At 71.6% G+C, this 57,433-nt stretch carries 45 protein-coding genes and 1 tRNA gene; 19 read left to right on the forward strand and 27 right to left on the reverse strand.

Annotation, left to right across the window (positions count from 1 at the left end; genetic code table 11):
* Positions 1–69 precede the first annotated feature (69 nt).
* Both HMPREF9719_RS03825 and HMPREF9719_RS03830 read right to left on the reverse strand, forming a co-directional pair.
* The gene (locus HMPREF9719_RS03825; RefSeq protein ID WP_004600653.1) at positions 70–2,106 is read right to left on the reverse strand and encodes a YhgE/Pip family protein; all 2,037 of its coding nucleotides are present in this window, start codon (positions 2,104–2,106) and stop codon (positions 70–72) included.
* Positions 2,103–2,819, reverse strand: coding sequence for a hypothetical protein (locus tag HMPREF9719_RS03830; protein ID WP_004600654.1), 717 nt, complete (start codon positions 2,817–2,819; stop codon positions 2,103–2,105). Before HMPREF9719_RS03830 ends, HMPREF9719_RS03825 begins: the two co-directional genes overlap by 4 nt.
* A 252-nt stretch (positions 2,820–3,071) precedes the next feature.
* Here HMPREF9719_RS03830 and HMPREF9719_RS03835 point away from each other — a divergent pair, with 252 nt between their 5' ends.
* Positions 3,072–3,671, forward strand: coding sequence for a TetR/AcrR family transcriptional regulator (locus HMPREF9719_RS03835; RefSeq protein WP_004600655.1), 600 nt, complete (start codon positions 3,072–3,074; stop codon positions 3,669–3,671).
* Positions 3,672–3,906: 235 nt separating this feature from the next.
* Positions 3,907–5,328 carry an L-serine ammonia-lyase gene (locus HMPREF9719_RS03840; protein ID WP_004600656.1) on the forward strand — a complete coding sequence of 474 codons (1,422 nt, stop codon included), beginning with the start codon at positions 3,907–3,909 and terminating at the stop codon, positions 5,326–5,328.
* Between the two features lie 188 nt (positions 5,329–5,516).
* On the opposite strand, the gene tyrS is transcribed toward HMPREF9719_RS03840, so the two are convergent.
* The 9 genes from tyrS to HMPREF9719_RS09490 all read right to left on the reverse strand — a co-directional run bounded on the left by tyrS (position 5,517) and on the right by HMPREF9719_RS09490 (position 15,136).
* On the reverse strand, positions 5,517–6,791 hold the full coding sequence (gene tyrS / locus HMPREF9719_RS03845; protein WP_004600657.1) for a tyrosine--tRNA ligase: 1,275 nt from the start codon (positions 6,789–6,791) through the stop codon (positions 5,517–5,519).
* 133 nt (positions 6,792–6,924) lie between these two features.
* Positions 6,925–7,116 carry a Trm112 family protein gene (locus HMPREF9719_RS03850; RefSeq protein WP_004600658.1) on the reverse strand — a complete coding sequence of 64 codons (192 nt, stop codon included), beginning with the start codon at positions 7,114–7,116 and terminating at the stop codon, positions 6,925–6,927.
* Between the two features lie 60 nt (positions 7,117–7,176).
* Complete coding sequence (argH, locus tag HMPREF9719_RS03855; RefSeq protein WP_004600659.1) at positions 7,177–8,634, reverse strand: argininosuccinate lyase; 1,458 nt, start codon at positions 8,632–8,634, stop codon at positions 7,177–7,179.
* A gap of 11 nt (positions 8,635–8,645) precedes the next feature.
* Complete coding sequence (locus tag HMPREF9719_RS03860; RefSeq protein ID WP_004600660.1) at positions 8,646–9,848, reverse strand: argininosuccinate synthase; 1,203 nt, start codon at positions 9,846–9,848, stop codon at positions 8,646–8,648.
* Between the two features lie 239 nt (positions 9,849–10,087).
* A complete protein-coding gene (locus tag HMPREF9719_RS03865) occupies positions 10,088–11,359 on the reverse strand; it encodes an acetylornithine transaminase (protein ID WP_004600661.1) in 1,272 nt (423 codons plus the stop codon).
* Between the two features lie 14 nt (positions 11,360–11,373).
* Positions 11,374–12,327, reverse strand: coding sequence for an acetylglutamate kinase (gene argB, locus HMPREF9719_RS03870; RefSeq protein WP_004600662.1), 954 nt, complete (start codon positions 12,325–12,327; stop codon positions 11,374–11,376).
* A gap of 89 nt (positions 12,328–12,416) precedes the next feature.
* Entirely contained in the window at positions 12,417–13,646 is a 1,230-nt protein-coding gene (argJ, locus tag HMPREF9719_RS03875) for a bifunctional glutamate N-acetyltransferase/amino-acid acetyltransferase ArgJ (protein ID WP_004600663.1), read from the reverse strand.
* A 119-nt stretch (positions 13,647–13,765) separates the two neighbouring features.
* Positions 13,766–14,818, reverse strand: coding sequence for an N-acetyl-gamma-glutamyl-phosphate reductase (gene argC / locus HMPREF9719_RS03880; protein WP_004600664.1), 1,053 nt, complete (start codon positions 14,816–14,818; stop codon positions 13,766–13,768).
* A gap of 177 nt (positions 14,819–14,995) precedes the next feature.
* A complete protein-coding gene (locus HMPREF9719_RS09490) occupies positions 14,996–15,136 on the reverse strand; it encodes a hypothetical protein (protein ID WP_157857672.1) in 141 nt (46 codons plus the stop codon).
* Positions 15,137–15,483: 347 nt separating this feature from the next.
* Here HMPREF9719_RS09490 and HMPREF9719_RS09895 point away from each other — a divergent pair, with 347 nt between their 5' ends.
* Positions 15,484–15,783: an integrase core domain-containing protein gene (locus HMPREF9719_RS09895; RefSeq protein WP_407636365.1), complete on the forward strand. Its 300-nt coding sequence runs from the start codon at positions 15,484–15,486 to the stop codon at positions 15,781–15,783.
* A 221-nt stretch (positions 15,784–16,004) separates the two neighbouring features.
* Positions 16,005–17,225: an IS110 family RNA-guided transposase gene (locus HMPREF9719_RS03885; protein WP_004600666.1), complete on the forward strand. Its 1,221-nt coding sequence runs from the start codon at positions 16,005–16,007 to the stop codon at positions 17,223–17,225.
* A gap of 347 nt (positions 17,226–17,572) precedes the next feature.
* Here the strand turns inward: HMPREF9719_RS03885 and pheT are convergent, their stop codons facing one another.
* From pheT to uvrA, 8 genes are all read right to left on the reverse strand, one after another.
* Positions 17,573–20,104: a phenylalanine--tRNA ligase subunit beta gene (pheT, locus tag HMPREF9719_RS03890; protein WP_004600667.1), complete on the reverse strand. Its 2,532-nt coding sequence runs from the start codon at positions 20,102–20,104 to the stop codon at positions 17,573–17,575.
* 66 nt (positions 20,105–20,170) lie between these two features.
* On the reverse strand, positions 20,171–21,178 hold the full coding sequence (gene pheS, locus HMPREF9719_RS03895) for a phenylalanine--tRNA ligase subunit alpha (protein WP_051001412.1): 1,008 nt from the start codon (positions 21,176–21,178) through the stop codon (positions 20,171–20,173).
* Positions 21,179–21,317: 139 nt separating this feature from the next.
* Entirely contained in the window at positions 21,318–22,154 is an 837-nt protein-coding gene (locus HMPREF9719_RS03900; protein ID WP_004600669.1) for a TrmH family RNA methyltransferase, read from the reverse strand.
* A 158-nt stretch (positions 22,155–22,312) separates the two neighbouring features.
* Positions 22,313–22,696, reverse strand: coding sequence for a 50S ribosomal protein L20 (rplT, locus tag HMPREF9719_RS03905; protein ID WP_004600670.1), 384 nt, complete (start codon positions 22,694–22,696; stop codon positions 22,313–22,315).
* Positions 22,697–22,780: 84 nt separating this feature from the next.
* Positions 22,781–22,975, reverse strand: a complete 195-nt coding sequence (gene rpmI / locus HMPREF9719_RS03910) for a 50S ribosomal protein L35 (protein ID WP_004600671.1) — start codon at positions 22,973–22,975, stop codon at positions 22,781–22,783.
* A 46-nt stretch (positions 22,976–23,021) separates the two neighbouring features.
* On the reverse strand, positions 23,022–23,543 hold the full coding sequence (gene infC / locus HMPREF9719_RS03915) for a translation initiation factor IF-3 (RefSeq protein ID WP_081586435.1): 522 nt from the start codon (positions 23,541–23,543) through the stop codon (positions 23,022–23,024).
* Between the two features lie 360 nt (positions 23,544–23,903).
* Entirely contained in the window at positions 23,904–24,932 is a 1,029-nt protein-coding gene (locus HMPREF9719_RS03920; RefSeq protein ID WP_004600673.1) for a serine hydrolase, read from the reverse strand.
* Positions 24,933–24,980: 48 nt separating this feature from the next.
* The gene (gene uvrA / locus HMPREF9719_RS03925; protein ID WP_004601879.1) at positions 24,981–27,845 is read right to left on the reverse strand and encodes an excinuclease ABC subunit UvrA; all 2,865 of its coding nucleotides are present in this window, start codon (positions 27,843–27,845) and stop codon (positions 24,981–24,983) included.
* A 120-nt stretch (positions 27,846–27,965) separates the two neighbouring features.
* Between uvrA and HMPREF9719_RS03930 the strand changes: the two genes are divergently transcribed.
* The 4 genes from HMPREF9719_RS03930 to HMPREF9719_RS09610 all read left to right on the forward strand — a co-directional run bounded on the left by HMPREF9719_RS03930 (position 27,966) and on the right by HMPREF9719_RS09610 (position 33,802).
* On the forward strand, positions 27,966–28,667 hold the full coding sequence (locus tag HMPREF9719_RS03930; protein WP_004600675.1) for an MBL fold metallo-hydrolase: 702 nt from the start codon (positions 27,966–27,968) through the stop codon (positions 28,665–28,667).
* A 122-nt stretch (positions 28,668–28,789) separates the two neighbouring features.
* Positions 28,790–29,704, forward strand: coding sequence for a DoxX family membrane protein (locus HMPREF9719_RS03935; RefSeq protein ID WP_004601878.1), 915 nt, complete (start codon positions 28,790–28,792; stop codon positions 29,702–29,704).
* Between the two features lie 228 nt (positions 29,705–29,932).
* A complete protein-coding gene (locus HMPREF9719_RS03940; protein ID WP_004600677.1) occupies positions 29,933–32,227 on the forward strand; it encodes a HelD family protein in 2,295 nt (764 codons plus the stop codon).
* Between the two features lie 420 nt (positions 32,228–32,647).
* Complete coding sequence (locus HMPREF9719_RS09610; RefSeq protein WP_004600678.1) at positions 32,648–33,802, forward strand: hypothetical protein; 1,155 nt, start codon at positions 32,648–32,650, stop codon at positions 33,800–33,802.
* A 119-nt stretch (positions 33,803–33,921) separates the two neighbouring features.
* On the opposite strand, the gene HMPREF9719_RS03950 is transcribed toward HMPREF9719_RS09610, so the two are convergent.
* Both HMPREF9719_RS03950 and uvrB read right to left on the reverse strand, forming a co-directional pair.
* Entirely contained in the window at positions 33,922–34,365 is a 444-nt protein-coding gene (locus tag HMPREF9719_RS03950; protein WP_004600679.1) for a universal stress protein, read from the reverse strand.
* A 99-nt stretch (positions 34,366–34,464) separates the two neighbouring features.
* Positions 34,465–36,591 (reverse strand): excinuclease ABC subunit UvrB, encoded by a 2,127-nt coding sequence (gene uvrB / locus HMPREF9719_RS03955; protein ID WP_004600680.1) that lies wholly within the window; start codon positions 36,589–36,591, stop codon positions 34,465–34,467.
* Between the two features lie 185 nt (positions 36,592–36,776).
* On the opposite strand from uvrB, the gene HMPREF9719_RS03960 reads away from it, so the two are divergent.
* Genes HMPREF9719_RS03960 through HMPREF9719_RS03970 form a run of 3 tightly spaced genes read left to right on the forward strand, consistent with a single transcriptional unit; the run spans position 36,777 to position 41,197 of the window.
* Positions 36,777–37,928, forward strand: coding sequence for a TAXI family TRAP transporter solute-binding subunit (locus tag HMPREF9719_RS03960; RefSeq protein WP_004600681.1), 1,152 nt, complete (start codon positions 36,777–36,779; stop codon positions 37,926–37,928).
* 60 nt (positions 37,929–37,988) lie between these two features.
* The gene (locus tag HMPREF9719_RS03965; protein ID WP_004600682.1) at positions 37,989–39,128 is read left to right on the forward strand and encodes a TAXI family TRAP transporter solute-binding subunit; all 1,140 of its coding nucleotides are present in this window, start codon (positions 37,989–37,991) and stop codon (positions 39,126–39,128) included.
* Positions 39,129–39,184: 56 nt separating this feature from the next.
* On the forward strand, positions 39,185–41,197 hold the full coding sequence (locus HMPREF9719_RS03970) for a TRAP transporter permease (protein WP_004600683.1): 2,013 nt from the start codon (positions 39,185–39,187) through the stop codon (positions 41,195–41,197).
* A 150-nt stretch (positions 41,198–41,347) separates the two neighbouring features.
* Here HMPREF9719_RS03970 and HMPREF9719_RS03975 read toward each other — a convergent pair whose 3' ends face one another.
* Complete coding sequence (locus tag HMPREF9719_RS03975) at positions 41,348–41,722, reverse strand: DUF4259 domain-containing protein (RefSeq protein WP_004600684.1); 375 nt, start codon at positions 41,720–41,722, stop codon at positions 41,348–41,350.
* Positions 41,723–41,786: 64 nt separating this feature from the next.
* A complete protein-coding gene (coaE, locus tag HMPREF9719_RS03980; RefSeq protein WP_004600685.1) occupies positions 41,787–42,383 on the reverse strand; it encodes a dephospho-CoA kinase in 597 nt (198 codons plus the stop codon).
* Positions 42,384–42,482: 99 nt separating this feature from the next.
* On the opposite strand from coaE, the gene HMPREF9719_RS03985 reads away from it, so the two are divergent.
* Positions 42,483–43,382: a siderophore-interacting protein gene (locus HMPREF9719_RS03985; protein WP_004600686.1), complete on the forward strand. Its 900-nt coding sequence runs from the start codon at positions 42,483–42,485 to the stop codon at positions 43,380–43,382.
* Between the two features lie 32 nt (positions 43,383–43,414).
* Here the strand turns inward: HMPREF9719_RS03985 and HMPREF9719_RS03990 are convergent, their stop codons facing one another.
* A complete protein-coding gene (locus HMPREF9719_RS03990) occupies positions 43,415–44,476 on the reverse strand; it encodes an iron-siderophore ABC transporter substrate-binding protein (RefSeq protein ID WP_004600687.1) in 1,062 nt (353 codons plus the stop codon).
* A 232-nt stretch (positions 44,477–44,708) separates the two neighbouring features.
* On the opposite strand from HMPREF9719_RS03990, the gene HMPREF9719_RS03995 reads away from it, so the two are divergent.
* The 6 genes from HMPREF9719_RS03995 (at position 44,709) to HMPREF9719_RS04020 (ending at position 51,440) form a co-directional block, all read left to right on the forward strand.
* Positions 44,709–45,773 carry a FecCD family ABC transporter permease gene (locus HMPREF9719_RS03995; RefSeq protein ID WP_004600688.1) on the forward strand — a complete coding sequence of 355 codons (1,065 nt, stop codon included), beginning with the start codon at positions 44,709–44,711 and terminating at the stop codon, positions 45,771–45,773.
* Entirely contained in the window at positions 45,774–46,892 is a 1,119-nt protein-coding gene (locus HMPREF9719_RS04000) for a FecCD family ABC transporter permease (RefSeq protein ID WP_004600689.1), read from the forward strand.
* Positions 46,889–47,692, forward strand: coding sequence for an ABC transporter ATP-binding protein (locus HMPREF9719_RS04005; RefSeq protein WP_004600690.1), 804 nt, complete (start codon positions 46,889–46,891; stop codon positions 47,690–47,692). The genes HMPREF9719_RS04000 and HMPREF9719_RS04005 overlap by 4 nt, the downstream gene beginning before the upstream one ends.
* A gap of 152 nt (positions 47,693–47,844) precedes the next feature.
* Positions 47,845–48,585 (forward strand): alpha/beta fold hydrolase, encoded by a 741-nt coding sequence (locus HMPREF9719_RS04010; RefSeq protein ID WP_004600691.1) that lies wholly within the window; start codon positions 47,845–47,847, stop codon positions 48,583–48,585.
* A gap of 91 nt (positions 48,586–48,676) precedes the next feature.
* Positions 48,677–50,203 (forward strand): flavin-containing monooxygenase, encoded by a 1,527-nt coding sequence (locus HMPREF9719_RS04015; RefSeq protein ID WP_004600692.1) that lies wholly within the window; start codon positions 48,677–48,679, stop codon positions 50,201–50,203.
* A gap of 94 nt (positions 50,204–50,297) precedes the next feature.
* The gene (locus tag HMPREF9719_RS04020; RefSeq protein ID WP_004600693.1) at positions 50,298–51,440 is read left to right on the forward strand and encodes an aminotransferase class I/II-fold pyridoxal phosphate-dependent enzyme; all 1,143 of its coding nucleotides are present in this window, start codon (positions 50,298–50,300) and stop codon (positions 51,438–51,440) included.
* A gap of 214 nt (positions 51,441–51,654) precedes the next feature.
* Here HMPREF9719_RS04020 and rpsA read toward each other — a convergent pair whose 3' ends face one another.
* The 3 genes from rpsA to polA form a co-directional block, all read right to left on the reverse strand.
* Positions 51,655–53,100: a 30S ribosomal protein S1 gene (gene rpsA, locus HMPREF9719_RS04025; RefSeq protein ID WP_004600694.1), complete on the reverse strand. Its 1,446-nt coding sequence runs from the start codon at positions 53,098–53,100 to the stop codon at positions 51,655–51,657.
* A 243-nt stretch (positions 53,101–53,343) separates the two neighbouring features.
* A complete protein-coding gene (locus HMPREF9719_RS04030) occupies positions 53,344–54,543 on the reverse strand; it encodes a heme/hemin ABC transporter substrate-binding protein (RefSeq protein ID WP_244848188.1) in 1,200 nt (399 codons plus the stop codon).
* Positions 54,544–54,610: 67 nt separating this feature from the next.
* Positions 54,611–57,247, reverse strand: coding sequence for a DNA polymerase I (gene polA / locus HMPREF9719_RS04035; RefSeq protein WP_004601875.1), 2,637 nt, complete (start codon positions 57,245–57,247; stop codon positions 54,611–54,613).
* Between the two features lie 11 nt (positions 57,248–57,258).
* On the opposite strand from polA, the gene HMPREF9719_RS04040 reads away from it, so the two are divergent.
* Positions 57,259–57,335: transfer RNA gene (locus HMPREF9719_RS04040), tRNA-Leu, on the forward strand.
* Positions 57,336–57,433: the final 98 nt, after the last annotated feature.

Below are 57,433 nucleotides of genomic sequence, written 5' to 3' on the forward strand. Positions count from 1 at the left end.
CGGGACCTGAGCCCCGGCCGCACGCCGCGGGCGGGCCGGGCGCGGCGCGGCCGCCCGCAGCGGCGGGACCTAGACCTCGAGCATGGGGTGGAGCTGGGAGACCTTGAGTCGGCGCGCCGCGCGGGTGCACACCGCAGACAGCAGCCACGCGCCGGCGAGCACGCAGGCCAGCACGACGATCCCCTGCTGGAGCCTGGGGTCGCCGGGCTGGCCGCCGACGATCGCGTGGCGCAGCACGTTGACCCCGTAGGTCATGGGGTCGACGACGTGGATCCACTGCAAAAGCCTCGGCTGGGTCTCGACCGGGTAGAGCCCGCCGGAGGAGACGAGCTGCACGCCCATGAGCGCGAGGCACGCCACCCGGCCCGGCGCGGGCCCGGCGATGGTGTTGAGCGCCTGGGTGACGGCGACGAACACCGCGGAGAGCCCCATGAGCGCGCCGAGCAGCCCGAGCGGGTGCTCCGGCTCGAGCCCGATGGCGAGCGTCGCGACGAGATAGACGGCGATGGCCTGCGCCTGGCCGATGAGCGCCGCCGGCAGGTAGGAGGCGACGACCGCGCGCCACGGCGGGGTCCCGGAGTCGATGGTGCGCCTGATGCGGGGCCGAACGACGAGGAAGATGATGGTAGCGCCCATGAACATCGCCAGCGAGAAGAAGAACGGCGCGAGCCCCACGCCGAACAAGCTGGGCTCCTCGTCGGTGAGGTTGCCGCTCGCGGGGTTCGCGGCGGCGGGGGCGCGCTGGGCGCGGTCGGCCTCGTCGAAGCGCGGCGCGTCGCCGGCCGCGTCGGAGAGCTGCAGGTGGAGCTCGCCGGCGCCGTCGTCGAGGGCGACGAGGCCCTCCCTGAGCGCCCCGGCGCCGACGGTGAGCTGGCCGACGCCGTCGGCGAGCAGCTGGGAGCCGCTCACCAGCGCGCCGGTGCCCACCACCAGCGCCTGCGAGCCGTCCTTCAAAGTGCCGAGCCCGGTCTCGAGGAGGGCGGCGGCCTGGGCGGCGGCGTCGACGCCCGCGCGGTACTCCCCGCCCGGGGCGAGCTGGCCTGCGACCTCGCGGGCGCCGGCCTGGAGCAGCGCGACCTTCGAGGCGATGTCCTCCTCCTCGCCGCCGGCCTCGATGCGGGTTTTGAGCTCCTCGGCCTTGTCGGCGAGCGCCTGCGCATCTGCGAGGGGCACGTCGCGAAGAGCCTCCGCAACGTCGCCGAGCACGGCGGCGGCGCGGCCGCGGGCCTCGGCGACCTTCGCGGTGACGTCGCCTACCGTGTCGGCGGCCTCGTCGACGCCGTCGGCGACGGCCCCGGAGCCGGCGGCGAGCGCGTCGGTCGCGGCCTGGAGGGTGCGCAGCCCCTCGGCGAGCTCCGCAGCTCCCCCGGCGGCGGCGCCGATCCCCTCGTCGAGGGCCCGCGCCCCACCGTCCAGGGTGCGCGCGCCCTCGGCGGCGTCCCCGACGCGCTCGTTGAGCTCCCCGATGCCGCCGTCCAGGGCCTCGGCGCCGCTTTTCGCGGTGCCGGCGCCCTCGTCGACGGCGCCCGCGCCCTCGGCGGCCTTGTCGAGGCCCTCCCCGACGAGGGTGTAGCCGAGCAGCAGGCGGTCGGTGACCTCCTCGCCGAGCTGAGCGTCGACCGCGGAGATGAGCGCCTGGGTCGCCTGGTTGCCGAGCAGGGTGGGGATGAAGCCGTTGGCGTTGGACAGCGCGACGTTGATCGTCGCGGAGCGCGGGTTGTCCCCCGCCGCGGAGGTCGCCGCCTCGGAGAAGTCCTCGGGGATCTCGATGGCGAGGTAGTACGTGCCGTCGGCGACGCCGTCCTTCGCCTCGGCGGCGTCGACCTCGTGGATGTCGAGCGCGCCGGCCTCGACGACCTGCTCGGCGACCTCCGCGCCGGCCTCGACGCGCTCGTCGCCCTCGTCGCCCGGCGCGTCGGCGCCCTTATCGGAGTTGACGAGCGCGACGGGCAGCCGGTCGAGGTGCCCGATCGGGTCGAAGTAGGCCCACACGAACAGCCCGCCGAAGATGAGCGGCAGAAGGGTAAGAGCGAGGATGGCGAGCTTGGGCAGCACCCCGTGGCCGAAGCGGCGCAGCTCCGAGCTGCCGGTGAGAAGCGCGATCACTTCGCGTGCCTCCCCTCGCCCGCGGCGGCGGGCTCCGCGTCGTCACCGGGCTCGTCCCCTTCGCCTCGCAGGTCGATCACCCGCGCGGCGATGCCGGCGGGGTCGCCGTTGACGCTCAGCGCCACGACGGGCAACCTGTGCGCCAGCCGGGAAAGCCGACGCAGCGCCTCGTCGCGGAGCTCGAGGTCGCGCAGCTGGTCGACGTCGTCGACGACGAGGAGCGCGGCCTCAGGCCGGGCGACGAGCGCGAGCGCGACGCGCAGCGAGAGCCGGTCGAGCGGGTGGAGCGAGCCGACCTTCCCGTCGAGGTCGGGCTCGATGCCCGCCGCCTCGAGGGCGGCGGCGACCCGCGGGTGGGAGGCGACGTTCCTGGGCACCCACCTGTAGAAGGGCAGCGACCAGGCGAGCTGCTCGCGCAGGACGGTGCGCACGGCGACCTCGCGCTCGAGGGAGTCGAGCTGCGGCACCCCGGCGAGCGCGACCTCCTTGAAGAGGGCGCGCGGGGTCTTCAGCTCCCGCCCGTCGGGGGCGGCGACGCGAAGCATCCCACCGTGGGGCTTCGCCCGCCCGGCGAGGACGAGGCTTAACAGGGTGTGGGAGCTCTCCCGACCGCCGCGCAGGAGGCTTAGGCCCTCCCCGAGCGCGAAGCTCCACCCCGGGCCGGACTGGTCCGGGTCGACCACGAGGCCCTCGGCCTCGACGACGGCTGCCACGGCCGCTCCTTTCGCCGCGGCGGCGCCCGGCCCGCTGACCGGCCCCGCCGCGATAAGTGGAGTATTGACTATCAAATACGCTCGTATCTAACGCCCCGCGGCGCGGGCTGTCAACCTGCGGGTTTCTACACTGAGGGAAACGTCCCCCCACTACCCCGCGCCCCACCCCGGCGCCCCAGCCGGGATCGGGCCCGGGCGGCGGGCGGGCGCGCCGACCGACCAGCACGAGACCAGCCACGAGGGAGGCCCCGAATGCGCAGGGACGCCGAGGAGCGCCACGAGAGGATCGTCGCGGCCGCCCGGGAGCTCTACTGCGCCCTGCCGCCCGAGCGGGTCACCCACACCGCCGTCGCCGAGCGCGCCGGGGTGGGGATCGCGACGCTGTATCGCCACTTCCCCGACCGCGACCGCCTCGGCGAGGCCGTCGCCGTCGACGTCCTCCACCGCGCGGTCGACCTCCTCGAGGACCGCCTCGCCGAGGCGCGCGCCGCCGGCTCCGGCGACGGCCGGCGCCCCGCGATCCGCGCCGCGTGGGAGGGCGCCATCGACGGGCTCGTCGAGCTGGGCATCGGCCCGCTCGTGCCGGCGCTCGCCCCGGAGAGCTTCGAGCAGCTCTCCCCGCCCGCCGTGGAGCTGAAGAACGCCGCCGAGCGCGCGCTCGGCGGGCTCGTCTCGCTCGCCGCCGAGGCCGGGCTCGTCCACCCCGGGCTCACCACCAGGCGGCTCATCGCCACGCTCATCGTCTGCACCCGCCCGCCCACCCCGGGGGTCAAGGAGCTTGAGCCGCAGGTCGGCGCGGTGCTCGTTCGCCTGCTGCTGCGCGGCGGCTGGGCCCAGGACCCCGGCGAGTAGACCCCGCCCCTCCCCGCCGCGGCGCGCCCGGCGGGTCGCGCTTCGGCGTTGGTCGCGCGCGCGGCGCCGTTGATAAACTGAGAGGCCGGCCACGACGCGGCCGCGGCGAGCCGGGGCAAACCGCCGCGTAGCCGCCATTATTTAAGCCGCGACCAGCGGCGAACCGCGCGCCGGGGGACGACCGCCGCCGGCCTCGCGCCCAGCGATTATTTTCAACGAGAGGTGACGAGAGACCATGACGATCAGCGTCGTTGACCTGTTTAGCATCGGCATCGGGCCATCCTCCTCCCACACGGTGGGCCCAATGAACGCGGCGAAGAGCTTCGTCGACTCCCTTCCCGAGCTCCCCGCGGAGATCCACGTCGAGCTGCGCGGCTCCCTCGCGGCGACGGGCAAGGGCCACGGCACCGACCGCGCCGTCGTGTTGGGCCTCGCGGGCTACGACCCGACCGACGTGCCCACCGACGTCGACCCGAAGCCGGGCGCCGACGTGCCCGCCCGCGGCACCGCCGAGGGCCCCGGCCGCACCGTCGGCTACCACATCGAGATGGACCCCGTCTCCCTCGACCTGCATCCCAACGGGATGATCCTCACCCCGCGCAACAGCCGCGGCGAGGCGCTGCGCGCCCCGGTGGACTACTACTCCGTCGGCGGCGGGTTCGTCATGACCGGCGACGAGCTGCGCGCCGAGAAGGAGGCCAAGAACAACCTGGGCTCCGGCGCGGAGGCCGCGAGCGACGACTCCATCGAGGTGCCCTACCCGTTCGAGACCTCCGCGGAGCTGCTCGCCCAGTGCGAGCGCACCGGGCTTAGCATCGTCGAGCTCGTCTCCGCGAACGAGGAGGTCATCCACGCCGAGCGCGGCGGGATGGACTACGTCAACGCCCACCTCGACGCGGTGTGGCGCACGATGCGCCAGTGCGTCACGGCGGGGATCTCCACCACCGGCACGCTGCCGGGCGGGCTCGACGTCGTGCGCCGCGCCCCGAAGGTCTACAACGACCTCCTCGACCGCCAGATCAGCGGCGCGAACGACGCCGGCGGCTTCGCCGCGATGGAGTGGGTCAACCTCTACGCGCTCGCCGTCAACGAGGAGAACGCCGCCGGCGGGCGCGTCGTCACCGCCCCGACCAACGGCGCGGCCGGCATCATCCCCGCGGTCCTCCACTACGCGCGCGACTTCATCGCCGACTTCACGCCCTCCCGGGCGCGGGAGTTCCTCATCACCGCGGGCGCGATCGGCGCGATCATCAAGTCCTCGGCGTCGATCTCCGGCGCGGAGGTCGGCTGCCAGGGCGAGGTCGGCTCCGCGTGCTCGATGGCCGCGGCGGGGCTCTCCGCGGCGCTGGGCGGCACGCCCCGCCAGATCGAGAACGCCGCCGAGATCGGCCTCGAGCATAACCTCGGGCTCACCTGCGACCCGGTCGGCGGGCTCGTGCAGATCCCCTGCATCGAGCGCAACGCCATCGGCGCGGTCAAGGCGATCAACGCGGCGCGCCTGGCGAGCCTCGGCACCGGGGAGAACCGCGTCACCCTCGACGACGTCGTCGTGACGATGGCGCAGACCGGCCGGGACATGTCGACCCGCTACAAGGAGACCGCCACCGGCGGGCTCGCGGTCACCCTCGGCCTGCCGGTCAATCTCACCGAGTGTTAAACCCGCGGCGCGTCGCGCCCGCCAGGCGGGTGTGACGCGCCGACGCGGCCCCGGCGGGCCTGGCGCCCCGCCGGCGGCCGGGCAGCGGACGCGTGAAGGCCCCGGCCACCCACAGAGACTGGGTGGCCGGGGCCTTCCACTGTGTCCAGGGCGTCGGCGGCGCCCCGGGCAGGCGAACCCTCGTGCCCTTAGGCGAGGTGGGCGCCGGCGAAGTTCTTCTTCCCGCGGCGCAGCACGAGCCAATGCCCGAAGAGCAGGTCGTCGGATGCGGGCTCGTAGGCCTCGTCGGTGACGCGCTCGTTGTTGACGTAGATCCCGCCCTCCTTCAGGGAGCGCCGCGCCGCGCCCCGGGACTTCGCGAGCCCGGAGGCGACGAGCAGGGAGACGATGTCGCGCTCCTCGCCGGGGGCGACCTCGGCGACGTCGGTCTCGCGCAGCGCGGCCGACAGCGTCGCCTCGTCGAGCTCGCGGAGCTCCGCGCGGCCGAAGAGCGCCTGGGAGGCGAGCTCCACCTGCTTGCGGGCATCCTCGCCGTGGACGAGGTCGGTCATCTCCTGGGCGAGGCGGCGCTGGGCCGCGCGGCGGTGCGGCTCGTTCTCCACCTGCTCGGCGAGCTCGTCGAGCTCCTCCTTGCCCAAGAACGTGAACCAGCGCAGGTAGCGCACGACGTCGGCGTCGGCGGTGTTGAAGAAGTACTGGTACCACGCGTAGGGGCTGGTCATCTCCGGGTCGAGCCACAGCGAGCCGCCGCCGGTGGACTTGCCGAACTTCTTGCCCTCCGAGTCGGTGACCAGCGGCACGGTGAGCGTGTGGACCTTCGCGTCGTTGACCCGGCGGTTCAAGTCCACGCCGGCGACGAGGTTGCCCCACTGGTCGCCGCCGCCGACCTGCAGGGTGCATCCGTAGCGGCGGTAGAGCTCCGCGAAGTCGTTGGCCTGGAGCAGCATGTAGGAGAACTCGGTGTAGGAGATGCCGTCGTTCTCCAGGCGACGGCGCACCGTCTCCCTCGAGAGCATCGTGTTGAGCGAGAAGTGCTTGCCTAAGTCCCGGAGGAACTCCACGGCGGTGAGCTTCTCGGTCCACTCCTGGTTGTTGACGAGCCGGGCGGCGTGCTCGCCCTCGAAGTCGACGAAGCGGCGCAGCTGGCCCGAGATGCGCTCCGCCCAGCCGGCGACGGTGTCGGCGTCGTTCATCTGCCGCTCGCCGACCTCGCGGGGGTCGCCGATGAGCCCGGTCGCCCCGCCGGCGAGCACGATGGGGTTGTGGCCGGCGCGCTGGAAGCGAGCGAGCATGAGCAGCGGCACGAGGTGCCCGGCGTGCAGCGAGGGCCCGGTCGGGTCGAAGCCGCAGTAGAGGGTGATCGGCCCGGCCGCGGCCGCCTCTTTTAAGGCGTCGAGGTCGGTCGACTGGTTAATGAGCCCGCGCCAGGAGAGCTCGTCGATGATGGTGGATGTCTCGGTCATAGGTTCGCTCCCACGGCGTCGTCGGGCCGCGCCCGCCGCGGGCCGGGCTCAAAATTCCCAGGCCCGCCGGCGGCGCGGCGTGCTGCGGATGGGCGCCCCGGGGAGCAAGCCCGGGCCGCCTGAGTTGGGCTTCCTAGTCCGCGTCGCCGCCCGCGGGCGGCCAGTCGATGGCCTCCTCGGGCAGCATGACGGGGATGTCGTCCTCGATGCGATAGGCGATGCCGAGCCGCTCGTTGACGAGCACCCCCTCGTCCTTGAGGTAGGTGAGCTGCCCGTGGTCCTTCGGGCAGACCAACAGGTCAACAAGGCGCGGGTCGAGGCTCATGGCCCGTCATTGTAGCCGCGCCACAGCCCCGCCCACGCGGGCGGGGTCGCAGCTTTTCCCTCAGGCGTCCCCGCCGCGCGTCTCGGCCGGGACGGCGGGCTCGCTCGCCCAGCGGCGGTGCCGGTCGGCCTCCTCGTCGACGCGGGCGCGCTGCTCGTCGACCCGCACCTTCGTGGTGCCGCCCTTCGTCGCGCGGGAGGCGACCGCCCCGTCGAGGTCGAGGACCTCGTGGACCTCGGGGGTCAAGGCCTCGTGGGCGTCGGCGAGCTCCTGATCGGTGAGCTCGTCGAGCTCCACGCCGCGGGCCTCGGCGGCGCGGACGCACGCCCCGGAGGCCTCGTGGGCCTCCCTGAACGGCACGCCGGCGCGCACGAGCCACTCGGCGACGTCGGTGGCGAGCGTGTAGCCGCGCGGCGCGAGCTCGCGCATCCGGTCCTCGTGGAACTCCACGGTGCTCACCAGCCCGGTGAGCGCCGGCAGCAGGAGGTTCAGCTGCGCAACCGAGTCGACGACGGGCTCCTTGTCCTCCTGGAGGTCGCGGTTGTAGGCCAGCGGCTGGGCCTTCAGGGTGGCGAGCAGGCCCGCGAGGTTCCCGATGAGCCGGCCGGTCTTGCCGCGGGCGAGCTCGGGGATGTCGGGGTTCTTCTTCTGCGGCATGATCGAGCTGCCCGTCGACCACGCGTCAGAGAGCGTCAGGTAGCCGAACTCGGGCGTCGACCAGGCGACGAGCTCCTCGGAGAGGCGGGAGACGTCCACCGCGATCTGCGCGAGCACGAACGCCGCCTCCGCGGCGAAGTCCCTCGAGCTCGTCGCGTCGATGGAGTTCTCCGCCGCGGCGTCGAAACCGAGCTCCTCGGCGATGGCCTCCGGGTCGAGCTTGAGCGAGCTGCCCGCCAGCGCCCCCGAGCCGTACGGCGAGACCGCCAGCCTGCCGTCTAAGTCCCGGAGCCGCTCGACGTCGCGCAGCAGCGGCTGCGCGTGGGCAAGCAACTGGTGGGCGAGCAGCACGGGCTGGGCGGCCTGGAAGTGCGTCTTGCCCGGCATGATCGCCTCCGGGTGGGCGGCCGCCTGGCCGCTCAGCGCCGAGACGAGGTCGAGCACGCCTGCGGCGACGTCGCGGATCGCGTCGCGCAGCCACATCCGAAACAGCGTGGCGACCTGGTCGTTGCGCGAGCGCCCCGCGCGCAGCCGGCCGCCGAGCGTCGGGCCGACGCGCTCGATGAGCCCGCGCTCCATCGCGCCGTGGACGTCCTCGTCGCTCGGCGCGGGCCTAAACTCGCCGCTCGCGACGTCGCGGCCGAGCCGGTCGAGCCCGTCGAGCATCGCCTCGAGATCCTCGTCGCTCAACAGCCCGGCGCGGTTAAGGACCCGGGCGTGCGCCTTCGAGGCGAGCACGTCGTAGGGCGCGAGCACCCAGTCGAAGTGCGTGGAGACGGAGAGCTGAAACATCGCCTCCGAGGGGCCGCCGGAGAACCGCCCGCCCCACAGGGCGCCTTCGTTCGTGCCGTGTCTGTCCATGGCGCCCGATCCTAGTTGGCCTCGCGGTCGCGCTTGTTCGCGATCTTTGTCGACAGGCTGTGGAGCTGCACGAAGCCCTTGGAGTAGCTCTGGTCGAACGCGTCGCCGGTGTCGTAGGTCGCGAGCTCGAAGTCGTAGAGCGAGTTCTCGGAGCGCCGGCCGGTGACGGTGATGTTCCCGGCGTGGAGGGTGAGCCTGATGTCTCCGGTGACGTTCTTCTGGGAGTCCTCGATGAACGCCTCGAGCGCGCGCTTGAGCGGGCTGAACCACAGGCCGTCGTAGACCTCCTCGGACCAGCGGGCGTCGACGAGCCGCTTGTAGCGGGCGAGCTCCCGCTCGACGGTGACGTCCTCTAGGGCCTCGTGGGCGCGGATGAGGACCATCGCGCCGGGCGCCTCGTAGATCTCGCGAGACTTGATCCCGACGAGCCGGTCCTCGACCATGTCGAGCCGGCCCACGCCCTGGGCGCCGCCGCGCCGGTTGAGCTCCTCGATGGCCTCAAGCGGGGTGACCTCGTGGCCGTCGATGGCGACGGGCACGCCGTCCTTGAACGAGATGACGACCTCGTCGGGCGCGGCGCTCAAGTTCGGGTCCTCGGTGTAGGCGTAGAGGTCCTTGGTGGGCGCGTTCCACAGGTCCTCGAGGTAGCCGGTCTCCACGGCGCGGCCCCAGACGTTCTGGTCGATGGAGAACGGCGACGCGGCGGTCTGCTCGATGGGCAGGCCGATCTCCTCGGCGAACTCGATGGCCTTGTCCCTCGTCCAGGCGTAGTCGCGGGCGGGCGCGACGATCTGGAGGTCGGGGTCGGTGGCGAGGAAGCCGGCCTCGAAGCGGACCTGGTCGTTGCCCTTGCCGGTGCAGCCGTGGGCGACGTGCGTCGCGCCGTGCTCCTTGCCGGCCTCGACGAGGTGCTTGACGATCAGGGGCCGCGACACCGCGGAGACGAGCGGGTACTGCTTCATGTAGAGCCCGTTGGCCTTCACCGCGGGCAGGCAGTAGTCCCTGACGAACTCGTCCTTCGCGTCGACGACGATGGACTCGGCGGCCCCGCAGTCGAGGGCGCGCTGCCGAACCGACTCCATGTCCTCCCCGCCCTGGCCGAGGTCCAGGGAGACGGCGATGACGTCGCCGTCGATCATGCGGCCCAGGTACGGGATCGCCACGGAGGTGTCCAGCCCGCCGGAGTAGGCCAAAACGATGCGGTTCTTCGACATGGTCGCTTCAAGCTCCTCGTTCGTCTAGTGATTGTCCACGGCCCCGAAACCGGCGCCGGGCGCGGTTGAGCGCGCCCGCCGGCCCGCGGCCGCCCACCATCCTAGCGTATATGCACCCGAGAGCAAATTATGCATGACGCTGCGGAACCATGCGGACGTTTCCCCTGTTCGCCATCCTCCCGGCCTGCCCGGCCGGGCGGGTATGCATCGTTATTCGGGTGGTTGCGGGCTCCCCGCGGCTAACCCGCGGCGCCCGCGGCGAGGAGCGCCGCCTCGAGCCGGCTCAGGCCCTCTGCGAGCTCGTCCTCGGTGATCACGAGCGGCGGGACGAGCCGGACGGTGCTGTCGTCGGTGGCGTTGATGAGCACCCCGTGGCTAAGGCCCGCGGCGACGGCCTCCTTGGCGACGGGCCGCCCGAGCTCGAGGGCGATGAGCAGCCCCGCGCCGCGGACACCTGCGACCCCGGGGAGCGCGGCGGCCTTCTCCCTGGCCTGCCGGCCGCGCTCGGCGGCCCGGTCGGCGAGGCCCGCGTCGAGCTCGTCGAGCACGACCTCCACCGCGGCGGCGGCGAGCGGGTTGCCGCCGAAGGTCGAGCCGTGGTCCCCGGCGTGGAGCAGGCCGGCCGCCTCGCCGCGGGCGAGGCACGCGCCGACCGGCACCCCGCCGCCGAGCCCCTTCGCGAGTGTGACGACGTCCGGGGCGGCGCCGGCCTGCTCGAAGGCGAAGAACGTGCCGGTGCGGCCCGCGCCGGTCTGCACCTCGTCGGCGATAAGAAGCGCGCCCGCCTCGTCGCACGCGGCGCGCAGGTCCTTCAGGTAGCCCTCGGGCGGGACGACGACGCCGTTCTCGCCCTGGATGGGCTCGACGATGACCGCGCCGATCGTTCCGTCGGCGTCCTTCAACGCGCGGCGCGCGGCCGCGGCGTCGCCGTAGGCGACGAACTCCACCCCGCCGGGCAGCGGCTCGAAGGGGGCGCGCTTGGCGGGCTGGCCCGTCACCGACAGCGAGCCGAGCGTGCGGCCGTGGAAGCCGCCCTCCGTCGAGAGGATCCCGGGCCTGCCGGTGCGGCGCGCGAGCTTGATGGCCGCCTCGTTGGCCTCGGAGCCGGAGTTGCACCAGAACACCCGGGCGGACGCCTCCCCGCCCGGGGCGCCGGCGTTCTTGGCGGCCTCGTCGAAGCGCGCGGCGAGCCGCTCGGCCGCGTCGATGGCGGGCCGGTTGGCCACGAGGTTCGACACCGAGAGCAGCCTGCCCGCCTGTCTGGCGATCGCCCCGGCGAGGCGCTCGTGACCGTGGCCGAGGCTCGCGACCGCGATGCCGGCGAGGAAGTCGATGTAGTCGCGGCCCTCGGCGTCGACGACGGCCGCGCCGCGGCCCTCCTCGAGGAGCACCTGCGGGGTGGGATAGGTGCCCATGAGGCTCGCCTCCCAGGCCGCGCGGAACCCGGTCCCGGCCTGAGAATCGCCCGGCTGGCTCGCGCCGGCGGGGGCGCCGGTCGTGTGGTCGGTCATCGCAGTCTCTCCTCCTAGTGGTTGGTGCGCAGCTCGGGGCCGGGGCCGGCAAACCCCGCGGGCGCGGCGGGGCCCGGGGCGTCGCCGCTGGCGGGCAGCACCATCGTGCCGATGCCGCCGTGGGTGAGCAGCTCGAGTACCACCGCGTGCGGCACGCGCCCGTCGATGACGTGCGCGGCGCTCACCCCGGAGGACACGGCCTCGAGGCAGGCGGTCATCTTCGGGATCATGCCCGAGGCGAGACCCGGCAGGAGCTCCTCGAGCTCCCCGACCGTGAGCCTGGAGATGAGCGAGCTGCGATCCGGCCAGTCGGCATACAGCCCCTCGACGTCGGTGAGCACGACGAGCCTGTCGGCGTTCAGCGCGCGGGCCAGCGCGCCGGCGGCGGCGTCGGCGTTGACGTTGAGGATCTCCCCGTCCTCGCCCGGCGCCACCGTGGAGATCACCGGGATGCGCCCCGCGGCGAGCAGGTCGGTGAGCGGCGCCGGGTCGACGCGGGTGACGTCGCCGACGAGCCCGATGTCGGTGGCCTCCCCGTCGACGTCGACGGTGCGGCGCCTCGCGGTGAGCAGCCCGCCGTCCTCCCCGGTCGTGCCGACCGCGAAGGGGCCGTGCTCGTTGATGAGCCCGACGAGCTCGCGGCCGACCTGCCCGAAGAGCACCATGCGGGCGACCTCCATGACCTCGGGCGTGGTGACCCGGTACCCGCTACGGAACTCGGGCTTCAGCCCCGCCCGGGAGAGCATCGCGTTGATCTGCGGGCCGCCGCCGTGCACGACGACGGGACTGGCCCCCAGGGTCTTGAGCAGCACCATGTCCGCGGCGAACGCGCGTTTCAGAGGCTCGCTGGTCATGGCGTTGCCGCCGTACTTGACGACCACGAGGCGGCCGTTGAAGTGCTGCAGCCAGGGCAGCGCCTCGAGCAGCACGTCCGCGCGGTCCGCGGCGCTGAGATGGGCGGTAGTCACGATGCCTTCGCACTCGTCCTTTCCGTGGCTTCGCCCCCCGCCCCGGCCCGGCGATGCGGCGGGCCCGGAGTCGTGGCGGGGCTGGTGTTCTAGGTGGTGTAGGCGGAGTTGAACTCGACGTAGCCAAGGCTCAAGTCCGTGGTGTGGACCTCGCCGGCGGCCTCCCCCACCCCGAGGTCGACGGCGACCACGATGTCGCGGGCGGTGAGGTCGACCTCGCGGGCGCCGGGCACCGCCGCGGAGGAGCGGCACACCGGGTGCCCGTTGAAGGACACCTCCACGCCCGTGGGGTCGAGGCTCACCGGGGCCATGCCGACCGCGGCGAGCACCCGGCCCCAGTTCGGGTCCGAGCCGAAGAGCGCGCACTTCACCAGCGTGTCGCGCCCGATGGTGCGCGCCGCGGCGACGGCCTCCTCGGTGGTGGCGGCGCCGGTGACCCGGATGGTCACGCGCTTCGTCGCGCCCTCCGCGTCGAGCTGCATCTGCCCCGCGAGGTCCGCGCACACGCCCTTCAAGGCGGCGGCGAACTCCTCCGGGTGCGGCCGCACCCCGGACGCCCCGGAGGCCATGACGAGCACGGTGTCGTTCGTCGAGGTCGCGCCGTCGACGTCGACGCGCTCGAAGCTCTGAGCGGTCGCGGCGCGCAGCGCGGCGTCGAGCTCGTTCTGCTCGACGAGCGCGTCGGTGGTGACGACGGCGAGCATCGTCGCAAGCGACGGGGCGAGCATGCCCGCGCCCTTGCCCATCGCGCCGAGGGAGAACTCCCCGCCGGCCGCGGACCGGACCGTGGCGCCCGCCTGCTTGGGCACGGTGTCGGTCGTCATGATCGCGCGCGCCGCGGCCTCCGCGGCCGAAGGCGTGCCGTCGAGCGCGGCGGCGACGGGCCCCAGCCCGTCGAGGACGAGGTGGATCGGCATGGGCTCCCCGATGATCCCCGTGGAGCACACCGCCACCTCCCCGGGCTTCCGGCCGAGCCGCTCCGCGGCGGAGAGCTGCACGGTCCGGGCGTCCGCGTCGCCTTGCGGGCCGGTACACGCGTTGGCGTTGCCGCTGTTGATGACGACGGCGCTCACCTCGCCCGCGGCGACCGCCTCCCGGCTGAGGGTCACGGGCGCGGCGACGATCTGGTTGCAGGTGAACACCGCCGCCGCGGCGGGGTGGGGCCCGTCGTTGACGACGAGCGCGAGGTCATCCAGGCCGGAGGGCTTGAGCCCCGCGCGCCCACCGGCGGCGCGGAAGCCCTTGGGCAGGGTGACGCCGGTCGTCGCCGTCGCGGGCGCGCCGGCGGGGCTCGGGGCGGGGGTGGTCGGCAGGCTCATGGGAGCTGGCCTCCTTTAAAGGGGTGGGTGTCGCGGCCCGCCGGCGGCGGGCGCGCGGTCGATGGGTGGGAGGGAAAACGGGAGGGACGGTGAAGGACGAGGACTGGCCCCGGCGGCGGCTAGGGCGCGAGGCCGCTGAGGCTTAAGCCCGCGTCCTCCGGCTGGCCGAGGGCGAGGTTGAGGCACTGGATCGCCGCGCCGGCGGTGCCCTTGGTGAGGTTGTCGATAACAGAGGTGATCACCGCGGTGCCGGTGGCCTCGTCGACGGCGACCTGGAGGTGGCAGGAGTTCGAGCCGACGACGTTCTGCGTCTCGGGCTGGGCGCCCTCGGCGAGCAGGTGAATAAACGGCTCCGCGTCGGCGAACTCCTGGTAGGCGGCGCGCAGTGCGGCAGGCGTCGCGCCGGCGCTCAGCTTGGCGCTCGCGACGGTGAGGATCCCGCGGGTCAGGGGCGCGAGCACAGGGGTGAACGACACCGCGACGTCCCGCCCCGAGGCGGCCTTGAGGTTCTGGGCGATCTCCGGGGTGTGGCGGTGGGCGCCTGCGACCTTGTAGGCCCGCAGCGAGCCGATCACCTCCCCGGCGAGCAGCCCGACGCTGGGCTTCTTGCCCGCCCCGGACACCCCAGTCACCGAGGTAACCGCCGCGGCCGGCTCGAGGAGCCCCGCGGCCACCCCGGGAGCCAGGGCGAGGGTCGCGCCCGTGGGGAAGCAGCCCGGCACGGCGATCGCGCGGCTCGCCCGGACCTCCTCGCGCCTACCGGGGAGCTCCGGGAGGCCGTAGGTCCACGCGCCCGGGTACTCCCCGCCGTAGAACGCCGCCCAGTCGGCCGGGTCGGTGAGCCTGTGGTCGGCGGAGCAGTCGATGAGCAGCGGCGCGTCGGGCCCCTCGGAGAGCTCCCCGGTCAGCGCCGCGCCCGCGGCGTGCGGGAGGCAGAGGATCACTGCGTCGCAGCCGGCGAGCGCCTCCGCGGAGGTCTCCTCGACGACCCGGCCGGCGAGCTGCGGGTGGGCGGGCAGCACCTCGTCCGCCGGGCGGCCCGCGGAGGACTTGCCCGTCAGCGGCCCGATGGCCAGCTCGCCCGATCGGAGCGCCGGGTGCCCGAGGAAAAGGCGGAGAGCCTCTCCCCCGGCGTAGCCGGTCACGCCTGCGATGCCCACTGTTACGCTCATGACACGACATCATACATAGTATGCTTTTCAGCGCAAATTATGCATGCTTGCCGGGCGAAAGCACCGTCCCGCGCCCGCTCCGCTTCACCCTTCCGTGCGGCACGCGCCGAGACGCGAAAAGGCCCGGCCCCCTGTCGTTGGGGACCGGGCCTCGGCCAGGAATCGGGCGGGTTCCCGCTAGGCGCGCACCTCCGCGCCGAGCTGCTCGCGGGCGGCTTCGACGGCGCGCTCGCGCACCGGGTTGACCTCCTCGAGCCACTCGCCCGCCGCGGCGACGAGCACCCCGCGCAGCCGCTCCGCCGACACGGCGGAGTCCACGAGCAGCGCGACGTCCTGGTTGAGCGCCGGGGACGGGGATCGACATCAACAAACTCGGCCCGGTCTCTGATGGCGACAGCTGGCGCGCCGACGGACGAGAACATAAACACTGCTCACGTCACTGTTCCGGTGTCGGCTACGTGCACCTCCATCATGTCGTCTAGGACTGCTCCAGACTCGCTTACTCGTAGATGCTCGAGACTGAGAAGAAAAAGACAAAAACAGGATTCCGAACCCGGGCACGTGACGCCTTCGCGGGCTATGGGACCACGATCGAGCCGGTCATGACCGACAACGCTCCTGGGTATCGCTCGAAGTCGTTGAACTAGCTGCTGGAGGACCAGGGGATCAGCCACAAGTGCACGCGAGCGTATCGGCCGCAGACCAATGGTAAGGACTCGCGGTTCAACCGGACACCGCTCGCGGAGTCGGCGCATGTCGATAACTATAACGGCGAAACCGCCCGTGCGCGGCGGTATCCGGGGTGGTTGCATGACTACAACCACCACCGGCCCCACCACGGTTTGGGCGGTCTGTACCCCGTAAAGGTCGTCTACGACTTCACGGGGAAACTACACCAAGGGCTCCACGGAATTAGCGACAGCGACGCCCGTTACCGTGGTTCGCGTCCCGGCCAGCCCAGCTAGGCTCGGGACCGGTCGCTGGCCTCGGCATGGCTGTCCTGCCCTGTCTGCACAATGATCCGGGGGGTGTTGCCACCGAGGTACCAAGACGCGCTCGACGGCCAATAGGGACATGACTCCCGACGAAGATTCGGTGAAGTCTCAACGTAACGTGGATGTCTGCCTGCCGCGTCATGACCAGCGATCTTTCCCCATATTCCGCTATCGCACCCGAAGGGTGAACCATGACCGCGGCCACCTCATTCAAGGTGATCATCGGCCTCGACGTCGGCAAAACAGGCCACCACGCGTGCGCCCTGTCCGCCGACGGCAGCCGCCGATACTTCGATAAACCCCTACCCCAAGACGAGAGCAAACTCCGAGACCTATTCACCAGCCTCCAAGCCCACGGGCCAGTGCTTCTCGTCGTCGACCAGCCCAACACCATCGGCGCTCTTCCCGTTGCCGTCGCCCGCGACTGCAGTGTTGCCGTCGCGTACCTTCCCGGCTTAGCGATGCGCAAAGCCGCCGCCCTGCACCCAGGCACGGCGAAAACCGACAAGCGCGACGCGTTCATCATCGCCGAGACCGCCCGCACCATCCCAGCCACTTTGAGAAAGGCCGACCACAACGACGAAGCGCTCTCTACCCTCAAAGCGCTCGCCGGGTTCGACGAGGACATCACCCGCGATTGTTCGCGCACCATCAACCGGCTACGCAGCGCCCTGCTCCAGATCCACCCAGCCTTAGAACGTGTCTTCGCGGGCGGGACGATCACCCGTAGTGCCGTTCTTGACCTGCTGGAACACTACGGCGGACCCACCAAGCTGCGGGCGGCAGGCAAGAGTCATGTCACCGCTTGGATCAACCGGCGCTGCCGAGGCGACCACACCGATCTCGTCGCGGCTATCTTCCACGCATTAGACCAACAGACCGTCGTAGTGCCCGGAACCAGCGCCATCGAACGCACGATCCCGCTGCTCGCCTCCAACATCAAAATGTTCAAAAAACAGCGCGACCTGATCGCCGCCGAGGTCAACGAGGTGGTCGATGCCCTCCCTCTTTATGAAATCTTGACATCCATCCCCGGGGTGGGTGTGGGGATCGCTACCTCGATCCTGATGGCCGTAGGCGACTGCTCTGACTTCCCCGATGCGACACATCTAGCCTCCTATGCCGGCATCGCGCCCACGACTCGAAGATCGGGAACATCGATCAGAGGAGAGCACCCGTCCCGGGCCGGGAATAAGCGCTTGAAGAACGCGCTGTTTCGATCGGCCTGGATATCCACTAACTGCCACGAAGCCTCACGCGACTACTACCAGCGGAAACGACGCGAGGGTAAACGCCACAACGCGGCGGTGATGTGCCTGGCACGTCGACGGTGCAACATGATCTACGCGATGCTGACCAGGAAAGAGTTCTTCCGAGACGAACCACGAACACCCATCCTGGCGGCCGCCTAGCACAACAGACCTGGCACGACGCTTGCACACACAGCCATGCAGGCGCCGCGATCAAGTGCGCCCGGATCCGGGGCTACGCCCGGTAGCCCATCCGTAGCCGGGCGTCTGCTACAGCTTGACACCAGACATAGGGACACCCCGGTCTGCTCTCACTTCGTTTAAGGGGGCTCGCTCAGGAACGTGATCCCTTGTGAAGTGCGAAAACGCAGCTCCCCACCCGGTTCACCGGGTGGGGAGCTGCAGGATCCCTGTCAGGGGTGGTTGCTCGTTGTTAGCGTGTCGATCTGTGAATTTATTTTAGTCTCGCGCTCGAGCGGCTCGCCGTCACAGTGGCGGCAGGGGTGCTGCTACTCCCTCAGCTCCGCACCTAGTTTCTCTAGCGCCTGCTCCGCGATCGCGGCTCGAACGCCGTTGACCTCGGTATCCGTCAACGTGCGGTCGGGCGCACGGAAGCGCAGCGTGAACGCCAGCGACTTGCGTCCCTCGCCCAACTGGTCCGAGCGGTACACATCAAACAACGTCGCGTCCTCAAGCCACTCACCCGCCGCCGCAATGATCACCGCGCGCACTTTCGCAGCAGAGACCTCTGTATCGACAACCAAGGCAATATCCTGGTGGAGCGCCGGGAACGACGACAGCACCGGCGCCGGCAGCACGTCTTCGATCGGCAGGGCGCTAAGGTCCAGCTCCATCGCGCAGGTGCGCTCCGGCAGGCCCAGCTCCTGGAGCACCTTCGGGTGCAGCTCGCCCGCGTAGCCGACGACCACCCCGCCGACGGAGAGCTCCGCGCAGCGGCCCGGGTGCCAGGGAGCGCGCTCCGCGTTTGCGACGCCCAGCTCGACGCCCGCGGTGCGGGCCACGAGGCGGGCGGACTCCACAGCGTCAGACCACGCGTAGCCGCGGCCCTCGCCCCACGGGCCCGCCGGCACGACGGAGCCCGCGCCGACGGTCGCGACGTGCAGCGGCTGCGCCGGCAGGGAGCCGACGACCGCGGCGACCTCCTCCTCGGAGGGGCGCTTCTTCACCGAGGGCATCGGCGAGCGGTCCTCCCCGCGGAAGGAGACTTGCGCGACCGAGTAGAGCCGCGCGTCCGACAGGCCGCGGGCGACGTTGCGGCCCAGCGCCTCGAGCATCGCGGGCAGAAGCGTCGTCGCGAGCCGGTCGTAGTCCCGGTCGAGCGGGTTCTGCACCGCGACAGTGTTGCGCAGCGGGTCGTCGGCGTCGAGCCCCCAGCTATCGAAGACGGTGGCGTCGAGGAAGGGGCTGGGGATGATCTCGGCGTAGCCGTTGTAGGCCAGAGCGTGGCCCACGGCGCGGCGGCGGCGCTGCGCCGGGGTGAGCCCCCGCCCGCCGCGCGGGCTGGGGAGCTCGAGCGGGATGTCCTCGAGCCCCTCGAGGCGCACGACCTCCTCGACGAGGTCGGCGGGCATGACGAGGTCGCCGCGCCACGTCGGCGGCGTCACGGTGAGGGTCTCCTCGCCCTCGACGGCGCAGCCCACCTCCTTGAGGCGCGCGACGACCGTCTCCCGCGGGTAGTCGACGCCGGCGACCGTCGCGGGCCGCGAGGCGGCCATCTCGATGCTCGCGGGCTCGGGCACGTCGCCGACGAGGGTGCGCCCGGCGGCGACCTCCCCGCCGCCGAGGCCCGCGAGCAGCCGCGCCGCGACGTCGAGCGCGGACTCGACGAGCGCGGGGTCGACGCCGCGCTCGAAGCGGCGGGAGGCCTCCGAGGGGAGCTTGTGGCGCTTCGCGGCGCGCGCGACGCCGAGCTCGTCCCAGCGGGCCGCCTCGAGGAGCACGGTGTCGGTGTCCTCGGCGATCTCCGTGCGCAGGCCGCCCATGACGCCCGCGAGCGAGACCGGCCCGCGGTCGTCGACGATGACGACGTCGTCCGGGTCAAGCTCGTGCTCGGTGTGGTCGAGGGTCTCCAGGCGCTCGCCGGCGGCGGCCTTGCGCACCACGAGCGGGCCCTCGACGCGGGCGGCGTCGAAGGCGTGCATCGGCTGGCCGAGGAGGATCATGACGAGGTTCGTCACGTCGGTCGCGACGTTGACCGGGCGGATCCCGGAGAGCATGAGGATGCGCTGCAGCCACAGCGGGGACTCCGCGCCGGCCTTGACGCCGCGCACCTCGCGGAGCCCGAAGCGCGCCGCGCCGGTCTCCTCGCGCAGCTCCACGGGGAGCGCCTCGCCGGCGACCTCCGGGAGCGCCGCGCGCGGCACGTCCGCGCCGCGCGCCGCCGCGCTCAGCCCGACCTCCGGGTCGTCCTTGAGGTCGGTGAAGCTCAGCCCGAACGCGGAGGACAGCTCGCGGGTGAGGCCTCGGGCGGAGAGCGCGTAGCCGCGGTCCGGGGTGACGTTGACCTCGAAGACCGTGTCGTTAAGCCCGACGACGTCGCGGGCGTCGGTGCCCGGTGCGATGCCCGGGTTCGGGCCTAAGTCGATGATCCCGGAGTTCTGCTTGGTCGCGAGCCCGAGCTCCGCCGCGGAGGCGAGCATGCCCTCCGAGATGTGGTCGTAGGTCTTGCGCGGCTCGATGCGGAAGTCCCCGGGCAGCACCGCTCCCGGCAGGCACACCACGACGTGCGAGCCCTCGCGGAAGTTGCGCGCGCCGCAGATGATGCGCTGCGGCTCGCCGGTGCCGTTCGCGTCGCCCACGTCGACCGCGCAGTAGCGGATCGGCTTCTTGAACCCCTCGAGCTCCTCGATCGAGTCGACGCGGCCGACGACGATCGGGCCGGTCGACTCGGGGATCGGGGCGTAGCCCTCGGTCTCGAAGCCGACGCTCACGAAGCCGCGGTCGACCTCCTCCGAGGAGGGAGCGAAGCCCTCGTTGGCGTGGGCGAGGATGTCGGTGAGCCAGTTCTGCGAGATGAGCACGTCTACTCCGTCAGCGGTCGGTCCGGGTTAGTTGAGTCGTCGTCTAGGTGCGGGGCGCGGCCGTGGCTAGGCGCGCACCCCGAAGGGCAGGCTGAAGCGCACGTCGCCCTCGACCATGTCGCGCATGTCGCTGAGCCCGTTGCGGAACTGCAGGGTGCGCTCCAGGCCGATGCCGAACGCGAAGCCCGAGTACTCCTCCGGGTCGAGGCCCACCGCGCGCAGCACGTTGGGGTTGACTATCCCGCAGCCGCCCCACTCGATCCAGCCGGCGCCGCCCTTCTTGTTGGGGAACCACACGTCCACCTCGGCGGAGGGCTCGGTGAACGGGAAGTAGTTCGTGCGCATCCGGGTGGCGGTCTCCGGGCCGAAGAGCACCTTCGCCAGGTGGTCGAGCGTGCCGCGCAGGTGCGCCATGGACAGCCCCTTGTCCACCGCGAGCCCTTCGACCTGGTGGAAGACCGGGGTGTGCGTCGCATCGAGCTCGTCGGTGCGGAACACGCGGCCCGGGCAGGCGATGTAGAGCGGCACGTCGCGGGAGAGCATCTCGCGCACCTGCACCGGGGAGGTGTGGGTGCGCAGCACCTGCTTGGAGCCCTCGGGCCCGACGTAGAACGTGTCCTGCAGGGAGCGCGCGGGGTGGTCCGGGATGAAGTTGAGGGTGTCGAAGTTGAAGTACTCGGCCTCGACCTCGGGGCCGTCGGCGATCTCCCAGCCCATGCCGAGGAAGATGTCGGCGATCGCCTCGCCGAGCGCGGTGATCGGGTGCTGCGCGCCGGCGGGCTGCTGCTCGGGGGCGACGGTGACGTCGACGGCCTCGGCGCGGAGGATCTCCTGGTCGCACTTCTCCTCGAGGACCTTGAGGCGCTCAGCGTAGGCCTTCTCGGCGCGGCCGCGGGCCTGGTTGACGACCCGTCCGGCGTCCTTGCGCTGCGACTTCGGCAGCGAGCCGAGCGAGCGGCGGGCGAGGAGGATCGGCGACTGGTCGGAGAGGTGCGCGCGGCGCGCCTCCTTGAGGCCCTCGAGGTCCGAGGCCTCCTCGAACGCGCGGGCCGCCGCGTCGGCGGCCGTCGCCATGGACTCCTCGGTGATCGTCGGCTGCTCGTCGTTCTCGCTCACGGTCCCCTTGCCCTATCTCGCAGGCGCGCTGCTCGTCTCGTACACGGTCACCCCCGGCGGCCGCCGCGAATGCCGCGCGGCCGCGGGCCGATAGAGATCATAGCGCCCCGTCCCCGGCGGGCGCGGCGGCGGCCTGCGCCGCGGAGGACTCGTAGAGGAGGATCGCCGCCGCGGCGGCGAGGTTGAGCGACTCCGCCCCGCCGGAGAGCGGGATGCGCACCCGGTGGTCGGCGAGCGCCGCGATCTTCGGGTCGAGGCCGTGGGCCTCGTTGCCGAAGAGCCACGCGGTGGGCTTCGCCAGCGCCTCGCCCGCCTCGTTGAGGGGGAGCTCCCCGTCGCCGGCGCTCGCGAGCACGGTGAGCCCCTTGGCGTGGAGCTGGTCGACGAGCGCGGCCGGGTCGGTGTGGCGGGCGACGGGGATGTGGAACAGCGAGCCCGCCGACGCGCGCACGACCTTAGGGTTGTGCGGGTCGACGGACTCCCCGGCGAGCACGACGGCATCCGCGCCGAGCGCGTCCGAGGTGCGGATCAGGGTGCCGGCGTTGCCCGGCTCGGAGGCCCCCACCGGCACGGAGACCAACCGCGGGCTGCGACCCAAGGCCTCGCGCACCGGCCACGTCACCGGCCGGCACAAAGCGAAGATCCCCGGAGTCGTCACGGTGTCCGCGAGGGAGCGCGCCGCGCCCTCGGTAATCGGGTGGACGTAGCAGTCGAGGTTCGCCGACGCCTCGAGGATCTCCGCGAAGCGGTGGGCGGCGTCCTCGGTGGCGAACACGTCGCTCGCCGAGCCGGTGGCCACGGCCGCCTCGACGGCGTTCTCCCCCTCGGCGAGGAACGCCTCCTCCTTCTTGCGCGCGGCCGCGCGCTTGAGCTTCGCGGCCCTAACGATCCTGGGGGTGCGCTCGGTGAACGCCTCGTCGAAGTGGAGCTCCATGGCGCCCCAACCTAGCAGGCGCCCCTCCCCCGCCCCTCGGCCCGGCGGCGCGGCCGCGCGGGAGGCGGCGAAGAAGACGAAAGCCCGCGCCCGCCGCCGACCGGTTGAGGGTCGGGGCGGGCGCGGGCGGTGACGCCGCTTGAAGGCGGAGGCGCTAGTTACGCGGCCTTCGGGGCGTTGACGTCCTCCGGCAGGGCGGCCTTGGCCTGCTCGCAGATCGCGGAGAACGCGTCGAAGTCGTTGACGGCGAGCTCCGCGAGGATCTTGCGGTCGACCTCGATCTCGGCGAGGCGCAGGCCCTGGATGAGCCGGTTGTATGTGATGCCGTTGAGCCGGGCGCCGGCGTTGATGCGCTGGATCCACAGGCGGCGGAACTGGCCCTTGCGGGCGCGGCGGTCCCGGTAGGCGTAGGTGCGGGAGTGGAGCCACTGCTCCTTCGCGCGCCGGTAGAGGCGCGAGCGGACCCCGCGGTAGCCCTTGGCGGATTTCAGGATCTCGCGACGCTTCTTCTTCGCATTCACCGAACGCTTAACACGTGCCACAGTTGTACTTCCTCACAGATGCTTGTCGGGTGGCGGTTGGGGCCCAACCGCGGGTGATTAGGGCTTTGAGGGCGAATGCGGGCTCTAGCCCTGCCCGGTGAGCCTCTTGACGCGCTTCACGTCGTTGCGGTGGACGTCGACGCTCCCCTTGAGCCGGCGGGTGCGCTTGGAGGGCTTGTGCTCCAGCAGGTGGCGCTTGTTCGCCTGGTCGCGGCGCAGCTTGCCCGAACCGGTCTTCTTGAAGCGCTTCGCCGCGCCCTTGTGCGTCTTCTGCTTCATCAGCTCTGTGTCCTTACTTTTCTCGACGAACCGAGGTCGACGTCGGTTACTTCTTGCCCTTGCGGATCGGCCCGAGGACCATCGTCATGTTGCGGCCGTCCTGCTTCGGCTTGGACTGCACGGTGCCGACGTCGGCGACGTCGTCGGCAAGCCGGGCGAGCATGTTCAGGCCCAGCTCGGGGCGGGACTGCTCGCGGCCGCGGAACATGATCGTGACCTTGACCTTGGAGCCCTTCTCAAGGAAACGCACCACGTTACCCTTTTTCGTCTCATAATCGTGGTCATCGATCTTGGGACGAAACTTCTGCTCCTTGACTACAGTTTGCTGCTGATTCCGGCGCGCGGCACGGGCCTTCTGGTCCTGCTCGTACCGGTATTTTCCGTAGTCCATGATCTTGCAGACCGGCGGTTTCGCCTTCGGGGCGACCTCCACCAGGTCGAGATCAGCTTCGTAGGCGAGCTTGCGGGCGTCATCGGTGCGGACGATGCCGACCTGTTCCCCGCCGGGCCCGACCAGTCGTACCTCGCGAACTCGGATTCGCTCATTGATGCGAGCTTCAGCGCTAATGTGTACTCCTCAAGTAGCTGGGTAAATAAGCGTGCATGTCGTACCGCACCACAGTCTACGAGGATCCCAAGCCCAAAAAATCCTGCCCCCGATTGCTCGGGGACAGGAGACATCGCGCCCGGCCCCGGGACCGCTGGCCCGGGCACGCACCTGTGCCCGGATAACAGTCCCGTCGCCGTGGCTATCAACCTGTAGCCAACCCGCATCGGGGCGGCGTGAGGTGGGATGTTCTCCTCTTTGTGGTCCGGGGGCGACCCTGAGAGTACCGGGACTGCCCCGCAAGACGGCAACGCCTGGCATGCTAACACGCCGCTGGCCGCGGCGCCAGTCGGCGTAGGGGGTGCGGCGCCGGCGGCGGGCTTAGGGGTTGAGGCGCTCGACGCCGGCGGTCGCCTGCGTGATCCGCGCGGCCGGCTTCCTCGTGGCCGGCTCGACGGCCTCCCCGCCGGGGGCGAGCTGGGCGCCCGGCTCGTCCTCGCGGTCGGCGGGCTCGTCCTCGTCCCCCGGTTCGGCGGGCGGCTCGTCGCACGCGGGGGTCGGGTCGACGAGGCCCTCGGCGCGGATCTTTTCGATGCCCTGGGCGACGGCGTCGAGGACCTCGATGGCCTCCTCGGCGTCCTCGTCGAGCGGGTGCGCGATGATCGCCATGCCCTCGGTGTCGACGGTGCCGAGCTGCTGATTGGTGTAGAGCCCGTCGTCGCTCTCGCCCCAGCCGCCCTTGGCGATGGCGTCGTCGATCGCCGCGAGCCCGTAGGTGTGCTCCTCGACGAGGTCGCCCATCCGCTCCGCGACGGGCTCGGCGCCCTCTAAGCACGTGAGGTGGGAGGCGAAGCGCGCCTGGTTGAGCAGCGGCCACTCGAGCATGCCGAACAGGTCGGAGTCGCCGGTCTCGATCTGGCGGAGCATCTGCTCGACGATCTCGGTGTCGTCGCCGCCGTCGCGCAGCACCTCCTCGACCTTGCCGGCGGCGCTCAGCCCCCCGCCGAGCGCGTTCCACAGGGCGCTGGCCGCGTCGTTGTCGGAGGCGCGGATCGCCGCGTCGAGGACCTCGTCCTCGGCGACGTCTTCGCGCACCGCGGCGATCGCGATGGGCACCTTGATCGTCGACCACGCCTGGGCGGTCGCCTCGTCGCCGGTGGTGACCACGGCGTCGCCGCTGGCGACGGCCATGGCGACCTCGGCGTCGAAGGAGCCCTCGAGCTGCTCCTGAAGCTCGCCGAGCGCCTCGGCGAGGGCGGCGCGACGCTCGTCCGGGTTCGCGGGCGCCTCCTCGGCGGGCGCCGCGCTGGGGGTGTCGTTCTTCTCGGGCTCGCCGTCCTCCCCCGACGCGCAGCCGCTAAGGGCGGCGACGGCGAGGAGGCCCGCGGCGAGGCGGAGGTTCGCTCTCATCACCCGGGCAGTCTACCCCCGTTCGGGCTACTCGCTAACAGCGCCGGCCTACTGGCCGCCGCCTGCGAGGATGCCGGCGAGGTAGCGCCCGGTGTGCGAGCCCTCAACGGCGGCGACGTCCTCGGGCGTGCCGGAGGCGACGACCGTGCCGCCGCCCTCGCCGCCCTCGGGGCCCATGTCGACGATCCAGTCGGCGGACTTGATGACGTCGAGGTTGTGCTCGATGATCACCACCGAGTTGCCCTTGTCGACGAGCCCCTGGATGACGAGCAGGAGGCGGCGCACGTCCTCGAAGTGCAGGCCCGTGGTCGGCTCGTCGAGGATATAGATGGTGCGCCCGTTGGAGCGCTTCTGGAGCTCCGCTGCGAGCTTCACGCGCTGCGCCTCGCCGCCGGAGAGCGTCGTCGCCGCCTGCCCGAGGCGCACGTACCCGAGCCCGACGTCGACGAGGGTCTTTAGGTACCGGTGGATCGAGGTGATCTGCTCGAAGAAGTCGACCGCCTCGCTGATCGGCATGTCTAAGACCTCGGCGATGTTCTTGCCCTTGTACTTCACCTCGAGGGTCTCGCGGTTGTAGCGCGCCCCGCCGCACTCCTCGCAGGGCACGTACACCGCGGGCAGGAAGTTCATCTCGATCTTCAAGGTCCCGTCGCCGTGGCAGGCCTCGCAGCGCCCGCCCTTGACGTTGAAGGAGAAGCGCCCCGGCTTGTAGCCGCGCACCTTCGCGTCGGGGGTCTCGGCAAAAAGCGCGCGGATCTTGTCGAACACGCCGGTGTAGGTCGCCGGGTTGGAGCGCGGGGTGCGCCCGATGGGCGACTGGTCGACCTGGACGAGCTTGTCGAGCTGGTCGGTGCCCTCCACGCGGCGGGCCCGGCCGGGCACCTGGCGCGCGCCGTTGAGCTCGTTGGCGAGCGTCGTGGCGAGGATCTGGTTGATGAGCGTCGACTTCCCCGAGCCGGACACGCCCGTGACGACGGTGAGGAGGCCGAGCGGGATCTCGACGTCGACGTGCTTGAGGTTGTTCTCGTGCGCGTCGACGACCTTGAGGCTGCGGCCCTTCTCCCGCGCACGGCGCTTCTCGGGCACGCCGATGGCGCGCCGCCCGGCGAGGTAGTCGCCGGTTAAGGAACCGTCGGCGGTCTCGATGCCTGCGGGCGGGCCCTGGTAGACGATCTCCCCGCCGTACTCGCCGGCCCTGGGGCCGACGTCGACGAGGTAGTCGGCGGAGCGGATGGTGTCCTCGTCGTGCTCGACGACGATGAGGGTGTTGCCCAGGTCGCGCAGCCCCATGAGCGTGTTGATGAGGCGCTCGTTGTCGCGCTGGTGCAGCCCGATGGAGGGCTCGTCGAGGACGTAGAGCACGCCGGCGAGCCCGGAGCCGATCTGGGTGGCGAGCCTGATGCGCTGCGCCTCCCCGCCGGACAGCGTGCCCGCCGAGCGGTCCAGGGTGAGGTAGTTGAGCCCGACGTCCAAGAGGAAGTGGAGCCGCGCCTGGATCTCCTTGAGCACGGCGCCGGCGATGATCTCCTCGCGGTGCGCAAGCGTGAGGTCGTCTAGGAACTCGGAGGCGCGCTCCACCGAGAGCGCGGAGAGGCCCGCGATGGACTGCTCCCCGTGGGAGCCGCTGGCGAGCCGCACGGAGAGGATCTCCGGGCGGAGCCTGGCGCCGTGGCAGGCGGGGCAGTCGACCTGGCGGGTGTAGGCGAGGTACTTGTCGCGCTGGTGGTCGGACTCGCTCTGCTCGAGGCGGCGCTCGACGTAGCCGACCGCGCCCTCGAAGGCGGAGTTCCAGTCGCGCGAGCGCCCGAAGCGGTTCTTGTAGCGGACGTTGACCTTAACGTCCGAGCCGTAGAGCAGGGCGTCGCGCTGCTCGTCGGTCAGGTCGCTGTAGTAGTCGTCGGGGTGGAAGCCGATTTTCTTGCCCAGCGCCTCGACGAGCCGCTCGAAGTAGCGGTGGTTGGGGCTCGAGGCCCACGGCTGGATGCAGCGCGCCACCGGCGCGTCCGGGTCGGGCACGAGGAGCTCGGGGTCGATCTCGGTCTTCGTGCCGAGCCCGTCGCACTCGGGGCACGCGCCGAACGGGCTGTTGAAGGAGAAGGCGCGCGGCTCGAGCTCGGAGATGTCGATGGCGTGCCCGTTGGGGCAGGCGAGGTTCTCCGAGAAGCGCCGCACCCGATTCGGGTCGTCCTCGTCTAAGTCGACGAACTCGACGGCGACGACCCCGTCGGCGAGCCCGAGGGCGGTCTCGACGGACTCGGTGAGGCGCTGCTTCTGGGACTCCTTGACCTGCAGCCGGTCGACGACGACGTCGATGTCGTGCTTGACCTGCTTCTTGAGCTTCGGCGGGTCGGAGAGCTGGTGGACCTCCCCGTCGACGCGGGCACGCGCGTAGCCCTGCTCCGCGAGGTCCGAGAACAGGTCGACGAACTCGCCCTTGCGGCGCCGAACGAGCGGGGCGAGCACCTGGAACTTCAGGCGCTCCTCCATGCTTAAGATCTGGTCGACGATCTGCTGCGGGGTCTGCCTCGAGATCGGCGCGTCGCACGTCGGGCAGTGTGCGGTGCCCGCCCGGGAGAACAGCAGGCGCAGGTAGTCGTAGACCTCGGTGATCGTGCCGACCGTGGAGCGCGGGTTGCGGTTCGTCGACTTCTGGTCGATGGACACCGCCGGCGAAAGCCCCTCGATGAACTCGACGTCGGGCTTGTCCATCTGGCCCAGGAACATGCGGGCGTAGGAGGAGAGCGACTCGATGTAGCGGCGCTGTCCCTCGGCGAAGATGGTGTCGAACGCCAGCGAGGACTTCCCCGAGCCGGACAGGCCGGTGAACACGACGAGCGAGTCGCGCGGGATGTCGACGTCCGCGCCCTTAAGGTTGTGCTCCTTGGCGCCGCGCACCACGATCGTCTCCGCCACGAAACCCCCCGATCTTCGCGAACCGGCCCTCGCATTTAAGGCCGCTGAACTGTGCGTTCCCGCCCGGCCGGGCCGCTCATCGTCGGCGGCCGGGCGCGGGACTGCCCTATTCTAGGCGCCATGACGGACTCCACCCCCAGCGGCACGAGCGGCGAGAACACCTTCCGCTCCGGGCTGAGTAAGAAGAAACCCGCGCCCGACGACGCGCTCGCCGGCCGGGACCTCGGCGCGGACCTTAACCTCGCGCGGGCCGCCGTCGACCCCATGGACAACAACGTCTACCTCCTCCACGAGGACGGCCGCGGCCTGCTCATCGACGCGCCCGGCGACCCCGAGGCGATCGAAAAGCTCGCCGAGAAGGCCGGCGTTTCGGTCGAGACGATCCTTATCACCCACCGGCACAACGACCACACCGGCGCGCTCGAGCGCCTCGTGAAGTCGACGGGCGCCAAGGTGGTGGCCTCCTACCTCGACGCGCCGGCGATCCCCGTCGCCCCGGACGTCGAGCTGCGCCACGGCGACACGATCTCGTTTGCCGAGCGCGAGCTGCCCGTCGCGGTGCTGCGCGGCCACACCCCCGGCGGGCTCGCGCTCGCAGCTCGGGTCGACGAGCGCGTCCACCTCTTCGTCGGGGACTCGCTGTTTCCCGACGGGCTCGGCAAGACCGTCTCCGAGGGCGACTTCGCGCGCCTCTTTCGGGACGTCACCGCCCGCCTCTTCGACGTCTTCGACGACGCCGTCGTCCACCCGGGCCACGGCAAGGACACGACGCTGTCGGCCGAGCGGCCCAAGCTCGACGAGTGGTGGCAGCGGCGCTGGTAGCGCCCCGCCGCGGGCCGGGCGGCGGGGGTGACCCGGCGTCCCCGGCGGCGGCCGGCGTGGCCGGCGACACGCTACACTCGGTAGCTAGCGCACGTGAGTCGAGTGCTTATAAGGATTGGTGAATGATGATTCGTAAGATTGCCAGGCCGCTTCTGGCCTCCGCGTACGTCATCGACGGCGTGGACTCCCTCGTCAACACCCGGGAGCAGGTCGAGGGCACCCGGAAGCTGCTCCAGCAGGTGGGCACCTTCCTGCCCACCGACGTCACCCGGCAGCTCGCCGACTCCCCGGAGACCACCATCCGGGTGCTCGGCGGCACGAAGGTCGGCGCCGGCACGCTGCTCTCGCTGGGCAAGCTCCCGCGGCTGTCGGCCGCGGTGCTCGCCGCGACGACCGTGCCGACGATCCTCACCCGCTACGCGTTCTGGGACGCCGACAGCGAGGAGGACAGTGCCAGCAAGAAGGTCGGCTTCACCTCGCACGTCGCCCTGCTCGGCGGGCTCGCGATCACCAGCGTCGACACCGAGGGCAAGCCCTCGCTCTCCTACCGGGCCTCGAAGGCCGGGAAGAAGGCGCGCAAGAAGGCCGGCAAGGTCACCTCCGGCTCGTCGAGCTCGTTCGCCGACTCGGCGCGCGACTTCCTCTCCGACGCGTCCGACCGCGCCCAGGAGGCCGCCTCCAAGGCGCAGGAGTACGTCGACGACAACAAGGACGACTGGATCGACGCCGCGAAGTCCGGCGCGCAGAAGGTCTCCGAGACGGTCTCCGATTACACCGACCGCGCCGTCGACTACTTCAACGACAACAAGGACGACTGGCTCGCCGCCGCGCAGGACAACGCCAAGACCGCCCGCAAGGGCGTCGTCAAGGCCGCCGCGAAGGCGCAGGACCGCGCCGACGAGGTGCTCGCCAAGGCGGACAAAAAGTCCGGCCGCAAGGCGAAGAAGCTGCGCAAGAAGGCCTCCTCGCTGCAGAAGGACGCCGACAAGGCGCTCAACAAGGCGAAGAAGAAGCTGCGCAAGTACGACCTCGTCTAGTCCCCCGCGACTAGCCGGGCGCATCTCCTTCCAGCGCTCCCCCGCCCCGGGTCCCCGCCGATCGAGCGGACCCCGGGGCGGGGTCTTTTTGTTTCTCCTCCCCCTCCCTGGCCCGGGCCGCCCGCGCGCCGCGGGGCCGGCCTCGGCCTTCGGGCGGGGTTGGTGGCGCCGGCTAGAATCTCCTGAGGCACCCGTGGTGATCGACACGCTGAAAGCAGGGAGGACCGCGTGGGTTTTTCCGAGGAGCTCGCCGCCGAGCAGCGCTACGTCGACGCGCTGTTCGAGAAGCTCGACGACGAGGTCGCCGAGGCCCGCCGCCGGCTTCGCGAGGTCACCCTCAACGTCGACCCCGCGAACCCCAAGGCCGAGTCGCTCGTCCAGCGCGAGACGGAATACCACGGCCTCAACGAGAAGCTCGACCGGCTCAACCTCGCGACCATCGGGCTCGTCTTCGGGCGCATCGACGTCGACACCACCAAGGAGGAGCAGGCGCCGCGCCCCGGAGCCCGGCGCCACGCCCCGCCCGAAGACGAGCGCGGACCCGAGAACCCCGTGCCCGGCGCCCCCGAGCAGGACCGCCGCTACATCGGCCGGATGGGGCTCGACGACCGCGACGACAACTACCGCACCCTGCTCGTCGACTGGCGCGCCCCCATGGCGCGGCCGTTCTACCTCGCCACCACGGCCCACCCCGAGGCGGTCACGGTGCGCCGCCACATCCGCACCTCGGGCAGGCGGGTCACCGACATCGACGACGAGCACCTCTCCGGGGCGGGCGCGGGCTCGGACCCGGAGGAGGTGGGCCGCGAGTCGGCGCTCGTCGCCGCGCTCGAGAAGGCGCGCGGCGCGCATATGGAGTCCATCGTCGAGACCATCCAGCGCGAGCAGGACCTCATCATCAGGGACGACACGCGCCGCGTCATGGTTGTCGAGGGCGCGCCCGGCACGGGCAAGACGGCGGTGGCGCTCCACCGGGTCGCGTACCTCGCCTACACGTACCGCGAGCAGCTCTCCCGCACGGGCATGCTCGTGCTCGGCCCCAACGAGCGGTTCCTCGACTACATCTCCCACGTCCTGCCCGAGCTCGGCGAGACGGGCGTCGTGCTCGCCACGGTCGGGGAGCTCTACCCCGGCATCCGGCCCGTCGCCGAGGAGCCGCTTATCGGCCGGGAGATCAAGGGCAGCGGGGAGATGGCCACCATCTTGAAGGAGGCGGTGCGCGCCTACCAGAAGGTGCCCGCCTCCCCCGTGGAGCTCTCCGTCGGCTCGCTCCGGCTCGTCGCGGAGCCCGGCATGGTGAAGAAGGCGCGCGCCGCAGCTAGGCGCAGCCGCCGGCCGCACAACGACGCGCGCGGCGTGTTCCGCGAGCGCCTCGTCGGGCAGCTCGCGGAGCAGTACGCGAGGCTCATCGGCGAGGACCCGCTCGGCGGGGAGAACCTCCTCGGCCAGGCCGACGTCGACGAGCTCCACGACGAGCTCGTCGAGGAGCCCGCCGTCGCAGACCTCATCGACGAGCTGTGGCCCCGGCTCGACCCCGAGGGCGTGCTCTCCCGGCTGCTCTCCGACCGCTCGCGCATCGACGAGGCGGCCCGCGACTACGACGAGGAGACCAAAGCGGCGCTCTACCGCGAGGACGGGGAGGCATGGACGCCGTCCGACGCGGCGCTGCTCGACGAGCTCGCCGTGCTGCTCGACTCGACGCGCCCCACGGACGACGGGGAGCAGCGGCACGAGGGCGGCGATGCGCTCCAGGAGGCCCAGGAGGCCCTCGACGCGCTGCGCAGCTCCGCGGTGACCGACAACGACGAGGTCTTCGACGCCGAGTACCTCGGCGCCTACGACGTCATCGACGCCGAGGGCCTCGCCAGCCGCCAGGAGGCCACCGATAGGCGCACCACCGCGGAGCGGGCCCGCTCCGACCGGCGCTGGGCGTTCGGCCACGTCGTCGTCGACGAGGCCCAGGAGCTCACCCCCATGGAGTGGCGGATGGTCTTCCGCCGCAGCCCCTCACGCTGGATGACGCTCGTCGGCGACACCGCGCAGACCGGCTCGCCGGCCGGCGTCGACGACTGGGAGGAGACGCTCGCGGGCTTCGTGCCCGGCCGGTTCCGCTACCGGCGACTCACCGTCAACTACCGCACGCCGCGCCCCATCGTCGAGGAAGCGAACAAGGTGCTCGCCCTCATCGACCCCGAGGCCGCACCCGGCGAGGCGATCCGCGACTCGGACTTCCCGGTGCGCCGGCTCCCCTCCGCTGCGGACGGCAGGGCCGAGGCGCAGCGCCTGCAGGCCCGCTACCCGGGGCGCTCGGTCGCGGTCATCGGCGCCGGCACCATCGAGCGGCAGAAGGGGCTCGAGTACGACCACGTCGTGCTCGTCGAGCCGCGCCGGTTCCTCGAGGCGTCCCCGCAGGGGCTGCAGGACCTCTACGTCGCGATGACGCGCGCCACGCAGAGCCTCACCATCATCGGCCCCATGCCCGACGGCGTCGACGACGCCCCGGCCGGGCGCGCGGGCGACTAGGGGACCGCACGCCGCGCGTCCGGCGCCGCGAAGCAGGCTAATACCTGGAATGCGCGAGTTCCCGTGATCTCCGCAACGATCCGCGGCCGGATTCCCGAAACTCGCGACCGCCCCTCCCCCGATCCGCTCCCCCATCGGCAAGGCATCACCCCCGGGGTGGGCGGAGGCACCCCCGCGGCCGCCGGCCCCGCCGCGACACCCCGACCCGGACAGAACCAGCTTTGAGCTGGATTTATGCCGACAAACCGGGGAAGAGCTCCAATTCCCATAGCAGCGCCCCCGGAATGGGGATACCCGAGAGCAATTTTTCGTACATAAACTACCCGATTGTATTGCGCTGCTAACCTTTCGGTCGTTGCGCCTAGCAACATTCTATGTTCTCCGCCACACGGTGGCGCGACCCGAAAGGAATCCTTGGTCATGCGCAAGGCAACGACCCGATTGGCGATCTCCGCGACGGCGGCCGCGTTGTTCGGCGGCGCCGTGCTGCCCCACGCGGCCCTCGCCGAGGAGCCCGACAACCCGACCAGTACCGCGGTGACCACCGAGCCCACCGAAGAGAAGAAGACGGAGCTCGACGGCTCCACCACCGCCCCGCAGGCGGACAACGACGAGGGCACGGTCGAGTCCGGCGGCGACAAGCAGACGGACGACCCCAAGAACACCACCCCGCCGGAGGACGACAAGAAGACTGACGAGTCCGAGGACAAGACCCCGCCCGAGGGCGACAAGAAGTCCGAGGAGGAGAAGCAGGGCGACGCCACCACGGAGGAGGGCAAGAAGGAGAGCGACGTCTCGAAGGACGATAAGAAGACCGAGAAGGACGGCGAGGAGCCTTGGCGTCCCGTCTGGGTCCCCGAGCGCGCCACCTTCGAGAAGCCCGTGTGGACCTGGCAGGACAAGAATGGCGACAACCTCGCCTACAACATCGAAACCTGCGTCTTCACCAAGGACGGAGAGAAGGCCCGCGCCCCCGAGACCGCTCCCGCCCCCTGGTGCCCCCTGCCCGATGAGCCGCCGGCTGAGGAGCCCCCGGTCGACGAGCCGCCGGCCGGGGACAAGCAGAACGATCCCGAGCCGGAGAAGGAGAAGAAGCCCAAGACCCCGCCGGCCAACGGCGTGCTCCTCCGCGCGGACCTCGAGGCGTTCCTGGCCGACCGGTTGTACCTGCCCAGCCCCGACTTCAACGGCGACGGCTACGTCACGCCGAAGGAGGCCCAGCAGTACGTCGGCGGCATGAACTGGCACATCAACGTCAACTGGCGGCGCGGCACGATCGAGGGCGCCGAGGAGTTCTCCGCGAAGCTGCGCGCGTTCGAGCTCTGGTACTACGGCAAGTCGAACATCATCCTGCCCTCCGAGAGGGGCGCCCTGCCGCAGGACAAGGGCGGCGTGCAGCCCGCCGGGTCCGCCGCCCCGCGGCAGAGCGCCCCGCAGCAGCAGGGCGCGCCGCGGCTCGCGAACACCGGCGTCTCCGGCGTCACCGCGACCGCCGGCGCCGGCGCCCCGCGCTGCTGCTCGGCGCGGCCGCGCTGGTGCTTGGCCGCAGGCGCTCCTAGCGGTAGCGCCGACTAGCCCGCCCACCCTGGGACGGCCGCGCGGAGCCTCTCCGCGGCGGCCGTACCGTTCCGGGGTGCGGCGGGTTGTCCGCGTCGCGGGGTCGGCGCGGCGCTCTGCGCGCGGTGCGTTAGGTGTTAAGGCGCCTCGCGCGGGGTGCTGCGCACGATGAGCACGTCGCACTCCGCGACGCGGGCGAGGTCCGCTGGGATCGAGCCGAGCAGCCGGCCGCTGAGCGAGTTCATGCCCCGGTTGCCGACGACGAGCATCAGGGCGTCCTCCTTGCCGGCGACCGCGGCGAGCGCCGCGACCGGGGAGCCGGGCTCTGCGCGGAACTTCACGTCGGGCGCGCCGAGCTCCCGCGCGCGCTCGAGGGCGGGCTCGAGGAGCCTCTCGGCCGCGGCGCGCTCGGGGAGCTCGGCGGGCTGGGCGGCGCCGTCGGGGCGCACGGCGCACGCGACGACGAGCCGGCGGCCCAGCGCCGCGGCGATGGTCGCGGCGCGCTCCACCGCGGTAAGAGACGTCGCCGAGCCGTCGGCGCCGACGACGATAGGGCCGCCGGTGGGCGCGGTTGTCGCCATGGCGGCCCCTCCCCTCGCGTGCGTGCCGGTCGAGCGCGGCCCGCGTGGTGCCGGCGGGCCGCGTGCCTCGGATTGTAGCCGCGCCCGGGCGCGGCGCGCCTAGATCCCGGCCTCGCGCACGCCGCGCAGCTCCTTCTTCAGGTCGGCGATCTCGTCGCGGAGGCGGCCGGCGAGCTCGAACTTGAGCTCGCGGGCAGCCGCGCCCATCTGCTCGGTGAGCTTGTCGATGAGCTCCTCGATCTCGTCGGCGGCCATGGAGCTCGTGTCGGGCTTCTCGGCGAGCGCGGCGTCCGAGCCGGCGTCGTCGCCGTCCTTGGCCTCGCCGCCGCCCTTCTTGCTCGAGCGCTCCTCCTCGTCGTAGACCTGGTCGAGGATGTCGGCGATCTTCTTGCGCAGCGGCTGCGGGTCGACGCCGTGGGCCTTGTTGTAGGCGATCTGCTTCTCGCGGCGGCGCTCGGTCTCGTCGATGGCGTAGCGCATCGACTCGGTGACGTCGTCGGCGTACATGACGACCTCGCCGGAGACGTTGCGCGCCGCACGCCCGATGGTCTGGATGAGCGAGCGCTCGGAGCGCAGGAAGCCCTCCTTGTCGGCGTCGAGGATCGCCACTAAGGACACCTCCGGCAGGTCGAGGCCCTCGCGCAGGAGGTTGATGCCGACGAGCACGTCGAACTCGCCGAGCCGCAGCTGGCGCAAAAGCTCGACGCGCTCGAGGGTGTCGATGTCGGAGTGGAGGTAGCGGACCTTGATGCCGTTCTCGAGGAAGTAGTCGGTGAGGTCCTCGGCCATCCGCTTGGTCAGGGTGGTCACGAGCACGCGCTCGTCGCGCTCGACGCGCTCGTTGATCTCGCCGATGAGGTCGTCGATCTGGCCCTTCGTCGGCCTCACGGACACCTTCGGGTCGACGAGCCCGGTGGGGCGGATGACCTGCTCGACGAACTCCCCGCCGGAGGCCTCGAGCTCGTAGTCGCCGGGGGTGGCCGACATGTAGACGGTCTGCCCGATGCGCGAGTCGAACTCGTCGAAGGTCAGCGGCCGGTTGTCCAGCGCGGAGGGCAGACGAAAGCCGAAGTCGACGAGGTTGCGCTTCCTGGACATGTCGCCCTCGAACATGCCGCCGATCTGCGGGACGGTGACGTGCGACTCGTCGATGATGGTGAGGAAGTCCTCGGGGAAGTAGTCGATGAGGCAGGCCGGCGCGCTGCCGGCGGGGCGCTGGTCGACGTGGCGCGAGTAGTTCTCAATCCCGGAGCAGAAGCCCACCTGCTGGATCATCTCGATGTCGTACTCGGTGCGCATCCGCAGCCGCTGCGCCTCGAGGAGCTTGCCGCGGTTTTCCAGATCGGCGAGGCGCTCGTCGAGCTCCTCGCGAATGTCGGCGATGGCCTTCTCCATGCGCTCGGGCCCGGCGACGTAGTGGGTCGCGGGGAAGATCCGCAGCTCGTCGACGCGACGGATGACGTCACCCGTCACGGGGTGAATGTAATAGAGGGCGTCGATCTCGTCGCCGAAGAACTCGACGCGCACCGCGACCTCCTCGTAGGCCGGGATGATGTCGACGGTGTCGCCCTTCGCGCGGATCGCGCCGCGCTTCAGGGCGGTGTCGTTGCGCTCGTACTGGATATCGACGAGCAGGCGCAGGAAGCGGTCGCGCTCGACCTCCTCGCCGACCTTGACGACGATGGAGCGGTCCAGGTAGCTCTGCGGGGTGCCCAGGCCGTAGATGCACGACACCGAGGAAACGACCACGACGTCGCGGCGGCTGAGCAGCGACGAGGTCGCCGAGTGGCGCAGCCGCTCGACGTCCTCGTTGATGGAGGAGTCCTTCTCGATATAGGTGTCCGACTGCGCGACGTAAGCCTCGGGTTGGTAGTAGTCGTAGTAGCTCACGAAGTACTCGACCGCGTTGTGCGGCAGGAGCTGGCGCAGCTCGTTCGCGAGCTGCGCGGCGAGCGTCTTGTTCGGCGCCATGACGAGCGTGGGGCGCTGCTGCTTCTCGATGAGCCACGCCGCGGTCGCGGACTTGCCCGTGCCGGTCGCGCCCATGAGCACGACGTCGCGCTCCCCGCGGCTGAGCCGCTCGTCGAGCTCCTTGATCGCCGCCGGCTGGTCGCCGGCCGGCTCGAACTCGGACTCGACCTTGAACCGCGCGTCGCTGCGCTCGACGTCGCCGACGGGGCGGTACTCGGAGTAGGAGAGGACGGGGTGCTCCGCTGCGAAAGCCATGCTCCTTACTCTAGCCAGCGGCCCAAAACCTCCCCTCCCCCGTTTTTAGGTCACCCTGTGTACAAATAATCTTCTATCTCATATTCATCGCGTGACGAGTCGCTCATCTCTGCTATAACTTGGCGCACTGCCCCACGACCCCCGGCACCACGCATTCCCCGGGCCCACGAGGAAGGACGGTGGCCATGGCCGCGACTCTGAGCAGGCGCTCGTTTCTCGGCGGCGGGCTCGCGCTCGCCGCGGCGCTCGCCGGCTGCGCGACCCCAACGGCGCCCGGCGCGGGCGCGCTGCCCGGGCGGCTCGTGTGGTCGACCTACCGGGTCGGTTCCGGCCTCTACGCCGACGTTGCCGCGGTCGCGAATACTCTGACCTCCCGGATGGGCGTCCAGGTGCGCGTCATGCCCGGGGTAACCGGCGTGAGCCGGCTGGCCCCGCTGTTCACCGACACGGCGCAGTACGCCCGGGTGGGCGACGAGTACTTCTTCGCCTTCGAGGGCGACGAGGAGTTCGCCTCGGGGACGTGGGGCCCGCAGCCGGTGCGGCTGGTGTGGACCCCGCCGTCGAACGCCGGGGTGTACGTCCGGCGCGACAGCGGCATCGAGCGACTGGAGGGCCTTGCGGGCCGGCGGATCTCCTGGGTGGTGGCCGGCACGTCGACGCAGCGGAAGTTCACCGCCTGCCTCGGGACCGCGGGGCTGGGCGTCGACGACGTGCGCCGCGTCGCGGTCGGCGAGGCCGCGCAGTACGACGCGATCAAGGCCGGTCAAATCGAGGCGATCTTCGGGACGGTGATCAACCCCTCGATCGAGGAGCTGAACCCCCGGTACCCGATCCGCTGGCTGGACCTCGGCGGGCGGCCCGAGGAGCGCTACGAGTCCTGGGCCGAGTACGCGCCGATGGCGGGGCTCGGCACCAACCCGAAGGCCTCGGGCCTGCCCGAAGACGAGACCCCGACGTTCATGCGCTACTCCCTGCCCGTTGTCACCACGGCCGGGCGCTCCGCGGCGGAGGTCGCCGACCTGTGCCGGGCGCTCTACGAGCACTTCGACGCCTACGAGGCGGCGACCGCGGACACCCCGAACTTCGCGCTCGACCGGCTCATGCTCGAGCCCTTCGTCGTGCCCTACCACCCCGGCGCGGTCGAGTTCCTCCGCGAGGCGGGCCGCTGGGACGCCCACCTCGAGGAGCGCAACGCCGCCCTCCTCGAGCGCGAGGGCCTCCTTCGGGGCGCGTGGCCGGGCTTCTTCGAGCGGCACCGCGGCGACGGGGAGATCTCCCGGCGCTGGCGGGACTTCAAGGCCGAACGCCTCCCCGCCCTGCCCGAGCGCGAGGCCTAAGCCCCCAGCGCTTCTCCCCTGCCCCGTTTCCGCCCCTGGACGACAGTTGAGGTGACCGCCATGCCGCCCAGCCCGACGACGATGAGCCGCCGGGGCTTCTTCATAGCCGCGCTCGGCGGGCTCGCGGCGGCGTGCGCCCCGGCCCACCCCGCCGGCGGGTTGCCGCGCCAGCTCGTGTGGTCGACGTTCACCTCCGGCTCGTCGATGTACAACGACCTCGCCGCGGTGGCGAACTCGCTGACCGCCCGCACCGGCACGCGGGTGCGGATTCTGCCTGCGGCGACGGGGGTCTCGAGGCTCTCGGCGCTGTTCGCGGGGGTGTGCGACTACGCGCGCGTCGGCGAGGAGTACGCCTTCGCCTTCGAAGGATCGGAGGAGTTCGCCTCCGAGCACTGGGGGCCGCGCCCGGTGCGGCTGGTGTGGACTCCGGGCAACGTCTTCGGGCTGCTCGTGCTTCGCTCCTCGGGCATCGAGCGCATCGAGGACTTAAAGGGCAGGCGGGTGGCGTGGCCGCTGGCGGGCTCCTCGACGAGGCGGAAGATCGCGCTGCTGCTGCGCACCGCGGGCTTAAGCGCTGAGGACGTGCGGCTCGTGGAGATCACCGAAAAGGGCCTCGTCGACGGGATCAAGGCCGGCCAGATCGACGCGTTCTACACGGTCGTCACCGGGCCCCGGATCGAGGAGCTCAATTCGGAGCGCCCGGTGCGCTGGCTGCCCGTCGACGGCTACCCCGACGACGCGTACGCGCACTGGCCGCTCGAGGCCCCGATGGCCGCGGCCGAGCCCGCAGACCGCGGCGTGGGGCTCAAAGACGGGGAGGCGCCGGTGCTCATGCGCTACGCGCTGCCGCTCGTCGCCGCGCCCGAGCGCCCGACCGACGAGGTCGCCGCGCTGTGCCGGGCGCTCGACGAGAACGCCGAGCACTACGCCTCGGCGAGCGTGGACGCCGACCGCTTCGCCCCCGAGAACCTCGTTTTGTGGCCCTTCGTCGCCCCCTACCACCCCGGCGCGGTCGCCTACCTCGAGGAGACCGGCCGCTGGGAGCCGCGCTTCCGCGAGCGTCAGGCGGAGCTCCTCGAGCGCGAGGAGCGGCTCGCCGAGGAGTGGCCGCTCTTCTTAGAGCGCCACGGCGGCGCGCCCGACCTGCAGGAGCGCTGGGGCGAGTGGAAGCGCTCCCGGCTCCCGCAGCCCGCGGCCTAGCCCCGCGAGGCGATTAAACCCCCACCCGACCCGACGACACCCGCTTGGAGAGGCCCGTGACCAGCCAGAACCCCGCACCGCCGCGGCCCGTGGACGACGAGACCACCCAACCCGCCGCCCCCGCCGCCGCGCCGCCCGGCCGGGTGACCGGCTGGTGGCGCGTCGCCGTCGGGGTCCTCACCGTGGCGGGCATCGCCCTGTCGATCAACCAGGTCTTCTTCCTCGAGTTCGCGGGCCTCACGCTGCTCGACAACTCGTACATGTACCTCATGCTCGGGCTGTTTTTGCCCGTCGTGTTCATCGCCGTCCCGGCGCGGAAGGGCGAGGGGCCCAGGCCGATTGCCTGGTACGACGTCGTAGGCATGGCGGCGTCGGTCGCGGCGACCGCGTACTTCGCGTGGCACGGCGAGGACATCGAGCTCTACGGCTGGGAGTTCATGGGCCCGCCGGTCTCCGCGGCGCTGGGCTTCGTTTTGTGGGGCCTGGTGCTCGAGGTGCTGCGCCGCACCGCGGGGCTCATCGTCGCGATACTCGCGGCGGTGGTGTCGCTCTACCCGCTGGTCGCGGGCGTCATCCCGGTGCCGTTCCTCCAGGGCGTGAGCTACGACCTCGTCACCCTGGCGAAGGTGCACGCGATGGGCGGCGAGTCGATCCTCGGGCTTCCCATGTCCACCGCGTCGACGCTGCTCGTGGGCTTCCTCTGCTTCGCGACGATCCTCCAGTTCACCGGCGGCGCGGAGTTCTTCCACCGGCTGGCCTCCGCGCTGTTCGGCCGCTTCCGCGGCGGCACCGCGAAGGTCCCCATCGCGAGCTCTGCGACGCTGGGGATGATGAGCGGCGCGCCCGTGACGAACGTGCTCACCACCGGGCCGATGACGATCCCCGCGATGGTGCGCTCGGGCTTCTCCCCGAGGATGGCCGCCGGCGTGGAGGCGACCGCCTCGTCCGGCGGGTCGATCACCCCGCCGATCATGGGCACCGCCGCGTTCCTCATGGTCTCCTTCGCCGGCGTGCCCTATACCGAGGTGCTCATCGCCGCGACGATCCCGGCTATCTTCTACTTCCTCGGGATCTTCGTGCAGGTCGACGGCTACGCCGCGCGCCGCGGCCTCGCCGGCGAGGACCCCGCCACCCTGCCCAAGGTGCTCCCCAGCCTGCTGCGCGGCTGGCCCTACCTGATAAGCCTCGGGCTGCTCACGGTGCTGCTGCTCACCACCGGCTCGGAGGCGCAGGTGCCCTACTGGGTGGTGCTCCTCCTCATCGTCATCGCGATCCTCAACCCGAACATCCGGTTCGGGCCGAGGCAGTGGGGCGAGGCTATCGTCTCGGTGGGCACGACGATCGCGACGCTCTTCGGGATCATCGCCGGCGTCGGCCTCATCCTCGGCGGGCTCTCCGCGACCGGGGTGGCGCTCTCGATCAGCCGGGACCTCATCGCCGCCGTCGGGGAGAACACCATCTTGATCCTCATCACCGGCGCGGCCGCCTGCTTCGTCCTCGGCATGGGACTGACGATCTCCGCGGCGTACGTCTTCCTCGCCATCGTCATGGTGCCGGCGCTGACCGCCTTAGGGATCGACACGATCGCCGCGCACCTCTTCGTCATCTACTGGGCCGGGGTCTCGTATATCACCCCGCCGGTGGGACTCGCGGCGATCGCCGCTGCGTCGATAGCGGGCGCGAAACCCATGGCCACGAGTCTCGAGGCGATGAAACTCGGCGCCGTGAAGTACCTCATCCCCTTCGGCTTCGCCCTCAACCCCGCGCTCGTGGCGCAGGACTCCATCGGCGCGATCGCCGCCAGCCTCGCCGCGGCGCTCCTCGGGGTGCTAGCACTCGGCAGCGCGCTGTCGGGCTGGTTCGTCCTCGTCGAGGCGCGCCTGGATGCCGCCTCGCGGGTCGCGCTCGCCGCCGGCGGGCTGTTGCTCCTCGCGCCCTCGGGGTGGGCGTGGGCCGCGGGCACGGCCATCATACTGCTCCTCGCCGCCGGGCACCTCGTCGCGCGGCGCCGCCGCGGCTCGAGCCCCGATGCTCCCCAGCAGGAGGCCGAGCCCGCCCCGGCGGCCTAAGGGCACGCGGGCCGCGCGGCCCGGGGAGGTAACGCGACCGGGCCCGGGGCCTCGAGGATCGGCGCCCGGGGCGCGGGCACGGGAAAGACCCCGCCGTCAACGGCGGGGCCTTGATGCTGGTTTCTGCCTCGGACGTGTTCCCTTTAAGGTCTAGGAGCCCGGCGCGAGGTCCGACCAGGAGAGCGCCTTCCACTCGTGGACCTGGCCGCGCCGCGCCCAGTGGGTGTAGAGCTCGGAGACCGCCCCGTCGGCGAGCACCGCGTCGAGGGCCTCGCGGAGCTGCTCCTTGAGCTGCGGGTCGCGCAGCGGGGCGACCTGCTCCGGGCTGAGACCCTCGGGGAGGTCGTCGTCGGGCGCGGCGGCGATCTTCGCGGCGGCGATGATGCTCTGTCCGATATCCGCCTCGATGCTGCGCACCCCGGCGGGAGGCAGCACGTAGGCCGAATCGAAGGTCCCCTCCTTCAGGTCCTCGATGAGCTCCTGGGCGACCTCGTTGTCGAAGGGGCCAATCTTGTCCTCGGCCACGCGATTCCTCCTTGCTTCTCGTCGGCGGCTGCGGCGCGTCCTGGTTATGCCTTCCCGAGACTACCTAGAGCGCCTCGATGCGGGCTCGGGCGGCGGCGATCTCGGATTCGAGGTGCTCGCGGTCGCCGTTGTTGTCGACGACGATGTCGGCGGCGGCGCGGCGCTCCTCGTCACCGCTCTGCTGGCGGATCCGAGCGCGGGCGTCGTCCTCGTCCATGCCGCGGTGCTCGACGAGGCGGGCGACGCGGGTCTCGACGTCGGCGTCGACGACGACGACTAAGTCCATCTCCTTGTCGAAGCCGTTCTCGACGAGGAGCGGCATGTCGAAGATGACGGCCTCGGCGCCCGCCCGCTCGAGCTCCCGAAACCGGGACTCGACCTCCTCGCGGATGCGCGGGTGGGTGATCGAGTCGAGGAGCTCGGTGTGCGCGTCGTCAGCGAACGCGCGCCGCGCGAGCTCCGCGCGGTTGAGCGCGCCGTCCTCGTCGAGGATGTCCTCGCCGAACGCGCGGGCGAGCTCCTCTAAGGCGGGCTGGCCGGGCTCGACGATCTCGCGGGCGATCTGGTCGGCGTCGACGATGACGCGGCCGTCGGTCTCCAGCTCGCGGGCGACGGTCGTCTTCCCGCTGCCGATGCCTCCGGTGAGCCCGATCTTTTTCATGGGCCCCGAGTGTAGCGGCCGGCCTGCCCGCGCGCCGGCGCCCGCGAGGCCGGCGGGAAGGAATGATAGGTTAGCTTCACCGATCTTTAAGGAGGTGGGATGGACGCCACGCCCCGCTCCGCGTTCGCCGAGGAGCGCATCGCCGAGCAGCCCGTCCGAGAGGGCGCCGATATCTTTACGGCGACCGTCGTCGACGCGGTCGAGCTCTCCCCGGGGCTGCGGCGCCTCACGCTGCGCGCCGCAGAGTTCCGGGACCTCGTCCTCACCGGCCCGGACGAGTACTTCGGGCTGTTCATGCCCCCGCCCGGTAGGCGCTACCGGGAGCTTCGGTCGTTTCGCGGCGGGAATATCCGCGCCCACGCCGACTACCTCCCGCCCGAGGAGCGCCCGGGGCTTCGCTGGTACACCGTGCGCCGCCTCGACCCGGGGGCCGGCGAGCTGTGCTTCGACGTCGCGACCCACGGCGTCAGCCCCGGCGACCTCGATAGCGACGGCGGCGACCACTCGGGCCCGGGGCTGCGCTTCACGCTTCGCGCCCGGCCGGGCGACCTCGTGGGCTACTACCCCGCCCACGGGCTGTGGCGCGGCTACGCCGAGCGCCAGATCCTCATCGCCGACGCGTCCTCGGCGCCCTCGGTGTGGGCGATCCTCGAGTTCGTCTCGCTCGTGCGCCCCGAGGCGCTCTCCTCGATGCACGTGCTCCTCGTCGTCGAGGGCGACGGGGACCTCGAGCCCGGGGCGGTCGACGCGTGGCGCCCGGAAGTAGGAAGCCTCCGGGTCGCCCGCGCCCCGTTCGAGCGGCAGGCCGCGGCCGCCGCCGCGGAGCTGCGCTCCCTGCGCGCCGCCGGCCACCCCGCCACCGGGGCGGGCTACGCGTGGGCCTGCGGGGAGCGCTCTCTCGCCAAGGCCTGCCGCGACGAGCTCGTCGGCGGCTGGGGCGTCTCGCCGGACGACGTGCGCTGGACGCCCTACTGGATCCTCGGCCGGCCCCGCCCCTAGGCGGGGCCGGCGAGGAGGACGGGTCCGTCGCCCTAGGCCTGGGCGTTGGCGATGGCCTCGTCGATGAGCGCGGTGTAGGTGTCGAGCACCCACGGCACGGTGAGCGGGTTGATAAGCGAGGAGGCCGTCACCACCGACTGGTCCTCCGGCGCGACCTCGGCGCCCTTGTCGATCGCCTCGATGCGCGAATACGTCGGGTCCGCGTGGAGCTCCTCGCGGACCTCCGGGGAGAGGTAGAAGGTGAAGATGATGTCCGAGCTGTTGAGCTGGTCGAGGTTCTCCGCGCTGATCGGCGCGGAGTCGGTGCCGGTGACGGTCTCGCCGCGGAACTCCTCGACGACGTCGTCGACCTTTAAGCCCAGCTTCGAGACGAACTCGACGCGCTGCTCGGTGGGCATGAAGATGCCGTATTCCCCGGCGCCGCCCAGGTTGTAGATGAAGCTGAACGTCGTATCCGAGTACTCGGGCTTCTCCGCGGCGGCGAACTCGCCCTCGATGTCGTCGATGAGCTCGTCGACCCGGTCCTTTTCGCCGAGCGCCGTCGCGACGGTCTCGATCTGCTCGTCCCACGTGATCGTCCAGGGGTCCTTGGGGTAGGCGACGGTCGGGGCGATCTCGGAGAGCTGGTCGTACTGCTCCTGCGTGATCCCGGAGAACGGCGCGAGGATGAGGTCGGGCTCGTAGCCGAGGATCTCCTCGGCGCTAAGCTCCTCCATGCCCTTAACGAGCTCGGGGAGCTCCTCCCCTTGCTCCTCGACGGCCTCCTTCACCCAGGGCAGGTAGCCGCTCTCGTCGGCGCCCCACTCGTACTCCTCCATCGCCACCGGGGTAACCCCGAGCGCGATGGCGGTCTCCGCGGAGCCCTGCCCGAGGGTGACGACCCGCTCGGGCTTGCCCTCGATCGTCGCGGTGCCCAGCGCGTGCTCGATGGTGGTGACCTCGCCGCCGCCGGCGTTGGCGTCCTCCCCCTCCGAGGAGCACGCCGCCGCCCCGCAGCCGACCAGCGCCACGGCGGCACCCGCCGCCGCCCACCGGCGCGCGCGGGCGCCAAGGCCCCACAGCCCGCTCGGGGAACCATCCGTCGTCATCGTCATCGTCGACCTCTCTTCTCTTCTGGCCGGCCGCGGCCAGCTCCACCTTTCGATCGAGAACTGATAATAGCCGGCTAGGCTTTACTATACTATTTCTACAATGAGCGGCAAGGCTCGCTTATCGTTCTTTAGTTGCCCTCGGGGTTGGGCTCGCCTTATGCTCTTCGCCGACCAGCGCCCCGCCCGATCGCCCCGGCCCGGCGCGCCGCGCCCGCATTCCCAACGAGAGGCCGATATGCCCACGACCGCCGCGCCCACGGCGCCCGCGCCCAGCACCCGGCTGCGCCGCCGGCGACTTTTCGGCCTGGCGGGGGTCGCCGCGCTGCTCGCCGCGGGCCTGGTCGCGAGCCTCGTGCTCGGCGCGCGCGACGTGCCGCTGTCTACCGCCCTCGAGGCGATCCCGCGGCTGCGCTCCATCCTCGCCGACCCCGACGCCTTCGGCCCCGACGAGCAGGTCATCGCCGAGCTGCGTCTGCCGCGCACCCTGCTCGCCGTCGTCGTCGGTGCGGCGCTCGGCGCCGCGGGCGCGCTCATCCAGGGCCACACCAGAAACCCGCTGGCCGACCCGGGGATCATCGGGATCTCCTCGGGCGCGGCGCTCGCCGTCGTCGCGGGATTCGCGTTCCTCGGGATCGCCACCCCGCTGCCCAGCGCCGTGGTGGCCTTCGGCGGGGCGATCGCGGCGACCGCCGCGGTCTTCGCTCTCGCGTCGATCGGGCGCGGCGTCGTCAACCCGCTCACGCTCGTGCTCGGCGGGGCGGCGCTGAGCGCCGTGCTCTCCTCCGTGACCGCGGGGCTCGTGCTCACCGACTCGCAGAACCTCGACCGGATGCGGTTCTGGACGGTCGGCTCCGTCGCGGGCCGCGACCTCGACGTCGTGTGGGCGATCGCCCCGCTCGTCGCGCTCGGGCTCGTCGCCGCGCTGGCGACCGGGCCGACGCTCAACGTCCTCAACCTCGGGGAGGACGCCGCGGCCGCCCTGGGAGTCAACACCGGCCGGCACCGCGTCGCGGGCATGCTCATCATCGCGCTGCTCGCCGGCGCGGCGACCGCCGCGGCCGGGCCGATCGGCTTCGTCGGGCTGCTCGTGCCGCACCTCGCCCGCGGCCTGTGCGGCCCCGACTACCGGTGGATCCTGCCGTACTCCGCGGCGTGGGGCGCGGCACTCCTGCTCATCGCCGACGTCGCCGCCCGGCTCGTGGCCCGCCCCGGGGAGCTGCAGGTCGGCATCGTGCTGGCCTTCGTCGGCGCCCCGTTCTTCCTCTACCTGCTCTACCGGGGAAAGGTAGGAACCGTCTAGATGTCCGCCCCCACTCGCCCGCACACGATGAAGGCCGGGATCTCCCGGGCCGTGCCCGGCCGGCCCGGGCTGCGCCTCGGGCCGATGAACGCGCCGTGGCGGCCCCGCCACCTCGCCGCGACGCTGATACTGGCGGCCGCGGTCGTCGCCCTCGCCGTGGTCTCCCTCGGCATCGGCGACTACGCGCTCAGCCCCTTAAAGGTCGCCGACGTGCTCTTCCTCGGCGGCGGCTCGAAGCAGGAACGCCTCGTCGTCCTCGACTGGCGCCTGCCCCGCACCCTCGCCGCGGTGGCGGTCGGCTGCGCGCTAGGGCTCTCCGGGGCGCTCATGCAGTCGGTGACCCGCAACGCCCTGGCCAGCCCCGACATCCTCGGCATCACCTCGGGTGCCTCGGCGCTGGCGGTCACCGCCATCGCGCTCGCCGGCGGCGGCGGGACGCTCGGGGCGGCGGCCGCGTGGCTCGCCGGGGCCGGAATCCCGTTCGTCGCTCTCGTCGGCGGGCTCGCCACCGGGGCCGTGGTGTGGCTGCTCGCGTGGCGCCGGGGCCTCGACCCGTTCCGCCTCGTGTTAGTCGGCATCGTCGTCACCGCCCTGCTTCAGGCCTACATCAACTTCGTCATGGTGCGCGCGAACATCCACGACGCCACCAGCGCACAGCAGTGGCTCGCCGGCTCCCTCAACGCGGCGAACTGGCAGTCCGTGCTGCCCGTCGGCATCGTCGTGCTCGCCGCCGCCCCGGTACTCGGCTGGGCGGCCCACCAGGTCGCCGCCGCGCTACTCGGGAGGGACGCCGCGACCGCGCTCGGCCAGCGGGTGGACGCCACCCAGGCGGCGTTCCTCGCCGGCTCCGTGGCGCTCGCGGCGGTGGCGGTCGCCGCGGCGGGGCCGATCGGGTTTGTCGCGTTCGTCGCCCCGCAGGTCGCGCTCCGCCTCTGCCGCAGCGCGGCTCCCCCGCTCGCCGCGAGCGCGCTCACCGGCGCGCTGCTTCTGCTCGCCGCCGACACGGTGGTGCGCTCCGCGCTGCCGGTCGAGCTGCCCGTCGGGGTCGCTACCTCGGCGCTCGGCGGCGCGTTCCTCGTCTACCTGCTCGCCCGCACCAACCTAAGGAGCCACCAGTGAGCCTCGCCATCTCCGCCCGCGGCCTTGCCGTCGGCTACGGCGACCGGACCATCATCGACGGCCTCGACGTCGACTTCCCCTCCGGCTCGATCACGACGATCATCGGGCCCAACGGCTGCGGGAAGTCCACGCTCCTGCGCGCCGCCTCCAGGCTCCTGCCGCTTAGGGCCGGCAGCGTGCTCCTCGACGGGGAGGACACCGCGGGCCTGCGCCGCCGGGAGCTCGCCACGCGGATCGGGGTGCTGCCCCAGTCCCCGCTCGCGCCCGAGGGGCTCATCGTCGCGGACCTCGTGGCGCGCGGGCGCCACCCGCACCAGTCGTGGATCAGCCAGTGGTCCGCCGCCGACGAGCGCGAGGTGCTCCGCGCCCTCGAGCTCACCGGCGCGGCAGGCCTCGCCGAGCGTACCGTCGACTCGCTCTCGGGCGGGCAGCGTCAGCGCGTGTGGCTCGCGATGGTGCTCGCCCAGGACACCGAGGTGCTCTTCCTCGACGAGCCGACGACGTATCTCGATCTCTCCCACGCCATCGAGGTCCTCGACCTCGTCGCTACGCTTCGCGCCAGCCTCGACCGCACGGTGGTCATGGTGCTCCACGACTTGAACCTCGCGGCGCGCTACTCCGACCGGCTCGTCGTCATGAGGGACGGCGCGATCATCTCCCAGGGTCCCCCGCGGACCGTGCTCAGCCCCCGGCTGCTTCGCGAGGCGTTCGGCCTCGACGCGCTCGTCGTCGAGGACCCCGCGACCGGCGGGCCGCTCATCGTGCCCGCCGCGCCCGCGCCGCCCGCGCCGAAGAACTAGCCTCCCCGCGTCCCGGGGCGCGGGAGGGCCCCTCCCGAAAACGATGACGCGAGACACAATTCGGGCTAGTCTATGTTGCGTCTCACTAACTATCGTCGTCGGCGCGCGGCCGCCACCGGCCGCGGCGCGCCAAGGAGGATCGAGCAGCGCACATGAGCTCACCCACCGTCATCCTCGTCCCCGGGGCGCAGGCCCCCGCCCGGGAGCAATTCGCGGGGCTCAAGCCGCTGCTCGCCCGCGACCTCGACGTGCGGCTCGCCGACCTCGCCTCAGAGCCCGCCGGCGGCCTCGCGGCGGACGCCGCGGCGGTCAGGGAGGCGATCGACGCGGCGCCGGGTCCGGTGGCGCTGTTCGGCTACCACTACGGCGCGCACGCCGCGCTCGCCGCCGCCTCGGGCAACGGGAAGGTCACCGAGCTCGCGCTCGTCGGCGGGTGGCTCGCGACCGACGACTACCAGCGCGAGGGCATCGACCTCTGGCTCGACCTCTTTGATACCGACCCGCTGCTCGCGGCGCGCGCCCGGCTCCACGCGGGGCTGTCCGCGACGTTCCGGGTCTTCCAGTCCCAGCTGCAGACCGCCGCGGACCTCACACCGAAGGCCCCCACGCCCCACGAGCGGGAGCGCGTCGCGGCGCTGCGCGACGTCGACCACACCGAGCTCGCCCGGGAGGTCACGGCGCGCTGCCTCGTCGTGGCGGGCGGGATCGACACGATCGCCCCGCCGCCGGCGACCCGCCGGCTCGTCGGCGCGCTGCCCGAGGCGGAGCTCGCGACCTTCGACGCCGGCCACGACCTCATCGTCGAGCGGCTCGGGCAGGTCTACGGCGCGTTCGCCGACTTCCTCGCCCGGCGCCCCGCGGGCGCCGCCTCGGTCGACACCCTCGTTCCCTAAGACACCACACCCGACTCCCCACGACACGGGCGCCCCGCCGCACCGGCGGGAACGGGGCCCGAAGACAACGAAAGGACGCGCGACACCAGCCATGACACAGGCAGTCGACACTCCCCACACCGAGGGCGCGGGCGGCGCCCCCGTAATCGAGACCGGCGTGCTCATCGTCGGCGCGGGCTTCTCCGGGATCGCGCTCGGCGCGGAGCTCAAGCGCCGCGGCGTCGAGGACTTCCGCATCGTCGAGCGCGGCGGCGGCTTCGGCGGCACGTGGTACCACAACACCTACCCCGGCGCCGAGTGCGATATCCAGTCCCACCTCTACTCCTTCTCCTTCCACCCCAACCCGAACTGGACGAAGACCTACGCCACCCAACCGGAAATCCTCGACTACCTCGACGAGGTCGCCAAAGACGAGGGGCTTTCGCCCCACGCCTCCTTCGACGAGGCCGTCACCGACGCGCGCTTCGACGAGGAGGCCGCCCACTGGGACGTGACCACCACGAGGGCGCGCTACCGCGCCCGCTTCGTCGTCTTCGCCACCGGGCACCTCTCCGACCCGAAGCTGCCCGACCTCCCCGGCATCGAGGACTTTAAGGGCCGCTCCTTCCACTCCGCGACGTGGGACCACGGCTACGACCTCGCAGGCAAGCGGGTCGCCGTCGTCGGCACGGGAGCCTCGGCGATCCAGGTCGTGCCCGCCATCGCCGACGACGCCGGCTCGGTGACCGTCTACCAGCGAAGCGCGCCGTACGTCGTGCCGCGGCGCGACACCGTCTACTCCGAGGAGCAGAAGCAGACCTTCGCCCGCTCCCCGGAGGCGATGGCCGAGTTCCGCGAGTTCCTCTTCTGGTCGAACGAGCAGCGCTTCCTCCAGCGCATGATGGTGCCGGAGTTCCTAGGCGAGCTCGAGGAGACCGCGCGCGCCCACCGCGAGGCGCAGATCTCCGACCCGGAGCTGCTCGAGAAGGTCACCCCGACGTTCACCGCCGGCTGCAAGCGCACCCTCGTGTCGAACACGTGGTACCCCGCCCTCCAGCGCGACGACGTCGAGCTCGTCGACCGCGGGGTCAAGGCCCTCACCGCGACCGGCGTCGTCGACGCCGACGGCGTCGAGCGGGAGGCCGACTGCGTGGTGTTCTGCTCCGGCTTCGAGGCCGCGGAGCTGCCCATCGCGCAGCTCGTCCACGGGCCCGCGGGGCTGCTCGCCGACCAGTGGACCTCCGGCAGCGAGGCCTTCGGCGGGATGGCCGTCGCCGGCTACCCCAACCTCTTCCTCCTCAACGGCCCGCACGTCGGGCTCGGCGCGGGCTCGATTATTTTCATGGTCGAGACGCAGGCGCGCTACGTCGCCGAGGCCGTCGAGCACGCGGCGGCCAACGGGATCTCCTCCCTCGAGGTGAGGCGGGAGCGCCAGGACGAGTTCGTCGACCACGTCGACGAGCGCGCCCGCGGCACCGTCTGGAACACCGAGGGCTGCGACGCCTGGTACCTGGACGAGCGCAGCGGGAAGCTCACCACCATCTGGCCCGACCAGATGAACCGCTACCGCGCGCTCTTCGGCACCTTCAACCCCGACGACTACCGCGAGACCACCCGGCCCGCGGCGGCGCGCGCCTGATTCAGCCCGGCCCGCGCGCGGGGCGGGTCGGGCTAGCGTGGGGCCGATGAGCAGCAGCGAGAACGCCCGCCCCGCCGACCGGCGGGTAAGAAGGATGCGCCCCTTCGGGGAAACGATCTTTGCCACCTTAAGCCGCCTTGCCGCGGAGACCGGCGCGATCAACCTCGGCCAGGGCTTCCCCGAGGGCCAGGGCCCGCGATCCATGCGGGAGCGCGCCGCCGCGGAGGCCCTCGACGGCGACAACCAGTACGCCCCGCTTCCCGGCACGCCCGCGCTCCGCGAGGCGATCTGCGCCGAGCGGGAGCGCCGCACCGGGCAGGCCTACGACCCGGTAAGCGAGTGCCTCGTCACCGTCGGCGCTACCGAGGCGATCGCCGCGGCCGTGCTCGGGCTCCTCGAGCCGGGGCGCACCGCGCTTCTCATCGAGCCGTTCTACGACTCGTACCGCGCGGCCGTCGCGCTCGCGGGCGGCAGGCACGAGACCGTCTCCCTCGTGCCCGACAGCGGCGGCTTCCGCCTCGACACCGACGCCCTGGAGCGCGTCGGGGACGTCGACCTCATAGTCCTCAACACGCCGCACAACCCCACGGGCAAGATCCTGCGCGAGGAGGAGCTCGCCGCGATCGCCGACGTAGCCAAAGACCGCGACGCCATCGTCGTCGCCGACGAGGTCTACGAGCGCCTCGCGTTTGCCGGGCCCGGACATCAATCGATCGCGGCGCTGCCCGACATGCGGGAGCGCACCCTGGTGGTGTCCTCGGCGGGCAAGACGTTCAACGCCACCGGGTGGAAGACCGGCTGGGCGCTCGGACCGTCAGACCTCATCGAGGCGGTGCGCACCGTCAAGCAGTTCCTCACCTTCGTCGGCACCACCCCCGTCCAGCCCGCCGTCGCCCACGCGCTGAACAACGAGGACGCCTGGGTCGAGGGGCTCCGCGGGGAGCTCGCCGGGAACGAGGCCGCGCTCGCAGCGGCGCTTAAAGAATCGGGCGCGCGGGTCTACCGCGCGGAGGCCGGCTACTTCCTCACCGCAGACATCTCCCCGTGGGGCCTCGGCGACGCCACCCAAGCCGCGCGGCTCCTCCCCGAGAAGGCAGGCGTCGTCGCGGTGCCGGTCTCCGCGTTCGTCGACGACCCCGAGGATCCCCGCTACCGGAATCTCCTGCGCTTCGGATTCTCCAAGAGCCCAGACACCATCGCCGAGGCCGCAGAGAGGCTCGCCCACGCACTGGGCTGACGCCGCCGACGCAGGCGACCGGCGCGGGCGCGTTTCGCCGGCGTCTCCGTGTAGCGGCGCGGGATCCGCAGGCGCGTCGCGACAGAGGTCGAAATGACACGAAAAGACCACCGGCCCCGCCGCCCGGAGCGGGGCGGCGGGGCCGGTGGCTTTCTAGCTGCCTGCCTTTAAGCGGGGCGCTGCGGGCGCTCCCGCTCAAGGCGGGCGGGCCGGCTTAGTTGCCGGCGAGCTTCTCGCGCAGGGCGGCGAGCTGCTCGTCGGAGGCCAGCGAGCCGCGGTCCTCCTCCTCGGCGGAGTCGTCGTTCGACTTCGAGGAGTAGTTCGTGGCGGCCTTCTCGGCGGCCTCGTTCGCGGCGGCGCGGTGACGCTCGATCTGCGCGGCGTGGAGCTGGTAGCGACGCTCCGACTCGGCGTAGCGGTCCTCCCACTCCTGGCGCTGCGCCTCGTAGCCCTCGAGCCACTCGTTGGTCTCGGGGTCGAAGCCCTCCGGGAAGATGTAGTTGCCCTGCTCGTCGTAGGAGTCGGCCATGCCGTACTTCGAGGGGTCGAACTCCTCGGTGAAGTCGTCGTCGGCCTGCTTCAGCGACAGGGAGATGCGGCGGCGCTCGAGGTCGATGTCGATGACCTTGACCATGAGCTCCTCGCCGACCGTGACGATCTGGTCCGGCACGTCCACGTGGCGCTGCGCCAGCTCGGAGATGTGGACCAGGCCCTCGATGCCCTCGTCGACGCGGACGAAGGAGCCGAACGGCACGAGCTTGGTGACCTTGCCCGGGACGATCTGGCCGACCGCGTGGGTGCGGGCGAAGACGCGCCACGGGTCCTCCTGGGTCGCCTTGAGCGACAGGGAGACGCGCTCGCGGTCGAGGTCGACGTCGAGGACCTCGACGGTGACCTCGTCGCCGACGTTGACGACCTCGGACGGGTGGTCGATGTGCTTCCAGGACAGCTCGGAGACGTGGACGAGGCCGTCGACGCCGCCGAGGTCGACGAACGCACCGAAGTTGACGATCGAGGAGACGACGCCCTTGCGGACCTGGCCCTTCTGCAGCTGGTGCAGGAACTCGGAGCGGACCTCGGACTGCGTCTGCTCCAGCCAGGCGCGGCGGGAGAGGACGACGTTGTTGCGGTGCTTGTCGAGCTCGATGATCTTCGCCTCGAGCTCGGCACCGATGTACGGCTCGAGGTCGCGGACGCGGCGCATCTCGACCAGGGAGGCCGGCAGGAAGCCGCGGAGCCCGATGTCGAGGATGAGGCCGCCCTTGACGACCTCGATGACGGTGCCGGTAACCGGCTCGTCGTTCTCCTTCAGGCGCTCGATATCGCCCCAGGCGCGCTCGTACTGGGCGCGCTTCTTCGACAGGATGAGTCGGCCGTCCTTGTCCTCCTTGGTGAGGACCAGGGCGTCGACCTCGTCGCCGAGCTCGACGACCTCGTCGGGGTCGACGTCGTGCTTGATGGACAGCTCGCGCGAGGGGATCACGCCCTCGGTCTTGTAGCCGATATCGAGCAGAACCTCGTCGTGGTCGATCTTCACGACCGTGCCCTCGACGATGTCACCATCGTTGAAGTACTTGATGGTCTCGTCGACGGCGGCGAGGAAGTCCTCAGCGGAGCCGATGTCGTTGACGGCCACCTGAGGAGTGTTGTTGTTGGGCATAGACGTTGTTGCTCCGAGTTTCGATAGGATCTCGCGGATGGACAGGGTGAGTGCCGCTCCCCCGGCGGCCGCCCGGCAGCTCGGCGCCGGGCGGTGGCGGGCATGTCGGGGCTGCCGCCCCTCCTACCAAAGGGCCGCGGCCCGGCGGACATGGGCACTACCAGGCCACCCTATCAGGGCGCAAGCAGCGGATCCAAAACTTTCCCTCCCCGCGCTACACCCGGCGCGCGGGCCGGCTTCGTGCTACAGCTCGCCCGGCTCGTAGAGGGCCTTCGAGAGCCGGTCGATGACCACCCCGGTGTTCGGCCCGAAGGCGAGCGCGTCCCCGTCGGGGAGCGTGACGACCGACTCGTCCTGCCCGGCCTTCGTCTCGGGGACGCCGGGCATGGCGAGCAGCCCCTCGAGCCCGCCGAGCAACTCGAGCCCGTTGGTCATCATGACGAAGGCCTCCGGGTCGATGTCGGCAAGCGACTCCGCGGTGGCGGGCACCCGGTCGTCGACGCCGGCCTCCGCGGCCGCGTCCAGCCCGCCGGCGGCCTCGATGAGGCCGGTCGCGCCCGACTCGCGCCCGAGCAGGAAGAACACGTCCCCGCCGCCGCGCGCTAAAAGGAACGCCGCGCGCCGCGGGCTGTCTCCCGCGCGCTCGGCGGCGTCGGCGACCGCGTCCTCGATCTCCTTCTCGGTGCGCTCGGCGAGCTTCTCGCCTTCTTCGGGCAGCCCGACCGCGGCGGCGACGGCGCGGATGTCGTCCGCGGCGCCGGCGACGTCGGCGCGCAGGTCGAGGTTGACGACGGTGACGCCCGCGTCCGCGAGCTGCTCGATCGCCTCGGGCGGGCCGACGCTGCCGTCGGTGACAACGAGGGTGGGGTCGGCCTCGAGGACGGCCTCGACGTTGATGCTGTGGCCGCGCTCGGTGACCTCGGGCAGGCCCTCGAGCTGCGGCTCGGAGTTCGAGACGGTCTGCGCGACGATCCGGTCGCCCGCGCCCAGACCGATGAGCGTCTTCGCGAGGGTGGCGCTCCGATCGAGCGGCACGATCCGCGAGGCGTCCTCGACGGTGACCTCCTCGCCGTCGGCGTCGGTGACGGTGGCGGGCAGCTCGGGCTCGGGGTCCTCGGCGATGGGCTCGACCGGGGGAATCGGCCCGGCGTCGACGACGCCGCCGGCGGGCGCGGCGGCCGTGCTCTGCTGCGCGGCCGCGTCGTCGCCCGGCGCGGGCTCGCCCGCGCACCCCGCGGCCGCGACCAACGACCCGACGAGCGCCACCCCGGCGACGACCCGCGTCAACCTGCCTGCCTTGTTCTGCTGCGCGGCCGCGTCGTCGCCCGGCGCGGGCTCGCCCGCGCACCCCGCGGCCGCGACCAACGACCCGACGAGCGCCACCCCGGCGACGACCCGCGTCAACCTGCCTGCCTTGTTCACTTCCGCGCCTCCTGTCGTCACCGGGGTCTCTCCCCAGCCACTATAGGAGTTGATTGTCGTTAAGGGGGAGGCGGGGCGCGCCGGCGCCCTAGTGGGCGGCCTCCTGCCACGTGCGGCCGTGCCCGACGGAGACCTCCAGCGGGACCTTCAGGTCGATGGCGCCGTCCATCTCCCGCTCGACGAGGGCGGTGACCTTCTCGAGCTCCCCCTCGGCGACCTCGAGGACGAGCTCGTCGTGGACCTGGAGCAGCACCCGCGAGGAGAACTTCTCGTCGCGGAGGGCACGGTCGACGCGCAGCATCGCGACCTTGATGATGTCGGCGGCGGTGCCCTGGATCGGGGCGTTGAGCGCGGCGCGCTCCGCGTTTTGGCGGGCGACCCGGTTCGAGGAGGTGAGCTCGGGGAGGTAGCGGCGCCTACCGAAGAGCGTGGCGGTGTAGCCGTCGGAGCGGGCCTTCTCGACGACCTCGTCGAGGTAGCGCTTCACCCCGCCGAAGCGCTCGAAGTAGGTGTCCATGATGCTCTTCGCCTCCCCGGCCGGGATGGAGAGCTGCTGGGAGAGCCCGTAGGCCGACAGCCCGTAGACCAACCCGTAGGACAGGGCCTTCACCCGGCGGCGCAGGTCGTCGGAGACCTGGTCGACGGGCACGTCGAAGACCTTCGATCCGACGTAGTTGTGGAGGTCCTCGCCGCGGTTGTACGCCTCGATGAGCCCGGGGTCCTCGGAGAGGTGCGCCATGACGCGCATCTCGATCTGGGAGTAGTCGGCGGTAAGAAGGCACTCGTAGCCCTCGCCGGGGACGAACGCCTCTCTGATGCGCCGGCCGATCTCGGTGCGCACGGGGATGTTCTGCATGTTCGGATCGGTCGAGGAGAGCCGCCCGGTCGTTGCGACCGTCTGCTGGAAGGTCGTGTGGATCCGCCCGTCGGGGCCGACGGCCTTCGCGAGCCCCTCGATCGTCGTCTTGAGCTTCTGGTACTCGCGGTGGGCGAGCAGGTGGTCGAGGAAGGGGTGCGGGTTCTTCGCGGCGAGCTGCTCGATCTCCTTCGCGGCGGTCGAGTAGCCGGTCTTCGTCTTCTTCGTCTTCGGTAGGCCGAGCTTCTCGAAGAGCACGACCTGGAGCTGCTTCGGGGAGGAGAGGTTGAGCTCCTCGTCGCCGGCGATGCGCCGCGCCTCTGCAAGCTCTTCGTCGACGCGGGCGGAGACCTCGTCGAGCTGCGCGCCGAGCGCCTCCTCGTCGACGGCGATGCCGGCCTCCTCGAGGCCGCGCAGCACCGCGGACAGCGGCAGCTCGAGGCGGTCGTAGAGCTCGAAGGCGTCGATCTCCTGCAGGCTCGCGGTGAGCGCCTCGGAGAGCTCGAGGATCGCGGCCGCGCGCTCGACGGCGCCGGCGCCCTCGGGCAGCTGGCGCTCGAGGTGGCGCTGGTAGACGTCCTCCAAGGCGTAGCCGCGCTGCCCGGGGCGCAGCAGGTAGCCCGCGATCGCGGTGTCCTGCCTCACGCCGGCAAGCGTGAAGCCCCGCGCGGCGAGGCGGTGGCCGAGCTCCTTCGCCTCGTGGGCGAAGACCGGGCTATCGGAGGAGAGCCACTCGGCGAGCTTCTTCTCCTCCTCGGGGGAGAGCTCGCCGAGCTCGAGGACGATGGCCTCGCGGTCCTCGTCGACGGCGGCGAGGGTCTCCTCGCCGGTGAGCTCGATCGCGGCCGCGCGGCCGGCGAGCCACTCCGGGCCCGCGTCGACGACGCTCGGCGCCGGCACGTCCGAGCGGGGCTCGTCGATCTCCTCGCCGTCGCCGAAGACCTCGGCGAGCTGGCGGCGCAGGTGGTTGCCGAACTCGAGCTCGTCGAAGGCCTTATTGAGGCCGGCCGCGTCGAACTCCCCGAGGTCGAGGTCCGCCGCGCCGACGGGGAGGTCCAGGTCGGTGACCATCTGGGTGAGCTCCCGGTTGAGGCGCACCTGGTCGAGGCGCTCGCGCAACGCGTCGCCCGCCTTGCCCTTGATCTCGTCGGCGTGCTCGATCAAGTTATCCAGGTCGCCGTACTTCACGATCCACTTCGTGGCGGTCTTCTCCCCCACCCCGGGGATCTTCGGCAGGTTGTCCGAGGGGTCGCCGCGCAGCGCCGCGAAGTCCGGGTACTGCTCCGGGGTGAGCCCGTACTTCTCCTCGACGGCCTCGGGGTCGAAGCGGTTGAGCTCGGAGACGCCCTTCTTCGGGTAGAGCACCGTGGTGCGCTCGTCGACGAGCTGGAAGTAGTCGCGGTCCCCGGTCACGAGCAGCGACTCGAAGCCCTCCGGCGCGCCGGTCGATAGCGTGGCGACGATGTCGTCGGCCTCGTAGTTGTCCTTCGTGAGCGTCGTGACCCCGAGGAGGCCCAGCACGCGGCGGATGAGCTCGACCTGGCCGGCGAACTCCGGGGGCGCGGCCTCGCGCTGCGCCTTGTAGTCGGGGAAGCGCTCCGTGCGGAAGGTCTTACGCCCCACGTCGAAGGCGACGCCCACCTTCGTGGGCTTCTCCCGCTCGACGAGGGTGGCGAACATGCGCAGGAACCCGAAGACCGCGTTGGTGTGCTGCCCGCCCGTCGTGGAGAAGTTCCCCGCGGGCAGCGCATAAAATGCGCGGAAGGCCATGGAATGTCCGTCGATCAGCAGCAGTCGCTCAGTCACGCGGCCTAGTCTAGGCGACGGGCGGCCCGGGATTTCCTCGCCCACTTCCGGGCGGGGTATCATGCCTGCGGCCGGCCCCCGTAGCCCAATTGGCAGAGGCAGTGGATTCAAAACCCACTCAGTGTGAGTTCGAGTCTCACCGGGGGCACCATTTCTCTAGCGGCGACGACCGCCGCCGCGCCGGCGAGGCCGGCGCCCGGCAACCCGCCCCCTTCGCGGCCATCGGCCCGGCCCCCGGGTGGCGCGGGC

It is taken from the genome of Corynebacterium otitidis ATCC 51513 (genome assembly GCF_000296405.1).
GTDB lineage: Bacteria > Actinomycetota > Actinomycetes > Mycobacteriales > Mycobacteriaceae > Corynebacterium > Corynebacterium otitidis.

Excerpts from the sequence above, each read along its gene's own strand:
- HMPREF9719_RS03920 (WP_004600673.1), bottom strand. The coding sequence starts at position 24,932 with ATGAGAGCGAACCTCCGCCTCGCCGCGGGCCTCCTCGCCGTCGCCGCC.
- HMPREF9719_RS03865 (WP_004600661.1), bottom strand. The coding sequence starts at position 11,359 with ATGACCGACCACACGACCGGCGCCCCCGCCGGCGCGAGCCAGCCGGGC.
- HMPREF9719_RS03885 (WP_004600666.1), top strand. The coding sequence starts at position 16,005 with ATGACCGCGGCCACCTCATTCAAGGTGATCATCGGCCTCGACGTCGGC.
- HMPREF9719_RS03995 (WP_004600688.1), top strand. The coding sequence starts at position 44,709 with ATGCCCACGACCGCCGCGCCCACGGCGCCCGCGCCCAGCACCCGGCTG.
- rpmI (WP_004600671.1), bottom strand. The coding sequence starts at position 22,975 with ATGAAGCAGAAGACGCACAAGGGCGCGGCGAAGCGCTTCAAGAAGACC.
- uvrB (WP_004600680.1), bottom strand. The coding sequence starts at position 36,591 with ATGGCTTTCGCAGCGGAGCACCCCGTCCTCTCCTACTCCGAGTACCGC.
- HMPREF9719_RS03950 (WP_004600679.1), bottom strand. The coding sequence starts at position 34,365 with ATGGCGACAACCGCGCCCACCGGCGGCCCTATCGTCGTCGGCGCCGAC.
- polA (WP_004601875.1), bottom strand. The coding sequence starts at position 57,247 with ATGATACCCCGCCCGGAAGTGGGCGAGGAAATCCCGGGCCGCCCGTCG.
- argJ (WP_004600663.1), bottom strand. The coding sequence starts at position 13,646 with ATGAGCCTGCCGACCACCCCCGCCCCGAGCCCCGCCGGCGCGCCCGCG.
- tyrS (WP_004600657.1), bottom strand. The coding sequence starts at position 6,791 with ATGACCGAGACATCCACCATCATCGACGAGCTCTCCTGGCGCGGGCTC.
- pheS (WP_051001412.1), bottom strand. The coding sequence starts at position 21,178 with ATGGCGACGGCCGCCGACGCGGCGGCCCGCGCGTTCGAGGAGGCCTCG.
- HMPREF9719_RS04000 (WP_004600689.1), top strand. The coding sequence starts at position 45,774 with ATGTCCGCCCCCACTCGCCCGCACACGATGAAGGCCGGGATCTCCCGG.
- HMPREF9719_RS03840 (WP_004600656.1), top strand. The coding sequence starts at position 3,907 with ATGACGATCAGCGTCGTTGACCTGTTTAGCATCGGCATCGGGCCATCC.
- argH (WP_004600659.1), bottom strand. The coding sequence starts at position 8,634 with ATGGACAGACACGGCACGAACGAAGGCGCCCTGTGGGGCGGGCGGTTC.
- argC (WP_004600664.1), bottom strand. The coding sequence starts at position 14,818 with ATGAGCGTAACAGTGGGCATCGCAGGCGTGACCGGCTACGCCGGGGGA.
- HMPREF9719_RS03835 (WP_004600655.1), top strand. The coding sequence starts at position 3,072 with ATGCGCAGGGACGCCGAGGAGCGCCACGAGAGGATCGTCGCGGCCGCC.
- HMPREF9719_RS09610 (WP_004600678.1), top strand. The coding sequence starts at position 32,648 with ATGCGCAAGGCAACGACCCGATTGGCGATCTCCGCGACGGCGGCCGCG.
- rpsA (WP_004600694.1), bottom strand. The coding sequence starts at position 53,100 with ATGCCCAACAACAACACTCCTCAGGTGGCCGTCAACGACATCGGCTCC.
- HMPREF9719_RS03850 (WP_004600658.1), bottom strand. The coding sequence starts at position 7,116 with ATGAGCCTCGACCCGCGCCTTGTTGACCTGTTGGTCTGCCCGAAGGAC.
- HMPREF9719_RS04015 (WP_004600692.1), top strand. The coding sequence starts at position 48,677 with ATGACACAGGCAGTCGACACTCCCCACACCGAGGGCGCGGGCGGCGCC.
- HMPREF9719_RS04010 (WP_004600691.1), top strand. The coding sequence starts at position 47,845 with ATGAGCTCACCCACCGTCATCCTCGTCCCCGGGGCGCAGGCCCCCGCC.
- HMPREF9719_RS03930 (WP_004600675.1), top strand. The coding sequence starts at position 27,966 with ATGACGGACTCCACCCCCAGCGGCACGAGCGGCGAGAACACCTTCCGC.
- HMPREF9719_RS03965 (WP_004600682.1), top strand. The coding sequence starts at position 37,989 with ATGCCGCCCAGCCCGACGACGATGAGCCGCCGGGGCTTCTTCATAGCC.
- HMPREF9719_RS03990 (WP_004600687.1), bottom strand. The coding sequence starts at position 44,476 with ATGACGATGACGACGGATGGTTCCCCGAGCGGGCTGTGGGGCCTTGGC.
- HMPREF9719_RS03960 (WP_004600681.1), top strand. The coding sequence starts at position 36,777 with ATGGCCGCGACTCTGAGCAGGCGCTCGTTTCTCGGCGGCGGGCTCGCG.
- HMPREF9719_RS03935 (WP_004601878.1), top strand. The coding sequence starts at position 28,790 with ATGATGATTCGTAAGATTGCCAGGCCGCTTCTGGCCTCCGCGTACGTC.
- HMPREF9719_RS03985 (WP_004600686.1), top strand. The coding sequence starts at position 42,483 with ATGGACGCCACGCCCCGCTCCGCGTTCGCCGAGGAGCGCATCGCCGAG.
- HMPREF9719_RS03860 (WP_004600660.1), bottom strand. The coding sequence starts at position 9,848 with ATGTCGAAGAACCGCATCGTTTTGGCCTACTCCGGCGGGCTGGACACC.
- HMPREF9719_RS03900 (WP_004600669.1), bottom strand. The coding sequence starts at position 22,154 with ATGGAGCTCCACTTCGACGAGGCGTTCACCGAGCGCACCCCCAGGATC.
- coaE (WP_004600685.1), bottom strand. The coding sequence starts at position 42,383 with ATGAAAAAGATCGGGCTCACCGGAGGCATCGGCAGCGGGAAGACGACC.
- HMPREF9719_RS04020 (WP_004600693.1), top strand. The coding sequence starts at position 50,298 with ATGCGCCCCTTCGGGGAAACGATCTTTGCCACCTTAAGCCGCCTTGCC.